Genomic DNA, 54780 nt, shown 5'->3' with positions numbered 1-54780 from the left:
CGTCGGCGAACGGCAGCCGCATCGCGTCCGCGGCCGTGAAGCCGAGGTCCGGCCGGCGCTGGTTGCCGACCCGCAGCATGCCCAGCGAGAAGTCGGCCGGCACCACGTGCACACCCGCGTCGGCGAACGGCTCGCTGCTCGTGCCCGTGCCGGCCGCGATGTCGAGCACGGTCTCGCCCGGCTGCGCCGCCACGGCCTTGAGCACCGCGCGCCGCCACAGCCGGTCCTGCCCCAGCGACAGGACGTCGTTGGTCAGGTCGTACTTGCCGGCCACGTCGTCGAACATCGCGGCGACGTCACGGGGGTCCTTGTCCAGGCTGGCGCGGGTCATGGCACCCATCCTCCCAGAGCGCGTGACCGGCGCCTCACCGTCCCGTCGCCGTCCGGCCCCACCCCCGGTCGTAGGCTTTCCCCCGACATGAGCAGCCTGCCCACGCCCTCGGGGGCCGCGAGCCTCCAGCCCGCGCCCCTGGTGACGCGCACCGTCGCGCTCGACGACCCGGGGCCGCTGCTCTCGCTGCTCCCCGACCTCGGCGACCCGCGGGCGCTCACCAGCTGGGTGCGCCGCGGCGAGGGCCTGGTCGGCTGGGGCCGCGCGCTGGAGTTCACGGCGCACGGCGAGGACCGGTTCGCCGAGTGCGAGCGCTGGTGGCGCCAGGTCGTCGACACCGCCGTCGTCCGCGACGACGTCCAGGTGCCGGGCACCGGGCCGGTCACCTTCGGCTCCATCTCGTATGCCGCGGGCTCACCTGCCGGCGCGACCCTGGTCGTCCCCGAGGTGGTCGTCGGCGCGCGCGACGGCCGCTGGTGGGTGACGACGATCGGCACCACGTCCGAGCTGCCGGCGCCGGTCGCCCCGAGTGCCCAGCGCGAGCCGGGCGAGCCCGTGGGCGTCACCTTCGCCGACGGCTCGCTGTCACCCGCCCGGTGGGCGGTCGCCGTCGACGAGGCGGTCCGGCGGATCACCGGCGGCGAGCTCGACAAGGTCGTGCTGGCGCGCGACCTGCGGGTGCAGGCGACCGAGCCGGTCGACGCGCGCTGGCTGCTGCAGCGGCTGGCCGAGCGCTACGACACGACGTGGGTCTTCGCGGTCGACGGGCTCGTGGGTGCGTCCCCGGAGATGCTGGTGCGCCTCGAGCGCGGTCTCGTGACCTCGCGGGTCCTGGCCGGCACGATCCGACGCACCGGCGACGACGAGCACGACCTGGCGCTGGCCGGCTCGTTGGCCCGGTCGAGCAAGGACCTCGAGGAGCACGAGTACGCCGTGCGCTCCGTCGCCGACGCCCTGCGCCCGCACTGCTCGTCGATGAACGTGCCCGAGTCGCCGTTCGTCCTGCACCTGTCCAACGTCATGCACCTCGCGACCGACGTGGCGGGGGTGCTGGCTGACGGCTCGACGTCGCTGGTGCTGGCGGCGTCGCTGCACCCCTCGGCCGCCGTCTGCGGGACGCCCTCCGACCGCGCCGACGCCGTCATCACCGAGCTCGAGCACATGGACCGTGGCCGCTACGCCGGCCCCGTGGGGTGGATGGACTCCAGCGGCGACGGCGAGTGGGCGATCGCGCTGCGCAGCGGCGCCTACGAGACCGGCTCGACCACGTCGATGCGGCTGTTCGCCGGGTGCGGCATCGTCGCCGGCTCGGACCCCGACGCCGAGGTCGCCGAGTCGGACGCCAAGCTCGTCCCGATGCGCGACGCCCTCACCGGCCGCTAGCCGGCCCGGAGCGCCTCGCGGGCGAGGGCCGACATGCGGTCGCGCTCGTCGCGGTGGCGGGACCGGTCCAGTCGCACCTCGACCACCGTCGTCCCGACCGGCTCAGCCGCCACCAGCCCGGCCAGCTCCGCCGCCCCACCGGCGACCACGTGGTGAACGCCGTGGGCGGCGCACAGGGCCGCGAGGTCGGTCCCGGTCGGCGTGCCGAAGACCCGCTCGAAGTCGTCGGCGAGCTGCGGCGACCCCGGCTCGAGCAGCGTGAAGATGCCGCCCCCGTCGTCGTTGACGACGACGACGGTGAGGTCCGGGCGCCGCTCCAGCGGCCCGACCAGGACCCCGTTGGCGTCGTGGAGGAAGGTCAGGTCCCCCATGAGCGCGTATGCCGGTGCCGCGCCGGCCAGTGCCAGCCCCGACGCGGTCGAGACGCACCCGTCGATGCCGGCCAGCCCCCTGCTCGCGACGACGTGGACCGGTCCGCCACCGCGGCGTCCCCCGGCGACGTCGACGTCGCGGACTGAGTTCGATGAGCCGAGGAAGAGGGTGGCCCCGTCGGGCAGCGCCTCGAGCACCGTGCGGGCGACCGCGCTGCCGCTGGGCCAGGCCGCACTGGTGGCATCGAGGGCGGCGGCGACCCGCTCCCCCGCCCGGCGCCACTCGCGGGCCCAGTCCGTCTCCGCGGAGGGACCACCGCTGTCGCCGAGGGAGTCCAGCACCGCCACGGGATGGACGGCAGCCACGGACGGACGCGAGCGCACCCAGGCGTGGGTCCCGACGGCCTCGACCCGGGTCCCCGGCCGCCGAAGCAGCGCCGACACGGGCCGCGAGAGCGTGAGGCGCCCGACCGTGACGACCCGCTCGGGCGCGTGGGCGTCGAGCCAGTCCGGGTCGGCGAGGACGAGGTGGCCGTGGGGCAGGACGCCCTGCCGCGGGTGCGGGCCGAACGGCTCGGCCAGGACGGGCCACCCGTGGCTGGTCGCCCAGCGCACCGCGCGCTCGAACTGGTCCGGCTCGGGCAGGTCGCCGACGACAACGAGGGTGCGTGCCGGCTGCGGGTCGACGGCGACCGCGGCGGTCGAGGAGGCCGCGACGGCCGGGGCCGTGGGCGCCCCGTCGGCCTGCGACGGGTCGGCCAGCGGATCCCACGTGCCGGGCCAGGCGGGTGCGTCGGTGGGCACCAGCGGTTCGCGGAGCTGGACGTTGAGGTGGACAGGACCGGGCTCGCCGGGCCCGGGAGGGCCCGAGCGGGTCCCGGTCGCGGCGGCCACGGCCTCGCGCGCCGCCCTGCGCCAGGCGACCGCCTCCGCCACGGCCCCGTCGGCCTCGGTGGCCTCCGGTGCGGCGACGTCGGCGGACCAGCGGACGGCGTCGGCGAACATCCCCGGCTGGGTCGTGGTCTGGTTCGCGCCGGTGCCGCGCAGCTCGACGGGGCGGTCGGCGGACAGCACCACGAGCGGGACCACACCGTGGTGGGCCTCGAGGACGGCGGGGTGCAGGTTCGCCACCGCGGTCCCGGACGTCGTGACGACCACGGCCGGAACCCGCGTCAGCTTGGCCAGCCCGACGGCGAGGAACCCCGCGGACCGCTCGTCCACGCGGACGTGCATCGTGAGGCGACCCGCGCGCTCGGCGGCGAGCACGGCATACGCGAACGGGGCAGACCGCGACCCGGGGCACAGCACGACGTGCCGCACGCCCTGGCGCACCAGCTCGTCGACGACGACGGTGGCCAGCGCGGTCGACGGGTTCACACCGGGGATTGTGTCAGCCGGCCGGCCGCCGCCGACCGAGCCCCGTCACTGCAGGCCGAGGCCCCGGCGACCGGTCTCGTTGAGGTCCTCGACGTGGAACCGGTCCGGCCACTCGCGCTCGTAGTGCTCCTCGGGGAAGTCACTCGGGCTGGACCCGGTGAGGAACGCCTCGCGGACGCTCTCGGCATACCGCTCGTTGCGCGGGCACCACGGGGCGGCGGGGATGTACATGACGTTGCCCCAGCCCTTCTGGTCCTGGACGGGCGCGACGCTGTGGACCATGTCGCAGTGCCACCAGACGGAGTCGCCGGCCTTCACGTCGGGGATGCCGGCGAGGCCCTCCATGAGCAGCGCGTGCCACTTCCAGTCGGCAGGGAACACCTGGTTGACCGTGACGCCGCACATCTCGTCGTCCGGCACGTCGTCGAGCAGCGGGCGGAGCATGAGATAGGCCATCGCCTCGGGGATCGGGACGGTGTGCAGGACGCCCTGGTCGTGGTCCATGTCGGACAGTGCCGTCCAGCCCTGGAAGGTGCGGAAGACCGAGCACATCGTGGAGCCGGGGTACTGCGGGCCGTCGGTGCGGTGGCTGGCGTCCCAGGGGTCGTACTGCTCGACGGTGCCGTCGAAGAGGTGGCGGAAGGCCTGTTGGTAGGCCTGCGTCATCCACAGGTCGAGGGTGCCCGGGTCGAGGTGGGTGCCGAGACCCGCGGAGTCGGCGCCCTCGGGGCGCCGGCGGATGCGGTCGGGGTAGAGGGAGTCGCGGTGCGGGTCGAACCACCGGACCCCGTCGGACTCGGACACCCACTGGGAGTTGAGGAAGCCCTGGACGGTGGCCATCCGGTCGCTCTGGCGGGCCTGCATCTGGGCGCTCGACCAGTAGATCGGGTAGATCTCGGGCTTGGAGCCCACGCTGCCGAAGAAGTCGTCGCCCGGGCCGCGGTAGGCCTCGAAGAACCCGTTGCCCTCGACGTAGTCGACGATGTCGCGGTCCCACTGCAGCGCCTGCTCGCGCGGGAAGTGGCCGCGCACGACGAGGCAGCCGCGGCGCTTGAGCAGGGCCACCTGCTCGGGCGTGACGGTGCCGGCCTCGATGTCGGCGTAGTCGATCACCGGCCAGACCTGCTCGCCACGCTCCTTGGCCGCCGTGATCTCGGCGACCCGGTCGGCGACGAGCCGCTCGACGACGCCGAAGACCTCCTCGACCGTTCGACCCGACGCCTCGATGCGGGCGCGCAGCGCGGCCTTGACCTCGCGGATGGCGCCGGACAGGTCCGCCGGGACGGTCTCCCAGTGCGGCAGCTCGGGGCGGGTGGTCGTGAACGCCGGCGAGGTCATGACAGCTCCTTCGGTAGGACTCCTTACCAAACGTGAGGCTAGCCGGTTCCTGCTGTTTGGGCAACAGTCCTTACTAGAATGACCGCATGACTCCCGAGAAGCCGTCGCTGGACCTCCTGCGACGGCTCACCGACAGCCACGTGGTGGGCGCGGTGGTCGACCACGGGCGGCTGACCCGGGCGGCGCTGGCGAGCACCACGGGGCTGTCGAAGCCGACCGTGGCCGAGAGCGTCCGGCGGCTGGAGGCGGCCGGGGTCCTCGCCGACACCGGCGAGCGCAGCAGCGGTCCGGGGCGGGCGGGCCTGTACTACGACCTCGCGCCGGGAACCGGCACCGCGATGGCCGTCGCGATCGCCCCCGAGGGAGTCGTCGCCGAGGTGCTCGACGTGCGGGGTGCGGTCGTCGGACGGGGCACGGCGCAGGTGTCCCGGCCCGCCCGTCCGGCGACAGCGGCACGCGCGCTCGAGCGGGCGGCGCGGTCTGCCGTGGAGGCGGCTCGGGAGGAGGGCGCCGGGCCTGTGCTCCTCGCGGTCGTCAGCGCCGCCGACCCCGTGGACCGGGCGACGGGACGTCTGGTGCACCTGCCCGACGCGCCGTTCCTCGTGGGCGCCCTCGACCCCGCGGCCGTGCTGGCGGACCTCGTCGAGGGACCGGTCGTGGTGGGCAACGACGTCAACTGGTCCGCCCTGGCCGAGCTCGCCGCGCGGGTGCCGCAGGCCTCCGGCGGCTCGGACGACACCGCGACCGGCGCGGCGGCCGACGCAGCCGCCCACGCGGCGACCGGCCCGGACGCGACCCCCGCGGACTTCGCCTACCTGTACCTCGGCGAGGGGCTGGGGTGCGCGGTGGTGGCGGACGGCCGGGTGCTGGAGGGCGCGCACGGCCTGGCGGGCGAGGTCGCGCACGTCGTCGTCACCGGTGCGCGTGGACGCGCGACGGCGTTCACCGAGGTGTTCGCCGAGCTGGGGCTGCGGCACGAGGGTGGCACCGCCATCGACGTCGACCGGCTGCTGGAGGTCGTGCACGGAGGCGCCGCCGGTGGCGCACGGACGCTGCGCGTCCTCGCGACAGCGGTCGCGGACGTCGTGTCGGCCCTCGTCGCCCTCACCGACCCGCAGGAGGTCGTCCTGGGCGGGTCCTGGGGTGGGGACCCGACGGTCGTCGAGGCGGTGCGCGAGCGCGTGCGGGACGCCCGGCGCCCGGTCGGGGTCGGCCCGGCGACCGTGCCGGGTGCCGCGCTCGCCGGTGCCCGCGCCCGGGCCGTGGCGTCCCTGCGGAGCCACCTCGTGGAGCGTGGGGCCGGGCTGGCCAGCGCCTGACACGCCGCCCGACCTCGCCCAGCCACCACCTGACACGCCGCCCGACCTCGTCCGCTCATCGGCCGGCCTCGGGGACGCCGGGGACGCCAAGGACACGGGCGACGCGGTAGTCGCGCACGATGGGCGCGGTCCCCTCGCGCGGCACCAGGAACTCCCTGCTGCCCTCGCGCCACGCCACGGTCGACAGGTCCGTCGCCGAGTCGACGAGTGCGGCCGTGCGCGCGTACTCGCGCGTGGCGTGGGCACCGCTGGCCGTGTGGACGGGACCGCCGCGCAGGTCGCGGGTGACCGTGACCCACTCGCGTCGGTAGGGGTTGGCCTGACCCTCCAGGCGCGGCACGGCGTCCTGCACGTGCTCGAGCGACAGGACCGACACGTCCGCGGGGACCGGCATGCGCCCGACCGGCGAGCCCATGGTCACGACGTGCGTGACGCGGTGGGACGCCCGGAACCGCGTCGAGGAGGCCAACCCCGCAGCCACGATCCCGCCCAGGCTGTGCCCGGCCAGCAGGACCGGCTCGCCCGAGGTGTCGCGGCCCGTCTCGGCCATGGCCTCGTCGAGCGCTGCCGTCACACCCTGCGCGAGCGCCGTGGACTGGCCCGCCATGAGCCGCACGTCCGACGTGGCGTCGAACGGGTTGTCCCCCGCCTCGCCGCCCCACTCCTGGGTGCCGCTGACCTCGACGAGCCAGGCCGAGCTGCCGTCGGGCTGCGGCACCTCGACGACCCGCACGTGCCCCGGGTAGCGCTCGCCGTCGCTGAGGTTGCCGAGGTCGTCCGCGAGGGAGGCGAGGTCGTGCGGGGCCAGAGCGCCTGGCCGTGGGTACGCCTCCCGGGTGACGACGGCGCCACCGGTCTCGCGCAGCAGGCCCGCCGCCGCGGCGGTCTCGGCGATGACGCGGAGGGCGGCCTCGTAGTCGCCGGCGGGCCGGTCTGCGGTCGGCAGCCAGCGGGCGAGGGGCAGGAGCGTGGGCGCCAGCTCGACCAGGCCGTCGACCCCTCCGGCGAGGTCGGCCACCCCCGGGACGTCGAACACGGCCTCGTCGGCCGCGCCCGCGACGTCGACCCCGGCAGCGTGCAGGGCGAACACCCCCACGGCGAGCTCCGGCGCTGCGCGGGCGAGGGCGACGAACGCGACGTCCTGGGCGACCTCCACCGAGGCCGCGACGGCGCGCTCCGTCGCGCGGTAGGCCTCGACCGCACCCGCGGCCCCAGCCGACAGGCCGAGCAGGGCCGCGGCCTGGCCGCCGGCACCGACCGGCCCGCGAGCCAGGGCCAGCGCCGCCTGGGCCCGCGCGGCGCTGAGGGGTGCCAGCGCCGCGCTGGCGACCAGGCACGGGTCGACCGCCACCGTCGTGAGCCGCACGCAGACCGCCCCCAGGGCCGTCGCCTCCAGCGCCAGGACCCGCGCCGCGTCCTCGACCGCGGAGAGCTGCACCGCGGTGCCCGCGGCGCCACCGTGCACCCGGACCGACGGGGCTCCCGGCGCCTCAGCCATCGAGTCCCCTCAGCACGGTGCGCCCGACCCGTTCGACCGCCTGGCCGGCGGTGTGAGCTGTCGCCCGAGCAGCGGACGCCAGCTCGGCCACCACCACGTCGACCTGCCGGGCGTGGGCGTCGAGGAGGTCGGCGGCGGAGTCGAGACGGGCGGCCGTCACGCGCAGGGCGTGGGCCCGCTCCCCGACCCGGTCACGGAACAGCGCGCCCGCGGGCGAGTGCCACGGCACGTCGCGCAGGCCGTCGAGCCGCCTCACCGCCCCGCGCACACGCACCGCCTCCTCGCGCACCGCGGCCGCGAGTGCTCGGAGCCGCCCGGGGTCTGCCTCCACCCCGCCAGCGTGCGCGCCCGGCCCGCGGCTGCGTCCCCCGCGTGGCCTCCCCTGTGGACGAGCCCGACACGACGTCCCTGCTGTGGACAGCCGGGCGCGAACGCGGCTCACGTGGACAGCCCGCTCGGACCCCCGTCCCACGGGCGGCACCCACACCAAGGGCACTCGGGGGCAGGGCTCAGCCCGGCGGCGCTCCGCCGGTCAGGGGGTGGCGACCGGTGCAGCAGTACGCGTGGCCGTCGGGCGACCGCATGACGACCCACCCGTCACCGGGCCCGACGCGCTCGGCGCCGAGGGCCACGTGCCGGGCCGCCTCGACCTCGCGGTCGAGGCAGGCGAGGTCGACGTGACCCCGCACCGGTCCCCCGTCCTCGTCGAGCCGCTGCAGCAGGAACCGGACCGGCATCCCGTCGGGCCACGCCAGCCGCTCGAACTCCGGGGAGTCCACGTCCTGCACCGCCCACCCGGTGAGCGCCGACCAGAAGGCGACCTCGGCGGCATACCGGCTCGGCGGGATGTCGAGGCAGACCTGGTCGAGCAGGCTGTCCTGGCCGTCCCTGACCTGTCCCTCGCCGTGCTCCTCGGGGTGCCACCGGGTGAGGCAGAAGACGAAGCCGCCCGGCGACCGGCACACGACGACCCCCAGCACGCCCTCCTCGAAGTCCTCGTGCAGCACGGTCGCCCCCAACGCGACCGCCTCGTCGCGCGCCCCCTCCAGCGGGCCCTCGACGTCGAGGTCGACGTGGATGCCGCCCGGGCCACCGACCCGCTGCACCTTGACCCACGCGTCCCTTCGCTGCGGCAGCAGCGTGGCGAACTGGCCGGCCTCTCCCCGTCGCGGGGAGACGCGGGTGCGCGTCACGGCCCGCCAGAACTCCAACCCCTCCTCGTACCCAGCCGCGGGCAGGTCGAGGAACGCCCACACCCAGCGCACCCTCACGCGTCGGCCCCCTCCGCGCCGAGCAGGCCGCCGAGGTCGGCCAGGAAGAGCGCCTGCGCCAGGGCCGTCCGCTGCAGCTCCCCGGGATCGACGGACTCGTCGACGGCGTGGATGCGCGAGGCCGGCTCCTCGACCCCGAGCAGGAGGATCTCGGCGTGCGGGACCAGCTCGGCGAGCGCCGTGGCGAGCGGGATCGAGCCGCCCTGGCCGGTGGTGACCACGTCGCGCCCGAACGCCGTGTGCATCGCCCGTCCCATGGCCGCGTATGCCGGGCCGTCGGTGCGAGCGCGGAAGCCGTGGCCCAGCGACACCGGCCTGGCATCGACGTGGGCGCCGTAGGGGGTGTGCCGCACCAGGTGCTCGACCAGGAGCCGCTGGGCCTCCGCGGCGTCGACGTCGGGTGGCACGCGCAGGTTCACGACCGCCCGGGCCTCGGCGTGCACCGCTGCGGCCACCTGGGAGACCGGTGTGGCGTCGAGGGCGATCACGGTGGCCGCCGGGCGCGCCCACAGGAGGTCGGCGACCGTGCCGTCGCCGGTGAGGGGGTCGACGCCGTCGAGCAGGGCGGCGTCCTGGCGGAACCTGCTCTCCTCGAACGGGTTCCCGTCCCACGTCCCCGAGTGGTCGAGGCCGTCGACGGTGGTCTCGCCGGTGTCGTCGCGCAGGGTCGCCAGCGTCGCGACGAGGGCCTGCAGCGCGTCGGGCGCGGCACCGCCGAACATCCCGGAGTGCGCGGCGTGCTCCATCGTGCGGACGGTGACCAGCACGCTGCCGGTGCCGCGCAGCGACGTGGTCAGCGTCGGCAGCCCCAGCTCGACGTTGCCGGTGTCGGCGATGAGGAGGGCGTCGCAGTCGACGAGCTCGGGCGACTGACGGGCCAGCGCCTCCATGCCGCCGCTCGACTGCTCCTCGGAGCCCTCGCACACGACCGCGACCTCGACCGGCCACGCCCCCAGCACCTCGCGCAGCGCCCGCAGGGCCAGGACGGAGGCCATGAGGTTGCCCTTGCAGTCGGCGGATCCCCTGCCGTACCAACGGCCGTCGCGCTCGGTCAGCACCCACGGCGGCACCGTCCAGGCACCCGGGTCCGCGACCGGGACGACGTCGTGGTGGGAGTACAGCAGGACGCGGGGAGCGCCGACCGGTCCGGCGGTGCGACCCACCACGGCCTGCGACCCGTCCGGGGCGGGCAACGCCTCGACGCCGTCGAGCCCGACCTCCTTCAGAAGCTCGACGACCAGGGATGCCGCTCGCCGGCACTCCTCCACCGGCTCGATCGCCGGGTTGGCGACCGACCGGCAGCCGACGAGCCGCGCGAGGTCGTCGCGCACCCGCGGCATACCGGCCTCCACGGCCGCGGCCAGCCGCGCGGCGAGGTCCCCGCTCACGGGACCAGGTCGTCGAGGTAGAGCGGCAGCATCTCCCACCACGTCGGCCAGTCGTGGTCGTAGGACGGACCCCAGTCGTCGACGCGGTTGGGCACCCGCTTGTCGCCGAGCACCCCGGCCACCTCCCACGCGCCGCTCGGGTCCTCCCACCGACCCGACCCCGTCGCCAGGACGACGAACCGGGTGCGCAGGGTGTCGAGCTGCGGGCCCTCGAGTCCGGGCAGGAAGTGCAGCGGCGAGGCGTGGTAGAAGTCGTCGGTGAAGCGGCCGCCGATGAACCGCTCGATCGAGTACGTCCCGCTCATGCAGACGGCTGCCCCGAACAGGTGGGGGAAGCGGCACAGAAGCGCGAGGGAGTTGAAGGCGCCGATCGAGGCGCCGGCGACGACGACGGGCTGGGCGGAGGAGTCGGCCTGGATGGCCGGCACGACCTCCTCGGCGACCGTGCGCTGGTAGGCGTCGAACAGCCAGCGCCGGTGGTCGGTCGAGCCCTCGCCGCGCATCATCGCCTGCCCCGCCGCGCTGTCGCAGGAGTAGACCTTGACCCGGCCGGCCTCGACCATCGGCCAGAGGTGGCCGACGAGCTGGTTGCGCTCGACCTCCTCGGCGTCGCCACCCGCGGTCGGCAGGAGCAGCACGGGCGCGCCGTAGTGACCCCAGCGGACCAGGGTGACGTCGCGGTCCATGCGGTCCGAGTGCCAGCGCTCGGTCACCTTCACGTCGGGCTCCTCACTCGTAGACGAACTTCTGCGGCCCGGGGAACAGCCACGAGAGGCCGTCGCGCAGCCGGTCGCGCCAGTCCTCCCAGTTGTGGCCGTCGCGCGCCTCGACGTACTTCACGTCCATGCCCGCGGCGCGGAACACCTGCACCATCGACCGGTTCGGCGTGATGAGCGGCTCGTACGTGCCGCACGACATGAAGATCCGCTCGACCGGGGCCGTCGGCTTGGCGCGGTACCGGTTCACGAACTTCACCACCGGGTCGAACGGCGGCCCGCCACCGTGGTCCGTCCCGATGTCCGTGAAGACCAGCGACGCCGACTGCAGGAACAGCGAGCCGAACACCCCCGGGTAGCGCACCGCCGTCGACAGCGACGCGATCCCGCCGAAGCTGCTGCCCATGAGGCACCGGCCGGCGGGGTCGTCGACCAGGGGCAGGCGCTCGGCGAGGGTCGGGAGCAGCTCCCTCGCGATGAACCGGGCGTGCGGTGCGTGGTTGGGGTACTCCCTGAGCCGGTCCCGCGGGGGGACGAACGCCGCGACCAGCGGGGCCACGTCGAGCCGGTGGATGAGGTTGTCCAGCACGGTCTTCATCGCCGCGTAGTCGAGGTAGTCCGTGCCGTCGTGGACGACGAGGAGCGGGTAGCGCTGGGCCGTCGTGTACCGGGCGGGCAGGTACAGCCTCACCGGCTGCTCACGCCGGAGCGCCTTGGAGCGCAACGTGTCCTCGACGATCTCGCCCTGCCGCGCCTCGGGGTCGTCGTGCACCCAGTCGGGCACCTCGTACCCGGTCGCGGCACACACCGAGCTCGACCCGACGGGTGAGTGCGCGACCCGGGGGTTGAGCGGGTCGTTGAACGTCTCGTAGTGGTCGCCGCGGCGGGTCTCCAGCTGGTACTCGACCCGCGACCCGCTCGGCAGCTCGGTCGTGACGGCCCACAGGTCCGTGCCGGGCAGGAGCCGCATGGGCAGCGGGTCGGTCAGGCCCACCACGCGGTGCCGCACCCGCACCTCGTCGGCCTCGCCCCGGAACAGGAAGGTGACGCGCTCCCCCTCGACGATCGGCGCGCCGTACCGGGCGACGAACCGGTCCACGGACGCCGACCCCACGGGCAGGCGGTCGCGCAGCCGGTTGACCGCCAGCCTGCCGCTCACCGGACCACCTCTTCTCCGCCATGCACCGTGGCACGGCGTCCCGGGCCGCTCACCGCAACGCCTCGCGCATGTCGTGGACCGCACCGTCGAGCCCGAGGACGCGCGCCCCGGGCGGCAGCCCGCCGTCCTCGCCGAGCTCGATCGCGGTCCCGTCGTCGAGCAGGACGCAGTGCTGCTCCCCGAAGCGGCGCGCCAGCACCGCGCACCGCGCCGGGTCGTCGAGCCGCAGCCGCCGACGGGCGTGCGGCAGTGCGACGACCCCACGCACCCGGCCCAGCCCGCGGTCGTACACCTCGGCCTCGCTCGCGCCCTCCGGCCCGTGGTCGTGGAAGAGCACCACCCGCTCGGTCAACGCCATCGCGCCGGCCGACCAGGCCACGACGGGCAGCTCGTCGGGAATGCGGATCGCGAAGAGCCGCAATGCCCGCAGCAACGTCCCGACGTGGCCGCCGGTCAGCGCGAGCGCCGCCGAACCCGCCAGCAGGGCCGCGATCTCCCCGCGGTGCCAGCCGATCACGCCGCTGTCGTCGATCGGGGCCGTGGCGTCGAGGTCCGCGTAGAGCTCCTTGAGCTTCGCGGCATACCAGCGGTCGACGTGCCGCACGACCTCCACCGCGTCGTCGAGGGCGTCGAAACCGGCCCCGCGCCGCTGGAGGGCGTACGCGTCGTCGAGCGCGCCCTGGAGCCGCAGGCGGTAGACCGAGAGCAGCGCGTCGTGCCGGTCCCGGAAGGCGAGGCCGGCGGCGGCGAAGGCGGGGTCCTTCTCGAGGACGTCGAACATGCGGTGGTGCAGCCGCAGGTGCCGGGTGTCGCCGCCGAGGACGCTGTCGAGCTCGGCGACGTCGTCCTCACGCTCCTCCCAGCCCGCGTTGATCGTCGCGACCGGGCCCTCGACACCGAGGGAGCGCAGGGCGGTGCCCGCGGTCGTCATGAAGCGCTGGGGACCCAGCAGCACGGTGCGCATGGTGCAGCAGGCGCCTCAGCAGGCAACCGCGTGGACCTGGACCGTGCGGCCCACGTCGTCGAGCATCCCGCGCAGCACGTCGTAGTCCGGATGGCGCATCCGGACGTAGGCGTTGGCCATGTAGCCGGCCTCCACCGGCTGGGTCAGGTGGCCCTCGGGCGGGAAGTACGCGTCGATCACCCACTCGTTGTAGCGGTCCCGGATCTCGTGCAGCCCGCTGTGGCCGACGATCCGCCCGTCGCGGTCGGGCCGCAGGGCGATGATCCCGGCCGAGTAGGGCCGGCCCATCCGGCGCTCGGGCGTCCCGTGCACGATGACGTGCGCCCACTCGCGGTAGACGTCGACGTCGTTGCTCGCCGAGTACAGGTCCCAGCAGCCGACGCCCGGCGGCCGGGCGCCGATCTCGGAGAACTTCAGGCCCTTGGGCCCGTGGAACCACTCCATGTGGGTGGCGCTGGTGCCGATCCCGAGCGCCTCGATGACCCGCTGCCCGAGGTCGCGCACCTCGTCGTAGAACGGCGAGTCCGCCATCCGGTTCGTCGTGACGAACTGCGGCGAGATCCAGCGGGTGCGCATCGCCTCGAGGACGTTCGGGTAGTAGTGGGTCGTCCAGTCGTGGACGACGCCCCCCTCGTGGGCGATGGTGTCGTAGAAGCCCTCGTGCCCCTCGACGAACTCCTCGATCGCGATCGAGGTCGCGCCGTGCGACCCGAAGTCGGTGAGGGCGTGCGCCAGCTCGGCGTCGTCGTCGACGCGCACCGTGTCCTTGGCGCCGGCGCCGTCGCGCGGCTTGAGGACGAGCGGGTAGCCCACCCGCTCCGCGAACTCCCAGGCCTCGTGGGCGTGGTCGACGGCGGCCGAGGCCGCCGTCGGGACGCCGGCCTGGCGCAGCGCCTCCTTCATCGACGGCTTGTCGCGGCACAGCCACGTCGTGTGCACCGACGTGCCCGGTATGCCGGTCGCCTCGCGCACCTGTGCGGCGACCATCGTGTGCGCCTCCACCGTGGCCTCGAGCCGGTCGACCCACACCTTGGACTGGATGAACCTCGCGGCGTCGGTCATCTCGCGCAGGTTCGTCACCGAGCCGACCTTGTAGTAGCCCGACAGGGCTCCGCGCAGCTCGTCGTCGAGCGCCCACTCGTCGGACTCGCCGATCCCGAAGACGTTCGCCCCCACCGAGGCGAGGGCGAGTGCGAACCGGCGCTGGTTGGCCGGGAACCCCGGCTCGACGAAGACGATGTTCACCCGACCGACCGTAGCGGCGATCGGGTCCGCCGTCGCGTCACGCAGCGGCGTCCGGGACCTCAGCCGGCGAGCACGGCGTGCGCCGCCGCCACCCGCTCGCGCCACCAGCCCACCCGGTCCTCGGGTGCCGCCCACCGGTCGAGCAGTGCCGCGTCGGCCACGGCGTCGCGCACCTGGATGACGCCTCCGACGGGGACCTGCGGGTCGCTCGTGACGTCGCCCTCGAGCAGCGCCACCGTCCCGAGGCCGCACGCGTGCTGCAGGTCCGGCAGTGCCGCGGCCAGGGCCACGCCGGCTCGCATGCCGATGCTGGTGTCGAGCGCCGAGGAGACGACCGCCGGCAGTCCGCACTCGGCCACGACGTCGAGCGCCCGGCGCACCCCCGCCAGCGGGGCGACCTTGACCACCACGACGTCGGCGGCACCCTCACGGGCGACCCTGAGGGGGTCGTCGGCCTTGCGGATCGACTCGTCGGCCGCGACCGGGACGTCGACCCCGCCGCGGGCGAGCGCGAGGCGCAGGTCGCGGAGCTCCGGCACCGTGGCGCACGGCTGCTCGGCGTACTCCAGGTCGTGGACGGAGAGCGCGGTCAGGGCACGGACGGCGTCGTCGACCGACCAGGCACCGTTGGCGTCGACCCGGATGCGGCCGCGCGCGCCCAGCACGTCGCGCACGGCGGCGACCCGGGCGAGGTCCTCGGCCAGGGCCTGGCCGGGCTCGGCCACCTTCACCTTGGCGGTGGTGGTGCCGTCGTACCGCGCCAGCACCTCGGGGACCCGCTCGGCCGGCACCGCGGGCACGGTCGCGTTCACCGGCACCTCGGCCCGGACGGGCTCGGGCCAGCCCTGCCAGGCGGCCTCGACCCCGGCGGCGAGCCAGCGCGCGGCCTCCGGCGCGGCGTACTCGAGGAACGGCGAGAACTCGCCCCAGCCGGCCGGCCCCCGCAGCAGGGCCGCCTCGCGGACCGTCACCCCGCGGAAGCGGGTCCGCATGGGGATGGACACCACCCGCATCCCGTCGAGCAGCTCCGCGAGCGGCGGGAGGTCGGTCATGACGTCATTCCACCAGACCGGCAGACCCGGCACGCACGCGTCCGGACCGAGCCCCACTGCGCGGACCCGGCAATCCGGGCGCACCCCCACGCCGAATAGCGTTCGGACGAGTCCCCCCGACGTCAGGAGCCCCATGCCCACGCTGTCCGACTTCTCCGCCACCACCCTCGAGGGTGCCGAGCAGGACCTCTCCACGTATGCCGGGAAGGTCGCCCTGGTCGTGAACACGGCCAGCGAGTGCGGGTTCACGCCGCAGCTCGAGGGGCTCGAGCAGCTCTACCGCGAGTACGGCGATCAGGGGCTGGTCGTGCTGGGCTTCCCCTGCAACCAGTTCGGCGGCCAGGAGCCCGGCGACGCCGACCAGATCGGCCAGTTCTGCCAGCGCAACTACGGCGTGAGCTTCCCGATGTTCGACAAGGTCGAGGTCAACGGCGACGGCGCCCACCCGGTCTGGAAGTGGCTGCGCTCGGAGAAGGGCGGCCTGCTGGGCAGCGCGATCAAGTGGAACTTCACCAAGTTCCTCGTCGGCCGCGACGGCCAGGTCGTCAAGCGCTACGGCTCCACGACCAAGCCGGCCGACATCGCCAAGGACATCGAGAAGGCGCTCGCCGCCTGACGGGTGTTCCCGGGCGGAGGCGTCCGGTCGGCCGCTGACGCCCGCCGCCGACCTCAGCGCTCGCGGCTGGACAGCACGCAGAACTCGTTGCCCTCCGGGTCGCGCAGGACCGTCCACGGCGCGTCGCCCTGCCCCACGTCGGCCAGGGTGGCGCCGCGGTCGAGCAGGGCCCGGATCTCGGCGTCGCGGTCCTGGCTGCTGTGCGGCGCGAGGTCGATGTGCAGCCGGTTCTTCACCGACTTCTCCTCGGGGACCCGCACGAACACCAGGCCCTGCGCCTGCCGCCCCCACTCGTGCGGGTCCGTGATGGGGTCCTGCGACATGTGCCTGGGGATCACCGCGACCTCCTCGTCGTTCTCGAAGACGATCACGTAGTCCAGGGTCTGGGCCCACCAGCGCGCCTGCGCGGCGATGTCGTGGGAGTCGACGACGACGGAGTACCAGCGGAGGGCCATACCGGGACGCTAGGCCGTTCCACCGACAGCGACCAGCCCCCGGCCCCGCCGCCGCCCCGCCGACCACGCCGCATACCGCCCGCACCCCGCCGTTAGGCTCGCCCGGGTGAGCGAGCAGACGAGCGTCAGCGACACCTTCGACCCGGCGGCGTGGGACGAGGTCGACGGGTTCGACTTCACCGACATCACCTACCACCGGGCCAAGGACGTCGGCGCGGTCCGGATCGCCTTCGACCGGCCCGAGGTGCTCAACGCGTTCCGCCCGCACACCGTCGACGAGCTCTACCGCGCGCTCGACCATGCCCGCATGACGCCCGACGTCGGCTGCGTGATCATCACCGGCAACGGCCCCGGCCCGGCCGGCACGGGCAGCGAGGGCAAGTGGGCGTTCTGCTCCGGGGGCGACCAGCGCATACGCGGCCGCTCCGGCTACCAGTACGCCACGGGCGAGACCGCCGACACCGTCGACGAGGCGCGGGTCAGGGCCATGGGCGGGCGGCTGCACATCCTGGAGGTGCAGCGGCTGATCCGCACCATGCCCAAGGTCGTCGTCGCCGTGGTCAACGGCTGGGCGGCCGGCGGCGGCCACAGCCTGCACGTCGTCTGCGACCTCACGATCGCGAGCCGGGAGCACGCCCGGTTCAAGCAGACCGACGCCGACGTGGGCAGCTTCGACGGCGGGTACGGCTCGGCCTACCTCGCCCGCATGGTCGGGCAGAAGTTCGCCCGCGAGATCTTCTTCCTCGGCCGTACGTACACCGCCGAGGACATGCACCGGATGGGCGCGGTCAACCTCGTCGCCGACCACGCCGAGCTCGAGGCCACGGCGCTCGAGGTGGCCCGCGAGGTCCTGGGCAAGAGCCCGCAGGCGCAGCGGATGCTCAAGTTCGCGTTCAACCTCGTCGACGACGGGCTCATGGGGCAGCAGGTGTTCGCCGGCGAGGCGACCCGCCTGGCGTACATGACCGACGAGGCCGTCGAGGGCCGCGACCAGTTCCTCGAGAAGCGCGACCCCGACTGGTCCCCCTTCCCCTGGTACTTCTGAGCCGTCGGCACCCCGCCCGAGCCGTCCCGGCACCGGAGGTCGTCCTACCCGGACCCGCCCAGGTCCACCTCGAACGCCTCGTACACCAGGTCTGCGCCCTTCTGCCGGTGCCGCACCAGCTGCCCCAGCAGGGTGGTGACCTCCTCGCGGAACACCGGCAGGTCGGCCATCGTGCCGCCGTGCTCGAGCACCGCCAGGTAGGCGTCGATGTCCTCGCGGAAGCGGTCGTGCTCGCGGCGGAGCCGACGGATCTGGCCCCCCAGCCGCGGGCTGTCCCGGGCCATCGACTCGTAGAGCCCGCCGGGGCGCTCGGTCAGCTCGACGTGGTCGCGGAAGTCGTGCGCCAGCTCGGCCAGCGCGGCCCGCACGCGCTCGCGCCAGGCGCCGCCGCGCGCGAGCGGGGACGCCAGCGCCTCGTCGACGGCGGCCACCGAGTCGCGCAGCTCGGCGCGGTGCGTGCGAACCCGGTCGATGTATGCCGCGAACTGCTCGTCCATCGTCCACCTCCCGCTGCCCATCGTCCCGCCGAACCCTCGGGCCGTCCATGGACGGCCCGCGCAGTAGCGTCGACCCCGTGACGACCCTGCGAGCGCTGCCGATCCCCGCCGGGGAGCAGGCGCGCGCGGCGCTGCCGGCGCTGCAGGCGGCGCTGGAGGGCACCGGTCCTGCGGTCCTGCCGTGCGCACCGTGGGGCGCCCCACCCGAGCTACCCGCCGGCGCCGTCCCCGACGAGGGCACCGCGCTGGTCGTCGGCACCTCGGGGTCGACCGGCACCCCCAAGCTGGCCATGCTCCCGGCCGAGGCACTGGGCGCCTCGGCCGACGCGACGCACGACCGCCTCGGCGGCCTGGGCACCTGGCTGCTGGCCATGCCGCCGCACCACATCGCCGGGGTGCAGGTGATGCTGCGCTGCCTCGCGGCGGGCACCGAGCCGCACTTCGTCGACCTCTCCGACGGCTTCACCACAGCCGCCCTGACCCGCGCCGTCGCCCGGATGGCCGCGACCCCGGGGCCCACGGTGGCAGCGGGCGGGGCGGCTCCCCGCCGCTACACCGCCCTCGTGCCCACCCAGCTGGTCCGGGTGCTGGCCGACCCCGAGGCGACCGAGGCCCTCGCCGGCCTCGACGGCGTCCTCGTCGGCGGCGCCGGCACGCCGCCCGCCGTCCTCGGCGCAGCCCGGGCGCGGGGCATCCGGGTCGTGACGACCTACGGCATGAGCGAGACCTGCGGCGGCTGCGTCTACGACGGTGAGCCCCTGCGCGGGGCGCTGGTGCGCACCGACGCCGACGGGCGGCTCAGCCTCGGCGGGGCGACCCTCGCGACCGGCTACCTCGGCCGCCCCGACCTCACGGCCGCGGCCTTCTCCACGGACCCCGACGGCACCCGGTGGTTCCGCACCGACGACGTCGGCCACCGCGACGGCGCCGGTCGCTGGCACGTCGACGGCCGCCTGGACGACCTGGTCAACACCGGCGGCCTCAAGGTCGCCCCCCGGGTCGTCGAGGACGCTTTCACCGGGGTGGTCCCCGGCGTCGCGGAGGCGGTCGTCGTGGGGCTGCCCGACCCCGAGTGGGGCCAGGTCGTCGCCGCCGCGCTCGTCCTCGCGCCCGGGGCCGACGCGCCCACGCTGACCGGCGCCCGCGAGGCCCTCCGCGGCACGCTGCCCGCGCACGCGCTCCCCCGCCACGTGCTCGTCCTGGACGCCGTCCCGCTGCGCGGGCCGGGCAAGCCGGACCGCCGGGCGGTCACCAGCCTCCTCGAGGCCGACCGGGTCGCCCGTGCGACCATGGAGGCATGATCCGGGTCCTGCCCTGGCTGCTGACGATCGCGCTGACGATCTACGCCGCCGTCGACTGCGTGCAGACCGACGAGCGCCGGGTCCGGAACCTGCCCAAGCTGATCTGGCTGCTGGTCGTCCTCGTCTTCCCCATCGTGGGGCCGGTCGTCTGGTTCATCGCCGGGCGCCCCCAGCGTGGCCCGACCGGCCCGTCCGGCCCCGGGGGAACGCAGCGCCCTCAGGCCCCGCGTGGCCCCGACGACGACCCGGACTTCCTCCGTAGGCTCTGACCGACAGCCCCGCCCGCACCACCCGAAGCGAGATCGCACACCGAATGGCCACTCCCGCCCAGTGGGTCGCCGGCGCCCGCCCACGCACCCTGCCCGCCGCCATCGCCCCCGTCGTCGTCGGCACCGCCGCGGCATACCTGCTCGAGAAGGCCAACCTCGGGCTGGCCCTGCTCGCCCTCCTCGTCTCGGTGTCGCTGCAGGTCGGCGTCAACTACGCCAACGACTACTCCGACGGCATCCGCGGCACCGACGCCGAGCGGGTCGGCCCGGTGCGGCTCGTCGGCCAGCACAAGGCGGACCCCGAGAACGTCAAGCTCATGGCGTTCGCGTTCTTCGGGTTCGCGGCGCTGGTCGGGCTGGCGCTCGTGGCCCTCAGCCAGGCGTGGATCATGATCCCGCTGGGCGCCCTCGCGGTGCTCGCGGCGTGGCGCTACACCGGCGGCGACAACCCCTACGGCTACCGCGGCCTCGGCGAGCTCTACGTCTTCGTCTTCTTCGGCCTCATGGCCACGCTCGGCACCCTCTACACGCAGGCCGGGCACCTCTCGTGGACCGGCCTGGCCCTCGCCGTCGGCGTCGGCGCCATCGCCTCGGCGATCCTCGTCGCCAACAACCTGCGCGACATCCCCACCGACCGCGAGAACGGCAAGCTCACCCTCGCCGTGCGGCTCGGCGACCGCGGCACCCGGCTGCTCTACGTCGGGCTGCTCGTCGTGGCGCTCGCCATGGTCGTCGTGGCGGCCCTGGACCAGCCGTGGGCCCTCCTGGCGCTGCTCGCCTTCGCCATGGCGTGGAAGCCGGTGCAGGTGCTGCGCAGCGGTGCGACGGGCCGTGACCTCGTGCCCGTGCTCGCGACCACCGGCCTGTTCGAGGTCGCGTATGCCGTGCTGCTCGCGATCGGCCTCGTCGTCGGCCACGCGGTCACCGGCTGACGCCGGGCAACCTCAGCGGTACCGTCCCGGGTTCCCGGCTCACGCCGGTCCGGGTCAGCGGTACTCGGTGCGCTCGTCCTCGGCGTCCTCGGCCGCCTCGTCGCCGTGGGCGGCCGCGGCCTGGCGGGCCTGGGTGCGGCGCTCGATCCGCTCCTGCAGCCGCTGCGTCGACTCCTCGCGGAACCGGGCCAGCACGAAGTAGGAGATCACCATCGAGATCAGCGCCGACAGCACGAGGAGCATCCACTCCTGGCCGCGGTCGCGCAGGCCGAGCAGCCAGAGCAGGCAGACGACGCCGAAGAAGATCAGCAGCCGCAGGACCGAGTAGCGCAGCATCTCAGAGCCCCGAGTAGGAGTGCTGGCCGACGAAGAACACGTTGACGACGGCGAAGTTGACGATGACACAGGCGTAGCCCGCCAGCGAGATCCAGGCGGCCGTCTGCCGGCTGATGCCGCTCGTGGCTCGCGAGTGCAGGTAGGCGGCGTAGACGACCCAGATCACGAACGTCCACACCTCCTTGGGGTCCCAGTTCCAGTAGGACGCCCAGGCCTGGCGGGCCCAGATGGCGCCGGCGATGAGGGTGAAGGTCCACAGCGGGAACGCCACGATGTGCAGCCCGTATGCCGTGCGCTCGATCGAGGGCGCCTCCGGGAAGCGGTCGAGCACCGAGGCCCGGCCGGAGCGCTGGAACGCGTCCTTGAGCAGGTAGATGGCCGTGGCCGCGGCGGCGAGCGTGAACAGCGCGGTGGAGATCACGGCGACGGTCACGTGGATCACGAGCCAGTAGGACTTCAGCGAGGGCAGCAGCTCGGCGGCCTCGGTGTACCAGACGGCGACGGCCATGCCGAGGACGAGCAGCACCGGGCCGGTGATGAACAGGCCGAGCCAGCGCAGGTCGCGACGGGTGGACCAGATCGAGTACGCGAGCGAGGTGAACATCGAGCCCATGACGGCGAACTCGAACATGTTGCCCAGCGGCCAGCGGTCGACCGACAGGCCGCGCAGGACGACCGAGGCCAGCAGCAGGAGGCCGCCGAGCCAGGTCGTGGTCGAGGCGATGCCGGCCGCGGACCGGGCCCGCTTCGACAGCTCGGGGACGTCGGAGGGGGTCCCCTCCGCTGTGGCCACCGCGGGGACGGAGACCGTCTCGGCAGGCGCACCGGCACCCACCAGCTCGCGCTCCCGCGCGGAGGTCGCGTCCTTCGCGGCCGAGCGGTCGCGCGCCGGCAGCAGCCCGGCGAGGTAGATCGCGTGGCACACCATGGCGATCGTGAAGACCGCCATGGCGGAGTAGAGGCTGAGGTTCGCGTAGCCCGCGAAGGTCTCGTTCGTCATGAGCGTGGATCCATCTCCGTGCCGGTGGGGGCGGTGGCTCGAGGCCGGCTGTCGGCCGTGGTGCCGGCTGCCGCGGTGGCTCGTGTCGTGACCTCGCCGAGCACCTGCTCGACGACCTTGCGCAGGCCGTCGTCGTCACCCTTCGCGAGGCCGGCGACGGTCACCACGGTACGTCCCCCACCCTCGGCGGGGGAAACCCGGACGAACACCCGGCGGCGGCGCACGACGAGCGAGGCGATCAGCCCGGCGAGCGCCAGCAGCGCCGCGACGAGGGTGATGCCCTTGCCCGGGTCGTGCCGGATCGACAGGCCGGCGAACCGGTCGACCGAGTCGAAGGTGATCGAGCCGCGGCCGCCGGGCAGCTGGTAGGTCTGGCCGGGCTCGAGCCAGATCCGCAGGGGCGAGCCCTTGGCGTCCTTGAGCTGGGTCATCTCGGAGGTGTCCAGGACGTAGACAGACTGGGGGCGGCCGCCGGGGAGCAGCTCGCCCTCGTAGACCGTCAGCGCCAGCGCCGGGCGCTTCGCGTCCGGGAAGATCGAGATCGGGCCCTGCTCCTTGTCGATGACCGCGGTCGGCAGGAACAGGCCGGAGAAGCCGAGCGGCTTGGGGTCGGCGCCGGTGACCTTGATGGCGCCGACGGACCGGTAGTTGTTGTCCTGGGCCAGGAAGGGCACGGGACCGCTGTAGGTCTCCTGGCCCTTGGCGTCCTTGACCGTGACGACGGGCGCGTAGCCGTTGCCGAGCAGGAAGACGCCCGCGCCGCCGATCTCCAGCGGGTGGTTGACCTTGACCGTCTCGGTCGTGGGCTTCGCGCCGGGGCTGGTCGTGGTCGTGAGGTGGGCCGTGAAGTCGCGCGGCTGGCCGAACTGCCCACGGCCGGTGACGTTCTCCTCGAACTTGGCGTCGAGCTTGTCCACCGTGATGGTGAACGGCTGGAGCGTGTCCGGGTTGACCCACGGGCCGGGGGCGAAGGTGTCGTACTGGGACAGCGTGTTCGAGAACGACTTGCCGACGGGGACGATGACGTCGCCCTTCCACCCCAGCAGGTGCCCGATGGCGACCCCGACGATGACGCCGATGAGGGCGAGGTGGAAGACCAGGTTGCCGGTCTCCTTGAGGTAGCCGTTCTCCGCGCTGACGGTGGCCTCGTCGTGGCTGTGGACGCGGAACCGGCGGCCGCGCAGGACCTCGCGGGCTGCCGAGACGACCTGCTCGGGCGACGCGTCGACCTCGGCCCGGGCCGAGTCGTCCAGCCGCTCGAGGCGCGAGGGGGTGCGCGGCGGCGTCGACCGCATCGCGCGCCAGTGCACGCGGCTGCGCGGCAGCACGCACCCCACGAGGGAGATGAAGAGCAGCAGGTAGATGGCGGCGAACCACGGCGAGGCGTAGACCTCGAAGAACCCGAGCCGGTCCAGGACCGGCCCAGCCTTGGGGTGCTGGGCGATCCAGTCCGAGGTGCGGGCCGGGTCGATGCTGCGCTGCGGCCAGATCGAGCCGGGCAGCGCGCCGATCGCCAGCAGCAGCAGGAGGAACAGCGCGGTGCGCATGCTCGTGAGGTTGCGCCAGGTCCAGCGGGCCCAGCCCAGGGCGCCGAGGCGCGGCTGGGTGATCGTCGTGGGGTCGGCCATGTCAGATCACCGTCTGGAAGCCGCCGACGAGGGCGGTCTGGAGGTAGCGGGTCCAGCTCTCCCAGACCCCGGTCACGAGCATGAGGCCGATCACGAGCAGGAGCGCGCCGCCGAAGAGCTGGATGGCGCGCTGGCGCCGGCGCAGGAACGCCGACACCGAACCGAAGCGCTCGAAGCCGGCCGCGATCAGCAGGAACGGCACGCCCAGGCCGAGCGAGTAGGCCACCGCGAGCACGATGCCCCGCGTGACGGCCGAGGAGTTGCCGGTCGTCGTCGCGAGGATGGTGACGGCGCCCAGGGTCGGTCCGGTGCACGGCGCCCACCCGAGCCCGAAGACGGCGCCCAGGAGCGGGGCGCCGGCCAGGCCCGACGTGGGGCGCCAGTGCAGCTTGAGCTCACGCTGCGTGCCCGCGCCGAGGAAGACCAGGGCCATGAGCAGGACGAGCACCCCGCCGGCCCGCATGAGCAGGCCACGGTGCTCGACCAGCGCCGCCCCGACGCCGGCGAGGAAGGCGGTGACGAGGATGAAGACGACGGTGAAGCCCAGGACGAAGAGCAGCGCGCCCAGGACGAGGCGGTGCCGGCGACGCTGCTCGAGCGTCTCGTCCGACAGCCCCGTGACGTACCCGAGGAACCCGGGCACGAGCGGCAGCACGCAGGGGGAGGCGAACGACACGAACCCGGCGAGCATCGCGACGGCGAGGGCGACCGGCAGCGCGCCTGAGGTCACCGTGTCCTGCACGCCGGCGGCGGTCGCCGCGACGACGGGGATCGAGCTGGTCATCGTCCGGGTGCCTCAGCCCTTCGCCAGCACGTCGTCGACGAGCCCGGTCAGGGTCGAGGCCTTGACCTCACCGTTGACCCGCGCGGCGATCCGCCCGGTCTTGTCCAGCACCAGCGTCGTCGGCGGCGCGCTGACCTTGCCCTGCAGGCTGAGGATCAGCACGCCCGACGGGTCGGCCAGCGACGGGAACGTGATGCCCCAGCGCTTGGACGAGGTGATCGCCGAGGAGGTGTTGTCGCGGGTGTTGATGCCCATGAAGGTCACCGGCTTGCCGGCCTTCTGCGCGGCCTGCCACGACTTCTCCAGCTCGGGGGCCTCGGTGCGGCAGGGTCCGCACCACGACGCCCAGACGTTGAGGACGACGACGTCGCCGCCGGCATCCGGCAGGGCCCAGGGTTTGCCGTCGAGCATCGTGCCGGACAGCCCGACGGGCTTGCCGCGGTCGCCGGGGGCGATGACCTCGACCGCACCGTCCTGCGAGATGTAGCCCTTGCGGCTGCCGTCCTTGGCCTGGGCGGCGATGGAGTTCGGGTCGCTCCCGCAGGCGGCGAGGCCCGCAGCCAGGACGGGCACGACGAGCAGCGCCAGCAGGCGCCGGCGCAGCATACGGCCGGTCATCCCGTGCCTCCCTGCGACCGGGCGAGGAGCGCACCGGCCGGCTCCGAGTAGGTGATCGACTCGAGCTCGTCGCCGACCCACGTGAGGGTGGTGAGGGAGGCCAGGCGGCACTCGCGCCTGCGCGGGTCGTGCCACAGCCGGTTGCCGAGCAGCTCGTTGCGGGCTGTCCAGATGGGCAGCTGGTGGGAGACCACCACCGCCTCGTGGCCGCGGGCGGCGTCCCGTGCGTCCGCGATGGCGGCCAGCATGCGCCCGGCGACCTCGGCGTACGGCTCGCCCCACGACGGCTTGAAGGGGTTGGTGACCAGCTTCCAGTGCCGCGGGTGCAGGAAGTCGACGGGCCGCATCGCCCCGACCCGGTGGCCCTCGAAGACGTTGGTCGACTCGATGACGCGGTCGTCGGTCGTCACGGCGACGCCGTGGGCAGCCGCCACCGGGGCAGCCGTCTCCTGGGCGCGCAGCAGCGACGAGGCGACGACGTGGGTCACGTCGTGGTCGACGAGGTGGTCGGCGACCGCCTGCGCCATCTCGCGGCCGAGCTCGGACAGGTGGTAGCCGTCGAGCCGGCCGTAGAGGACGCCCTCGGGGTTGTGCACCTCACCGTGGCGCATCAGGTGCACGACGGTGCGGTCGTGGGGGGCGGAGCTCACGAGTCGATTGTCGCAAACGCCTCTGCGGCCGCCGACGCCGCCGCCGGCAGGGCGGCCACGACGCGCTCGACCGCGGCGTCGTCGTGCGACGCGCTCACGAACCAGGACTCGAACGCGCTCGGCGGCAGGTAGACCCCCTGCGCCAGCATCGAGTGGAAGAACGCGGCGAACGCCGGCACGTGCTGGGCCCGGGCGGCGTCGTAGTCGGTGACCGCGCCGTCGCGGAAGAACACGCTGAACATGCTGCCCGCCCGCTGCACGACGTGCGGCACGCCGGCCCTCGACAGCTCCTCGCCGACGGCCGCCGTGAGGGTGTCGGCGACGGCGCCCAGGTGGTCGTACACCGCCGGGGTGCACTGCTGCAGCGTGGCCAGACCGGCTGCCGTCGCGACGGGGTTCCCGCTCAGCGTGCCGGCCTGGTAGACCGGGCCGAGCGGAGCGAGCAGCGCCATGACGTCGGCGCGACCGCCGAACGCCGCGGCCGGGAAGCCGCCACCCATGACCTTGCCGAACGTGAAGAGGTCGGGTGCCCCCGCGGCATACGGGCCCTCGAGGCCGTACCAGCCGCTCGCCGAGCAGCGGAAACCCGTCATGACCTCGTCGGAGATGAGCAGCGCACCGTGCTGCGCGGTGACCCGGCGCAGGCCCTCGGTGAAGCCCGGCGCCGGCGGGACGACGCCCATGTTCCCGGGGCTGGCCTCGGTGATGACCGCCGCGATGTCGGCGCCGCGCTCGGCGAACGCCTCCTCGACGGCGGCGAGGTCGTTGTAGGGCAGCACGATCGTCTCGGCCGCCATCTCCTTGGGCACACCGGCGGAGTCGGGCAGCGCGAACGTCGCGACGCCCGACCCGGCCTGGGCGAGGAGGGAGTCGACGTGGCCGTGGTAGCAGCCCGCGAACTTCACGACGAGCGAGCGGCCGGTGTACCCGCGAGCCAGCCGGATCGCGCTCATCGTGGCCTCGGTGCCGCTGGAGACCAGGCGCACCTGCTCGACCGGCTCGACGCGGCGGACGATCTCCTCGGCGAGCGCGACCTCGTTCTCGCTCGGGGTGCCGAAGGAGAAGCCCTTCTCGATCGCCCCGCGGACGGCGTCGAGCACGGCCGGGTGCGCGTGGCCCAGGATCATCGGGCCCCACGAGCAGACGAGGTCGACGTACTCGCGGCCGTCGACGTCGCGCAGGTACGGGCCGCTGCCCGACTCCATGAACCGCGGCGTGCCGCCGACCGCGCGGAAGGCGCGCACCGGCGAGTTCACGCCTCCCGGAGTCACCGAGGTCGCGCGGTCCAGCAGCGCCTGCGAGGCAGGGGCGTCGAGGGGGTATGCCGTCATGCCCGCCATTGTCCCAGCCGTCCCTGAGTGCCCGGTGGGTGGGAGGGCGGGGGGCTCTCAGCGGTCGGCGGGGAACGGTCCGTGGTCGCGGGCCTCCGCGGTCACCGCGGGGTGCGGGCCGTCGTCGTCCGGGGCGAGCACGGCGCGGATGTGGTCCATCGCCTGGCCGAGGGCGAGGAACAGCTCCGGCGGCACGGGGTCGATGACGTTCTTGCGGACGCTGTCGACGTGCACGACGGCCATCTCGCGAACGGCTTCCCAGCCAGCCGGCGTCAGGACGAGCTCGACGCCGCGCTTGTCCTCCAGGCACGACTCGCGCCGGACCCACCCGCGCTTCTCGAGCCGGGACGCCGTGTGGGTGAGCCGGCTGCGGGACTGCACGACGAGGTCGGCGAGGGTCGACATGCGCAGCCTGCGGCCGGGCGCCTCGGAGATCATCGAGATGATCTCGTACTCGGTCAGCTGGACGCCGTGCGACTGCAGGTCCCGGTCGAGGGCCTCCTCGATGAGCCGGCTGCCGCGCAGGTATGCGCGCCACGCCCGCTGCTGCTCGGCGCTGAGCCAGCGCGGTTCCCCCTGGGTGCTCATGCCCGGAGTATGGCACCGGGCCTGGGTGTGACCCACGTCACTCCGCAGTAGTTGAAATATAAACGATGGCTGCTATGTTGGACAGGACGAACCAGCCGGGACCTCCCCGGCAGACCCCGAACCACAGGAGACACCCACCATGGCCAGCATCCACGACCTCCCCGCCGGCACCTGGACCGTCGACGCCTCGCACAGCGAGCTCGGCTTCACCGCCCGCCACCTCATGGTCAGCAAGGTCCGCGGACAGTTCAAGGAGTTCGAGGGCAGCGTCAAGGTCGGCGACGTCATCAGCGACTCGCAGGTCACCGCCGTCGCCCAGCTCGCCTCCGTCGACACCGGCTCGGCCGACCGCGACGCCCACCTGAAGTCCGCCGACTTCTTCGACGTCGAGAACAACCCCACCATGAGCTTCACCTCCACCGAGGTCACCGAGGACAGCCTCAAGGGCGACCTGACCATCAAGGGCGTCACCAAGCCGGTCGTCTTCGACCTGGACTTCAACGGCCTGGCCACCGACCCGTGGGGCAACCAGAAGGCCGGCTTCGAGGCCACCGCGGAGATCAACCGCAAGGACTGGGGCCTGGAGTGGAACGTCGCACTCGAGGGTGGCGGCGTGCTCGTCTCCGAGAAGATCAAGATCACCCTGGACGTGCAGCTGCTCAAGGCCGCCTGACCCGGCAGCACCCCAGACCGCGAAACGGCGGTTGCTCGACAACCCTCGGGATCCTGTCCCGCGGGACGTCGGGCAACCGCCGTTTCGCGCATCGCCACCCGGGTGACAGGTGACCGATCACGAAACACGATCACGAACCTGGCCCTACCCCCTGCCCCGCGGACCCGGCCGCTGCAACGCTGTCCTGCGAGGGACCACCGGGCGGGCCGTCAGGGGCACGGGGGAACACGGCCCGCCCGGGACGGACCCCACTCCCACGCCGCTGACCTCGGCACTCGTCCTTGCCACGCAGGCGCACCGGGCGGACCATGGGCTGCACCCCAGGACGGTCAGGGAGGGGTGGTGGCGTGGAGCTGCGGCAGGTCCAGGCGTTCCTCGCCGTGGCCGAGCACGGGGGCTTCCGCCGCGCGGCGGCGCGGACGTACGTCAGCCAGCCGGCCCTGTCCGCCCAGGTGCGGGACCTCGAGCGCAGCCTCGGCGTGACCCTGCTGGTCCGCCGCACCGACGGCGTCGAGCTCACGGCCGCCGGCAGGGCACTGCTCGGCCCGGCCCAGCACCTCGTCGACGCGGTCGAGAGCGCCCGCCGGACCGCGGCGAACCTGCGCCACACCGGCACGGTCACCATCGGCCTCATGCCCGGTGGGGCGGTCGAGCTGACCACGCCGCTGCTCACGGGCCTGGCCACCCGCTTCCCGGGGGTGCACGTCGTCGTCCGGGACGTCGAGCTCCGCACCTGGCACGACGACCTGTGCGACGAGCTCGACCTGCTCGTCGCCAGCCCGCCGTGGCCGGACCGCGAGCTGCTCGTCACCGAGCTGCTCGAGGACGAGGTCGTCCTGGCCTACCCGTGGAACCTGCTCCCGGACCGGCCGGCCGTGATCCGCCTGGAGGACGCGCTACGGCTGCCGCTGGCCGACATGACACAGCTGCCGGCGCGAGCGGTCGCCGACTTCTGGACGATGTCCCGTCTCACCAACGGCGACGCGGACTACCGGCGCGCCGGGCCCCCGGTCGACGGTTTCGAGCAGACCCGGGACGTGATCATCTCCGGGACCGCGGGGGCCTTCGCGCCCGGCTGGGTCGCGCGCGTCTTCCCACCGACGGCCTTCGGGGTCGCGCGCCTCGCGGAGCACCCGGACGCCGGGGTGCGCCTGCTCTCCCGGCCCAGCCCGCCCGAGGTCGTCCAGGCCATGCACGTCGAGGCGCGGCACATCGTCCGCGAGATCGGTCCGTGGGTGCTCGGGAGGCGTCCCGACCTCGCCCCCGGCGGTGGCGTCAGCCCGTGACGGACCGGCGCAGCACCGCGGCAGCCTCGAGGGCGTAGTAGGTCAGGATGACCTGGGCGCCGGCGCGCCGGATGTTGAGCAGCGACTCCATGACGGCGCGCTCGCGCTCGATCCAGCCGTTCGCGGCGGCCGCCTCGATCATCGAGTACTCGCCCGAGATCTGGTACGCCGCAACGGGAACCGGCGACATCGCCGCGGCCGCGGCCACGATGTCGAGGTGCGGCATGGCCGGCTTGACCATGACCATGTCGGCACCCTCGGCGATGTCGAGCTCGAGCTCGCGCAGCGACTCCGTCGCGTTGGCCGGGTCCTGCTGGTAGGCCGCGCGGTCGCCCTGCAGCGAGGACTGCACCGCCTCGCGGAACGGGCCGTAGAGCCCCGAGGTGTACTTCGCGGCATACGCGAGGATCACCGTGTCGGTGAAGCCCTCGGCGTCCAGGGCCGCACGGACGTGGGCGACCTGGCCGTCCATCATCCCCGACAGCCCGAGCACGTGGGCACCGGCACGCGCCTGCGCCAGGCCCATCGCGGCATACCGCTCGAGCGTCGCGTCGTTGTCGACGACGAGGTGGCCGGGGCGACGCTCGGTGAGCACGCCGCAGTGGCCGTGGTCGGTGAACTCGTCGAGGCACAGGTCGGCCATGACGACCGTGCGGTCGCCGACGGCCTCGACCACGCGCCGCAGGGCGACGTTGAGGATGCCGTCCGGGTCGTCGGCGCCCGAGCCGATGCCGTCCTTGTGCTCGGGGACGCCGAACAGCATGAGCCCGCCGATGCCGGCCTCGACCGCCTCCTGCGCCACCTCGACGAGGGAGTCGAGGGTGTGCTGGACGACCCCGGGCATGGCGGAGATCGGCTGCGGCACGGTGATGCCCTCACGGACGAAGACGGGCAGCACCAGCTCGGCCGGGTGCAGGCGCGTCTCGGCGACGAGCCTGCGCACGGCCGGGAACTGGCGCAGCCGCCGCGGACGGAGGACCGGACCTGCCGGCTCCGGCCGCGGCGTGCTGCTCAGGTGCTCCACGTCAGCGGGCCCGCCGGCGTGCCGAGGCCTTCTTGCGCGAGGGGCGCACGACCTCCTCGCCGGCCTCGAGCGCCGCGGCCGCGAGGCCGAGGCCGTAGTCCGCCAGGGCGTCGACCAGGGCGTCGGAGGACGCCTCGGGCGCGAGGACGTCGACCCGCAGGCCGTGCTCCTCGGCGGTCTTCGCGGTGGCCGGGCCGATGCAGGCGATCACCGTCGACGGGTGCGGCTTGCCGGCGATGCCGACGAGGTTGCGCACCGTCGAGGACGAGGTGAAGACGGCCGCGTCGAACTGGCCGCCCTTGATCGCCTCGCGGACGGGCGCGGGCGGCGGGGCGGCGCGCACGGTGCGGTAGGCCGTGACGTCGTCGACCTCCCAGCCCATCTCCTGCAGGCCGGCCACGAGGGTGTCGGTGGCGATGTCCGCGCGGGGCAGGAAGACCCGGTTGATCGGGTCGAGCACCTCGTCGAACGGCGGCCAGTCGGCCAGCAGGCCCTGGGCCGAGTTCTCGCCGGACGGCACGAGGTCGGGCACGATGCCCCACTCGCGCAGGGCCTCGGCGGTCACGCCGCCGACGGCCGCGATCTTGAGACCGGCGAAGGCACGGGCGTCGAGCCCGAACTCCTCGAACCGCTCACGGACGGCCTTGACCGCGTTGACGGAGGTGAAGCCGATCCACTCGTAGCGGCCGGTGACCAGGCCCTTGACCGCCCGCTCCATCTGCTGCGGCGTCCGCGGCGGCTCGACGGAGATGGTCGGGACGACCTCGGCGGTCGCGCCGTAGGACTCGAGCCGGGCGATGGTGCGGCCGGACTGCTCCTTGGTGCGCGGCACGAGGACGTTCCAGCCGAACAGCGGCTTGGTCTCGAACCAGGAGAGCTCCGGGCGCATGGCCACGGTCGAGCCGACCACGGCGAGCGCGGGGAACTCGACCGACTTCATCACCTTGGCGACCTCGCCGAGGGTGGTGACGCGGGTCGACTGGCGGATGGTCGTGCCGCGCTCGGTCAGCGCGACCGGGCTGTCGGCGGGGCGACCGGCGTCGAGGAGCTTCGCCAGGGCCGCGCCGAGGTCCTCGGGCGGGCCGAGCAGGACGACCGTCACCGAGTCGGCGGCCGAGGCCGCCCAGTCGACGTTGCGGTCGTTGGCGGAGATCACGTGCACCGCGGGCGAGCTGCTCGAGGTCAGCGGGATGCCCGCGTATGCCGGGACGGCCGAGACCGCGCTCACGCCGGGGACGATGTCGAACCCGATGCCCGCCTTGTGGCAGGCCAGGGCCTCCTCGGCCAGGCCGTTGAACAGCGCCGGGTCGCCGTCCATGAGCCGCACGACGAGGCCGCCGGGGGCGGACTTGGCTGCCTTGACGACGAGCTTGGCGCGCATGGCGTGGGTCAGCGGCTGGCCGTGGTCGCCGTGGCCCGCGTCGACGACCTCGACGTCCGGGCCGCAGTAGCGGGCGACGACCGACTCGCGGGCGACCTGGTCGATGACGACGACGTCGGCCGCGGCCAGGAGGTCGACCGAGCGGACGGTCATGAGGCCGGAGTCACCCGGGCCGGCGCCGACGAAGGCGACGCGACCGGGCGCCTTGGCGGCGCGGGTGGGGCGGGTCTGGGTGGGCTGGGTCGAGCGCGTGGGGCTCACAGTGCACGCTCCGTGCTGTCTCGTTCTGGGCGGCGGGGGTTGCTGCTGTCGACGGCGGCGACCGAATGCGGTCCGGTCGCCCCGGCTGGGTCGGGCGGGCGGGGTTCGGTGCGCGGTCCGGGGTCGGCACCGGCCGGTGGTCGTGGCTCGGGGCCGACGATCTCGGCGGCCCCGTCCTCGAGCAGGACGTCAGCCAGGCGACGACCGAGCGACTCGGCGTCGCCGACCGGCCCCACGAGGGAGCGGCGCAGGTCGAACGAGCCGTCCACCGACCCGACGAACGCGCGCAGCGACAGCTCGAGGCCGTCCTCGCCCTCGACGACCTCGGCGAGCGCTCCCACCGGGGCGGAGCACCCGGCCTCGAGCGCGGCGAGCAGGGCCCGCTCGGCGGTGACGCAGGCGCGGGTGTCGGCGTCCTCGAGGGGCGCGATCACCGCGAGCGTGTCGGTGTCGTCGGCACGGCACTCGACGGCCAGGGCGCCCTGGCCGGGGGCGGGGAGCACCTGGAGCGGGTCGATCGCCTCGGCGACCTCGTCGAGCCGGCCGAGGCGGGCCAGACCGGCCCGGGCCAGGACGACGGCGTCGAGGGCGCCGTCGCGGACCATCGCCACACGGGTGTCGACGTTGCCGCGGATGTCCTTGAAGGACAGGCCCATCCCGAGGGCGGCCAGCTGGGCGACCCGGCGAGGCGACCCCGTGCCGACGACGGCGCCGTCGCCGAGCTCGCCGAGCGTGCGGCCGTCGACCGACACGAGCACGTCACGCGGGTCCTCGCGCGTCGGCACGGCCGCCACGACCAGGCCCGGCTCGGGCGCGGTGGGCAGGTCCTTGAGCGAGTGGACGGCGAGGTCGACCTCACCGGCGAGCAGCGCACGGCGAAGCGCTGCAGCGAAGACGCCCGTGCCCCCGAGGGAGGACAGCGAGGCCGTCGAGGTGTCGCCCTCGGTCACGACCTCGACGAGCTCGACCGTGTGGCCGAGCGCGCGCAGGCGGTCGGCCACCCAGCCGGACTGGGTGGTCGCGAGGGCGCTGCGACGGGTGCCGAGGCGCAGGGTGCGGGGGCTGCTCACGGCATGCCTCCCTGCGAGGGGGGCACCGACGCGGTCGCGGTCTGGCCGGGGCGCAGGTCGAACAGCTCGCGCAGCGCCTGGGCGTAGTCGTCGCCGTGGCCGCCCACCGCCAGCTCCTTCACCCGCACGGTCGGGGTGTGCAGCAGCTTCTCCACGATGCGGTGCACCGCGAGCTGCACCTCGGCGCGGGTCGCCTCGTCGAGCTGCGGCAGCCGCTGCTCGAGCCGGCCGAGCTCGCCGGCCACGACATCGGCGGCGTGGCGCCGCAGCGCGGCGACCGTCGGCGCCACCGACTCGGCGGCGCGCGAGGTGAGGTAGGCCGCGACCTCGCCGATGACGAGGTCGGCCACCTCCTGCACCTGCGCGGACGCCTGCCCGGCGGACAGGTCGTCGCCGAGGGCGGACAGGCCGGCCAGGACGACCCCGCGCAGCGAGGCGACCTCGGGGGCTACGTCGTGCGGCAGGGCGAGGTCGACGTACGCCTGCGGGCGACCGGCCCGGGCGACCTGGGCGTCGGCAGCCGTGGCGAGGTCGACCACCACACCGGTCGAGCCGGTGCAGGACACGACGACGTCGGCGGCCGCGAGGGCGTCGGCCAGCTCGGCCAGCGGGCGGGCCGTGCCGCCGGTGCGCTCGGCCAGGCGCTGCGCCTTGGACAGCGTGCGGTTGACGACGGTGAGCGAACCGACGCCGCGGCGGGTCATCGTGGTGGCGGCCAGCGAGGACATGCCGCCGGCACCCACGACGAGGACGGACAGGTCCTCCAGGGACCCGAGGTGGGCCTCGGCGCGGGCGATCCCGGCCTCGACGAGCGAGACGCTGACGGCGTCGATCCCGGTCTCGGTGTGGGCACGCTTGCCCACCCGCAGGGCCTGCTGGAAGAGGGCGTTGAGCGCGGGTCCCGCGTGACCTGTGCGCTGGGCGTCGCGCAGCGCGGTGCGCATCTGCCCGAGGATCTGGGCCTCACCGACGGCCATCGAGTCCAGACCGCAGGCGACCGTGAAGGCATGCGCGATGGCGCGGTCCTCGTAGTGCACGTAGAGGTGCTCGCGCAGCTGGGCGTTGTCGACGCCCGTGGCCTCGGTGAGCGCCTCGGTGATGTCGCTGACGGCACCGTGGAAGGTGAGCGACTCGGCATACACCTCGGTGCGGTTGCACGTGGAGACGACGATGGCCTCGGCGACGTTCTCGCGCGCGGTGAGCCGGCTCTCGAGGTCGGCGCGGCGGGACGGGTCGAGCGACATCGCCTCGAGCAGCGGCAGCGGGGCGGTGTGGTGGGACAGGCCCAGGATCACGAGGCTCACCGGACCACCGCCTTGGCGAGCGGTCGCAGGCCCTCGCCCGCGAGCGCCTTGCGCTGCTCGTGGAAGGCGAGGATCTGCAGCTCGGTGGAGAGGTCGACCTTGCGCACGTCGACGCCCTCGGGCACGACGAGCACGCTCGGCGCGAAGTTCAGGATGGAGGAGACGCCGGCGGCGACGAGCTGGTTGCAGACGTCCTGGGCGGAGGCGGCGGGCGTGGCGATGACGCCGATCGCGAGGCCCTGCTCCTCGACGAGGCTGGGCAGGGCGTCCATGGACTGCACCGCGATCCCCGCGATCTCCTGGCCGTGGAGCTTCTCGTCCTGGTCGAGCAGGGCGACGACGCGGAAGCCGCGCGTCGCGAAGCCGCTGTAGGCGGCGAGCGCGTGCCCGAGGTTGCCCATCCCGACGATGGCGACGGGCCAGTCCTGGGTCAGGCCGAGCTCACGCGAGATCTGGTACGCGAGGTGGTCGACCTCGTAGCCCACGCCGCGCACGCCGTAGGACCCCAGGTGGGACAGGTCCTTGCGAAGCTTGGCGCTGCGCACGCCGGCGGCTGCCGCGAGCTCCTCGGAGGAGACGGAGGTGATGCCTCGCTCGGCGAACCCGGTGAGGGCTCGGAGGTACTCGGGTAGCCGGGCAACCGTGGCGTCGGGGATGCCCCGACGGGCGCTCGGTTCGGCTGACACGTTCTCTCGGGCTCCTTCTCGACACAGGCAGCCCGCACCTGGCTGGAGCGGACGGGAGCCATTGCAGGTTACGCTTTTGTGAACGGATGCACAAAGTCACAAGCAGGCCCCCGTCCCGTGCGTGAGACAGGTCACCCCGACGGCGGCGCGGAGGCCCTCGGCCCGTTCCGTCCGCGCCCGGGTCAGGCCCCCAGCGCGGCCCGCAGGCGGGCCTCGTCGACCCGCCAGTAGTCGTGCTGCCGGCCGTCGACGAGGGTCACGGGGATCTGCTCGGCGTACCGCTCGAACAGCTCGCGGTCGTCCAGGATCGACACCTCGTGCCACCCCACGCCGAGGTCACCGGCCACGCGCTCCACGATGGCGCGGGCGTCGTCGCACAGGTGGCACCCCGGCTTGCCGATGAGGGTGATGCGCGGCTGCGGTTCAGGTGTGGCGGACACCGCTCCAGCGTATGCCGCGGCGCCCTGGGCCGAGCCCTAGGCTCGGGCCCATGACCGAGGCCGCCGCGACCGAGCTGCACACCGAGCCGGCCACGCCCCGCGACCCCGGGGCGGCCGCGTTCTTCGACGTGGACAACACCGTCATCCGCGGCGCGAGCATCTGGCAGCTCGCGCTCGGCCTCTGGCGGCGCGACTTCTTCACGCTGCGCGACGTGAGCGCGATGGCGTGGAAGCAGGTCCGCTTCGCCCTCCTGGGGGAGAACCTCGCCCACGTCGAGCAGATCCGGCAGCAGGCGCTGGGCTTCATCGCCGGCCACTCGGTGGCGGAGATCCACGCCATCGGCGAGGAGATCTTCGACGAGGCGATGCACGACCGCATCTGGCCCGGCACCCAGGCCCTGACCCGCACCCACCTCGAGGCCGGGCAGGAGGTCTGGCTCGTCACCGCCACGCCGGTCGAGGTGGCGACGGTCATCGCCGACCGGCTGGGACTCACGGGTGCGCTCGGGTCCGTGGCCGAGTCCGTCGACGGCGTCTACACCGGGCGCATGGTCGGGGACTTCCTGCACGGTGCCGCCAAGGCGCGCGCGGTCGAGGCGCTGGCGGCCGAGCGCGGCTTCGACCTGTCCCGCTGCGCCGCGTACTCCGACTCGGCCAACGACATCCCGATGCTCTCCCTCGTGGGGCACCCGGTGGCCATCAACCCCGACGGCGCGCTGCGCGACCACGCCAGGGCGCACGGCTGGGCCATCCACGACTACCGCACCGGCAGGCGGGCGGCGAAGGTCGGCGCCCAGGCCGTGGGCGCCACCGCGCTGGCCGGCGTGCTGGCCGCGGCGGCCCGTCGTCGACGCCGCTGAGGCACGCGCGCGGGCACGGCAATGTGACCGGGGTCTCCTGACAAATGCTCCGCAATCGGGGAAACTGTCCCTCGGTCAGGAGGTGCCCCCCATCCGCTCTCTCCCACGTCGCAACGCCCCCGCTGCACCCCTCCGGGTGCCGGGCAGGGCTGCCCGCGCCCTGACAACGACCGGGGTCGCGTGGGGTTACGGCGGTCCCGCCATGGGCGTAGCGGGTGCCGCCGTCGGTGGGGGGAACGGCACCAGCGCGGCGCCCGGCACCGGCGTGGGCCACGGCATGGGAGCGGCCACCGCCGACTTCCTCTCCACCCTGCGCATCCTGCTCAGCGTCGCCGGCGACGCGGGCACCCTGTCGGGCGACGGCCGCGGGGCCGGCCGGGACGCCGCGAGCGCCGGCTTCGGCCCGGGCGAGGCACCCCAGGACTTCGAGCGCGTGTCGGCCCTCGTCGAGCTGGCCCAGCGCGGCGACTCCGAGGCCTTCGGCATGCTGTACGAGCGGTACGTCGACACCGTGTACCGCTACGTCTACGTACGGGTCGGCACCAGCCAGCTCGCAGAGGACCTCACCTCCGAGACGTTCCTGCGCGCCCTGCGCCGGATGGACTCCTTCTCCTGGCAGGGACGCGACATCGCCGCGTGGTTCATCACCATCGCGCGGAACCTCATCACCGACAACGCCAAGTCCGCGCGGTTCCGCATGGAGGTCAGCACGGCCGACATGTTCGACGCCGACCCGCGGGTCGAGGCCGCCCCGGAGGGCGAGGTGCTCGAGCGGCTGCGCGACGAGCGGCTCCTGCAGGCCGTCAAGACGCTCAAGCCCGAGCAGGCGGAGTGCGTCGTCCTGCGCTTCCTCCAGGGACTCTCCCTGGCGGAGACGGCGAAGGTCCTCGGCAAGTCCGAGGGGGCGGTCAAGCAGCTGCAGCTGCGGGCCGTGCGGGCACTGCACCGGGAGCTGGCCGATGTGGAGCTGTGAGCCGCCGCAGGCACCCGGGGGATATCGCTACGAATCGGCGCGTAACTTCCGCACCCGCCGCTCGTTCTCAGCGCGGACAACCGTGACCGAGCTGGGGAGGGAGGTGCCGGCATGCCACTGCTGAACCGCTCGGCCGACCGCTTCCAGCGGGCGCTGGAGGGCGAGCGCGTCGCCGACCCCCAGCTCGAGCAGCTGGTGCGCACCAGCCACCAGCTGGCCGGCGCCGGCGCGCGCGTCTCCGGGCCCGACCCGCAGTTCGTCGCGGCGCTGCGCACGCGGCTGATGGCCGAGGCGGAGCGTATGCCGGCCCCCTCGCCCACCGCCGCGAAGGCCGCCGCCGCCCGTCGTGCCGCCGCCCGCACCACGCCGGTGGTCGTCGTGCTCGGCCGCGGCACCCCGAGGCTCCTCGCCGGCGTGGCCGCGTCCGCGGTGCTCGTCGGCGGCATCGTCGGTGCCGCCTCCCGCAGCGCCGTGCCGGGGCAGGCGCTCTACCCGGTCAAGAGCTGGCTCGACGGCGTCCAGGTGCGCCTCGCCGACAACGACCTCGACCGTGGCCGGACGTACCTCGACCAGGCGCAGGAGCACATCTCCGACGCCCGCGACCTCGCCGAGCACCAGTCCCCGCACGACAACGTCGACGTCGCCCTGAAGGCCGCCATCACCTCCGTCCGGCGCGGACAGCAGTCGCTCGACACGGCATACGCCACCACGGGCAACCCGCAGGCGCTCATCTCGATGCGTGACTTCACGGCCCGCGCGCTGCCCCAGGTGGACGTGCTGCGCCGCGAGGTGCCACAACAGTCGATCCCCCTCGTGGCCGAGCTCGAGTCGCTGCTGCTGCAGTCGCAGCAGCAGACGGCCAGGAGGATCGCCGCCTGCGGCTCCCCCTGCTCCGAGCTCGCCTCCACCATCGGCCCGGCGACCCTGCCGTCTCTGACCACGAGTGCCGCTCCGAGCGCGACGTCGTCCACCCGGCCCTCCGGCACGCCCACCGTGGTCGCCTCGGTCCCCCGCGCCAGCGCCACCCAGTCCGGGTCGGGTGCGGGTGGCTCCCTCACCGGCCCCTCGGCCAGCGTGGGCGTCGGTGGCGTCACCGCCGGCGCCGGTGGCGGCGGCATCACCGCCGGGACGGGAGGCGTCGGCGTCGGCCTGCCCACCGTCAGCGCCACCGTGCCCCTGCCGTCGGTCTCGGCCACGGTGCCGCTGCCGTCGGCGACGCTGGGGACCGGCGGGGTCAGCGCCACGGTGCCGAGCTCGACCCTCGGACCGGTCACGCTCCCGGGCGTGACCGTCACGCTCCCCTGACCGCGTGCGCCACGCCGAGGGCTCGACTCCGCATCCCTGACCCGGGTGCCGCACCCCTGACCCGGGCGGCGCTCCCCTGACCGCCGGCGCCGCGCCCGAGGGCTCGGCGACACCCGTCAGAAGAAGACCGAGCGGCGCTGCATGAGCAGCGAGTACAACGTCTGCTGGATCGTCTCGCGCACCTGGTCGGTGAGGTCGAAGACGAGCATGGGGTCGTCCGCGGCGCTCGGGCCGAGATCGGCCGTGGAGACCGGCGCCCCGAACTCGATGATCCACTTGCTCGGCAGCGGCACGAGCCCCAGCGGACCGAGCAGCGGCCACGTGGGGGTGATGGGGGCGTAGGGCGCACCGAGCAGCCGGGCGACGGTCTTGACGTTGCCCAGGATCGGGTAGATCTCCTCGGCGCCCACGATCGAGCAGGGGATGATCGGCACCCCGGTGCGCAGGGCCGCGGAGACGAAGCCGCCACGGCCGAATCGCTGCAGCTTGTACCGCTCGCTGAACGGCTTGCCGACGCCCTTGAAGCCCTCGGGCCAGACGCCGCACAGCTCCCCGGACGCCAGCAGGCGCTCGGCGTCGGGGTTCGCCGCGAGGGTCGACCCCGACTTGCGGGCGACGTTGCCGATGACCGGGGTCTGGAAGACGAGGTCGGCACCGAGCATGCGCAGGTGGCGGTGCGCGGGGTGCTCGTCGTGGACGGCCACCTGGGTCATGAGGGAGTCCATGGCGATGGTGCCCGAGTGGTTCGCCACGACGAGGCCACCACCTTCGGCGGGGATGTTCTCGACGCCGCGGACCTCGACGCGGAACCACCGGCGGTAGAGCGGGCGCAGCACCGGCAGGTAGAAGTGCTCGGTGAAGTCGCGGTCGAAGCCGAAGTCGTCGACGGTGTAGTCGCCCGTGAGCCGCCGCCGCACGAACGCCAGCATGGCCGCGATGTGCCGCTCGACGTCGTCGGGCGACAGCCCGGCCGCCTCGGCCGCGACGCGGATGGCGCCGATGCCGGCTGTGAGCAGCTCCTCGACGCCGGGACCCGTCCCGCTGGCGCCGGTCTGGCCGCCCACCGGCGAGGGGCCGGGGCGGAACGCCTGGTCGTCCGGCTCGTCACGGACGGCCGTGAGCACGCGGACCGGCGCGTCCTGGGCACGGGTGGTCGAGCCGCTGCTGCGGGTGCCGCGCCGCGAGGTCGTGGCGCGCGGGGCGCGGACACCGGAGCGGGCGACCGCCTTGGTCGTCGGGACGGCCTTGGCCACCGGCCGCGGACGGTGCTTCGCCGTCGTGCTGGCCGAGGTCGTGGTCGCTGCGCCCGCCGTGGTGGCTGGGGTCGTGGTCGCTGCGGCCGTCGTCACGGTGTCGTCCCGCCCCGTGGAGGGAGTCGTGGACCCGGCGCGGGCGTCGGCTGGCGCGGCGCCCAGCAGCGGCGTGCTCCGGCGCCTGGCCCGCTCACCCGAGGCCCGGGCGGCGCCGGCGGCCAGGGCCCCCGGGCGGGCGGCGGGCCTCTTCGTCGCGGCCCCCTTCTTCGCGGCGACGGCCTTCGTGACCGACTTCCTCGGGGTGCTGGCCTTGCTCGCCGCCGACTTCCTCGGCGTGGTGGCCTTCGACGCGGCCGACTTCCTGGTGGCGGCGGCCTTGGTGCTGGCCGTCGCCTTTGTCGCGGCGGACTTCCGGGTGGAGCCGGGCATCAGTCGTTCCTCCCCGCGGCCCAGACGGAGCCGATCGCATGGGCGGCGGTGCCGGCGACACCGGAGACGGCCGAGCCGACCGCGGCGCTGCCCGGCACCACCGGGCCGAGTCCGCTCGCGAAGTCCGCGAACGCCTCGCGGGTCGTGTATGCCGGCACGAAGCCCATCTCCTCGCGCATCCGGCGGGTGTCGAGCCCACGCCCGAAGGCGAGGAACTGGACCTGGTCGCTGCTGAAGTCGGCCAGCCCCGAGCGCTTGACCAGGCCGCCGAGCAGGCCGGCGGCCTGGATCGGGACGGGCAGGACCGGGCGCCCCGCCATGCTGGCCGCCTGGGTGACCGTGATGACGCCGTCGCCGGCGATGTTGGTGATCCCGGTGCTCGGGCCGGTCGTCGCGCGCAGCAGGGCTCCCACGGCGTCGCTCTCGTGCACGAACTGCAGCCGCGCGTCGTACCCGAACGGCACGGGCACGACCGGCAGGGAGAAGTAGTCGGTGAGGGCGGTGCGGATCACCGGCCCGATGATGTTGGCGAACCGCAGCATCGAGATCTCGACGTCCGGGCGGCGGCGCGAGAACCCCCGGACGTAGCCCTCGACCTCGACCGAGTCCTTGCCGAACCCGGCCCGGGGCAGCGACTTCGGGCCCATGTCCTCGGTGAACATCGCGGGGTCGCGCGGGCTGGAGCCGTAGACCGCGGCCGAGGACTTCACGACGAGCCGTCGGATGCTGGGCGCCTTCTGGCAGGCCGCCAGGAGCTGCATCGTGCCGATGACGTTGATCTCCTTCTGGGAGACCCGTCCGCCGGCGTGCACCGGGGTCGCGATGACGTTCATGTGCACGACCGTGTCGACCTCGGCCTGGGCGATGATCTTGCCGATCATCGGGTTGCGGATGTCCGCGCGGACGAACTCCGCCCGCCCGATGTCGTGCGGCGGCGGGATGACGTCGACGCCGATCACCCGGGACACGGCCGGGTCCTGCGTCAGGGCACGCGCGAACCGCCCGCCGAGGTAGCGGGAGACCCCGGTCACCAGGACGACGTCAGCCACGGACGAAACCCTACCGAGCCGGACGGCAGGCGGCCGGGTGACGTCCGTCGCAGCCGCCCCGGGGAACGAGAAGGCCCCCGCCGTGGCGGGGGCCGTCCATCACTTCTTGTTGCGACGCTGGTGACGCGTCTTGCGAAGGAGCTTGCGGTGCTTCTTCTTCGCCATGCGCTTGCGGCGCTTCTTGATGACAGAGCCCATGGTGTCCTCTTGGTCGTGGTCGTGTTGCCGGACGGGGCAACAACGCACCACGCCGAACAGTGGTCGACACTCTAGCGGCGATGGGCGGGGAGCCCAAACCCGGGGCCGGGAACACGGACGGGGGCGGGTCCGGCCGACCGGCCGGACCCGCCCCCGTCGTGCGGTCAGCACATCGTCACGCGGTGTCGACGTACGACGTCCGGAGGTACTTGTGCACGGCGTCCTCCGGAACCCGGAAGGACCGGCCCACGCGGATGGCGGGAAGCTCCCCGGCGTGCACCATGCGGTACACCGTCATCTTCGACACGCGCATGATCGAGGCCACCTCGGCCACGGTCAGGAACCGCACCTCGGCGAGCTGTCGCTCGTTGGACATGAGTCACCTCGATCTCTCACACGTTCGCATCGCCGGCTTCCCCTCCGGCGGACCTCTACGCTCGTGCAGAGTGAACTGTAGGGGCAGATGTGACCAGTGGGGAAGTCATTCAGGAAACTCCCTGCCGAAGTCCAGCCGACACGCCGCACCCCGACCGGGATTTCCTTCGAGACTCGCACACCGCGGCGGCACCGGCCACCCCTGCAGTCAGTCGAACCAGGGGTCGAGGCCGTGCAGCGGGAAGACCGCCTCGCGGGTCGCCATGATCGCCCGGTCGACCTCGCTGTGCGGGTTGTAGCCCATGTCCCACGGCTGGTGCCAGATCGGCCCGTCGGCCGGGTCGAGGTCGCCCATCCGGCGTGGCCCCTCGCGGCCGTATGCCGTGCGCACGTGCTCCAGCCAGTCCTCCGGGACGGGCGCGGTGAGCGGCACGGGCGCGTGCGCGGCGATCGCGGTGAGGTGCGTCCAGGTGCGCGGGACCACGTGCACGAGCTCGTAGCCGCCCCCGCCGAGGGCCACCCAGCGGCCGCCGCAGACCTCGTGCGCGAGGCGGTGCAGCGCGTCGGCCGCGCCGCGCTGGGCGTCGACCGAGAGAGCCATATGGGCGAGGGGGTCCTGCACGTGGGTGTCGCAGCCGTGCTGGGTGACGAGCACGTCGGGCCGGAAGGCACGCACCAGCGGCAGCGCGGTCGAGTGCATCGCCCGCAGCCAGGCCGAGTCGCCGGTGCCCGGGGGCAGCGCGACGTTGACCGCCGAGCCCTCCGCGCCCTCTCCCCCCGTCTCGGACGGCCAGCCGGTCCCGGGGAACAGCGCCCGGCCGGACTCGTGCACCGAGATCGTCAGCACGCGCGGGTCGTCCCAGAACAGGCTCTGGACGCCGTCGCCGTGGTGGACGTCGACGTCGACGTACGCCACCCGCTGCGCCCCGTGGTCGAGCAGCCACTGGATGCCGACGGCGATGTCGTTGTAGATGCAGAAGCCCGAGGCGTTGCCGGCCATGGCGTGGTGCAGGCCGCCGCAGAAGTTCACGCCGTGCTCGGCGCGGCCCTCCCACACGTCGGCGCACACCTGCCGCGTGCCCTCGACCACCCGCGCGCTCGCCTCGTGCATCCCGCGGAACGCCGGGTCGTCGTCGGTCCCGAGACCGCGCGAGGTGTCGGCCGCGCGAGGGTCCTCCGACGCCGCACGGACCGCCTCGACGTAGCCCGGCTCGTGCACGGTCAGCAGGAGGTCGTCGTCGGGCGCCCCGGGTGAGAAGACCTCCACTCCGTCGGCGTCGAACACCCCGAGGGCGTCGCACAGCCGCGCGGTGAGGTCGAGCCGCGCGGGGTTCATGGGGTGCCCCGGACCGAAGTCGTACGCGGTGAACCCGGGGTCCCAGACCACCCGCACCTGTGAGGGCATGGCCGCACGCTACCCCGCCGCAGCAGGCGCGGGCATCCACGGGTCGACCGCGGCCGGACGGCCCGGCATACGGGCGGTGGACACGCGGTAGCGTTCCCCCGTGGCGAAGAAGCTCTACGAGGACGACGTCCTGGTCATCGGCCTTGGCCGGTTCGGCGGCGCCGTGGCCGTCGAGCTCCAGCGGCTCGGGCACACGGTGGTCGCCGTCGAGCTCGACGCCGCCCGCGCCGAGTCGTTCCTCGGGAAGGTCGCCAAGATCGTGCAGGCCGACGCGAGCCAGCCGGCCGCGATGGGCAACCTCAAGGCCCGGAACTTCAAGCTGGCCGTGGTCGGCATCGGCTCGTCGGTCGAGGCGAGCGTCCTGTGCGCGATGAACCTCGTCGACGCCGGGATCCCCACCATCTGGGCCAAGGCCCTGACCCCGGAGCACCAGCGCATCCTCGAGCGGATCGGCGTGCAGCACGTGATCGCGCCGGAGGCGGACAGCGGCCGGCGGGTCGCCCACCTGCTCAACGGGAAGCTCATGGACTACATCGAGTTCGACGACGGGTTCGCGATCGTGAAGATGCGGCCGCCGCAGGAGGCGATCGGCTTCACGTTGGCGCAGAGCGCGATCCGCTCGAAGTACGGAGTGACCGTCGTGGGCGTGAAGTCGCCGGGCCAGGACTTCACGTATGCCGTGCCGGAGACCAAGGTGAGCGGCCACGACACCCTCATCGTGAGCGGCCCGACGTCACTCATCGAGCGGCTCGCCTCCCGCCCCTGACGCGGTCGGGTGGCTGCCGGCGCCCTTCGCGCTCGCCCCGGCGGCGGGGCGTGACGCCCCCGGACCTCAGGACAACATCGGCACCCCGCGGTCGTCCCCCAGCGGGAGCACCATGGCGATCTCCTCCTCGTCGGCGCCGTTGCTGACCCGCATCGGGCGACGGCTGTCCGTGGGCCGGAACCCGAACCCGCTCGCGAACGCCACCGCGGCACCGTTGTCCGTGCCGACCCAGTACGCGAGGTGGCTGCGGCCCTGGGCCCGCGCCGTGTCGGCACCCGCCTGCACCAGCTGGGTCGCGACCCCGGTGCCCCGCGCCTGCGGCCGGACCCACAGGCCGAAGAGCTCGGCGACCCGCTCGGGCGCGTCCTCGGCGTGGCCGACGCTGGCCACCCCCACCGGGTTGCCGTCCGCGTCCTCGGCGAGCAGCCGCTGCGACCGACGCATCCGCAGGCGCCAGAGGTCCTCGTCGTACCCCTGTTCCTCGGCGAGGCTCGCAGCGAACGCCTCGGGCGACTCCTCCAACGCGGCGAGGCGCACGGATCGGTAGGTCTCCCACTCGTCCTCGCTCAGCCCGCGCACGGTGATCTCGCTCATGCGCCCCACTCTCGCACGCGCGAGGGCCGGGAAGTCAGATGGGTTTCCCCAGAGTTTGCCAAGAGCGCACTGTGTCGTCGCTGAGGACGAGCTCCATCTCCAGCTCGGTGATGGAGGGGTCGTGCGGCATCTCCCCGGTCCGGCCGGTCGGCGTGAAGCCCGTGCGCTCGTAGAGGGCGCGCGCCGCCGCGTTCTCGTGCGCCACCTCGAGCAGCACGCGTGACAGCCCCCGCTCCGCGGCCGACTCCAGGACCGTGCGGACGAGGCGCTCCCCCACCCCACGACCCCGGGCGGACGGCGCGACCCACATGCCGACGAGCACGCACTCGTCCTCCGACTGGTCGGGCAGGCGCACGCAGGCCACCGAGCCGAGCGGCTCCGAGCCGGACAGGGCGAGCCAGGTGTGCGATCCCGTCACCATGCCCCGCCACTCCTCGTCGGTACGCGCGGCGGCCTGCGCATACGTCGTCCAGAAGGCACGGGGCGCGTCCTGGAGCATCGCGAGGCGGACGTCCCGGTAGGTGCGCCAGGTGGAGTCGTCGACCCGGACGACGCGCACGTCGTCCACGGCGTCAGTCATGGCCGCTCGCCAGCTCGTGCGAGCGACGGGCCGCCGCCTCCATGGCCGAGATGAACGCGGCCCGGACCTTGTGGTCGTCGAGGGTGCGCAGGGCCGCGGCAGTGGTCCCGCCCGGCGACGTGACCTGCTCGCGCAGGACCGTGGGGTGCTGGCCGGTCTCGCGGATCATCGTGGCGGCGCCGAAGAGCGTCTGGACGACCAGCTCGGTGGCCGTGGGGCGGGGCAGCCCGAGCACCACGCCGGCCTCGATCATCGCCTCGACCACGTAGAAGATGTAGGCCGGTCCGGAGCCGCTGATGGCCGTGACGGCGTCCTGGTGCTTCTCGGCCACCTCGACCACCCGGCCGCAGGAGCGCAGCAGCTCCGCCGCCTCGGCGAGGTGCGGGGCGTCGGCGCTGCGGCCACCGCTGATCGCGGCCATGCCCTGGTCGACGAGCGCGGGCGTGTTCGGCATGACCCGCACCACCGCGACACCCTCGGGCAGGCGGCTCTCGAGGAAGGACGTGGGGATGCCGGCCGCGAGGCTGACGACCAGGTTGCCCGGCTGCACGTGGTCGCGGATCTCCTCGACGAGGCCGGCCATGTCCTGCGGCTTGACGACGAGGACGAGGGTGTCGGCGGCCTCGGCGGCCTCGGTGTTGGACATCGCGCGCACGCCGTATCGCTCGACGAGCTCCTGCGCGCGTTCCGGGCGACGGGTCGTCACCACGAGGTCGGCGGCGCTGCGGCCGGAGCGGACGAGGCCGGACAGCAGGGTCTCCCCCATCACGCCGGCACCGAGGATCGCGACTGTGGACATGGGGGCAGTCTTCCAGCCGGCGGCCCGGCCGCGCCCGTCAGTTCCTGGTGACGAGACCGCGCAGGAAGAACGCCGTGTTGGCGGGGCGCTCGGCCATGCGGCGCATGAGGTAGCCGTACCACTCCTCGCCGTACGGGAGGTAGACGCGCATCTGGTCGCCGCGGTCGGCGATCCGCTTCTGCTCCTCGGGCCGGATGCCGTAGAGCATCTGGTACTCGAAGCTCGTGGCCTCGCGGTCGTGGTGCGCGGCGAGCGCGCCAGCGATCTCGATGAGGCGCGGGTCGTGGCTGGCCACCATCGGGTACCCATCGCCGGCCATGAGGACCTTGAGGCAGCGCACGTAGCTCTGGTCCACCTCGGCGCCCGACTGGTACGCCACGGACTCCGGCTCCTTGTAGGCGCCCTTGCAGAGGCGGACGCGGCTGCCCTCGTGGGCGAGGTCGCGGCAGTCGCCCTCGCTGCGGCGCAGGTAGGACTGGATGACCGCACCGACCCACGGGAAGTCCTTGCGCAGCTCGCGCAGTGTCTCCAGCGTGGCGTCGGTGGTGGTGTGGTCCTCCATGTCGAGGGTCACGGTGGTGCCCGCGGCGGAGGCGGCCTCGCAGATCTCGCGGGCGTGCTCGAGGGCGATCTTGTCGCCGTCCCCGGGGAGGTACTGGCCGAGGGCCGACAGCTTCAGGCTGACCTCGCCCATGCCGTGCTGCGACAGGTCGGCCTCCGCGAGGGCCCGCAGCAGCTCGAGGTAGGCGTCGCGCGTGCGGATGGCCTGGGTGAGGTCGGTGGTGTCCTCGCCGAGGTAGTCGATCGTCGCGAGCCGGTTGGTCGTCCGCAGCTCGGCGGTCGCCCGCACGACGTCGGCCGTGCCCTCGCCGGGGATGAACCGGTGCACGACCTGGCGGCTGACCGGCGCCTTCTCGATGGTGCGCCGCACGGCATCGCTCTTGGAGAACTGGAGCAGGCTGTTCCGGAGCAGGTCACTGGCGTCCACGGGGATCCTTTCGCGGCGGGGGCCGCGGACAAGGCTAACGGTGGCCGGCCCCCGCCACGACCGCGGGCGTCAGGCGGTCCGCCGGCGCAGGGTGAGGCTGCCGAGGACGAGGGCGACGGCGACCCACAGCACGATGATCCCCGCGTCGGAGGCCACGTCCCCGCCCGCCGCGGCACTGGTCGTCACCGACTTCATCGCGTCCACGGCATACGACAGCGGGAGGACGTCCGAGACCCACCGCAGGACGTCGGGGAGCCGGTCGCGCGCCACGAGCAGGCCGCACAGCAGGAACTGCGGGAGCACGAACGCCGGCATGAACTGGACCGCCTGGAACTCCGTGCGCGCGAACCCGCTGGCCAGCAGGCCGAGCGCGGTCCCCAGCACGGCGTCGAGCACGGCCACGACGACCAGCAGCCACAGCGAGCCGGCCACGTCGAGCCCGCAGACCCACACGGCGAACGCGGTCGTGACCAGCGCCTGGACGACCGCCATGAGGCCGAAGGCGACGGCGTAGCCGAGCATGAAGTCGCCCTTGCCCATCGGGGTCGTGAGCAGCCGCTCCAGGGTCCCGGAGGTGCGCTCGCGGAGGGTGGCCACGCTGGTCACGATGAACATGACGACGAACGGGAACACCCCGAGCAGGGCGGCACCGATGGCGTCGAAGACCGGGGTGCCGCTGAAGACCCACGCGAGCAGTCCCATCAGCACGAGGGGCACGACGAGCATCAGGGCGATCGTGCGGTGGTCGGCCCGCAGCTGGGCCAGGACGCGGCCGGCGGTGACGGCGGTGCGGCGGGCGTTCATCGGGCTTCCTCCCGGGCTCGGTCGATGAGGGCGAGGAACGCGCCCTCGGCGTCGCTGGCCCCGGTGCGCCGGAGCAGCTCCTCGAGGGTCGCGTCGGCGAGCACCTCGCCCTCGCGCAGCAGCAGCAGCCGGTCGCAGCGCGACGCCTCGTCCATCACGTGGCTCGAGACGAGGAGCGAACGCCCTTGTGCCGCAAGGCGTTTGAAGAGGTTCCACAGGTCGCGGCGGAGCACGGGGTCGAGACCCACCGTGGGCTCGTCGAGGACGAGCAGCTCCGGGTCGTCGACGAGGGCCGCGGCGAGCGACACCCGCGAGCGCTGGCCGCCGCTGAGGCGGCCCACGAGCACGTCGGCGTGGCTCATGAGGTCCACCGACTCGATGGCGGACTCGACGGTGGCGCGGTCCGCGCCCAGCACGTCGGCGAAGTAGCGGACGTTGGCCCGCACCGTGAGGTCGTCGTACACGCTCGGCGACTGGGTCACGTACGCGACCCGGCGGCGCAGGGACGGCGACCCGGCGGCCTCCCCGAGGACGCGCACGTCCCCCGCCTCGACCACCTGCACCCCCACGATGGCGCGGATCAGCGTCGACTTGCCGCTCCCGCTGGGGCCGAGCAGCCCCACGACCTGCCCAGCGGGGATGCGCGCCGACAGGTCGGGCAGGACCGTGCGACCCCCTCGCACCACCCGGAGGTGGTCGATCTCGATGACATTTTTCATCATGCGCTGAATATAACCCCGGCACCGACCGCCGACAAGACCTTCATCGGGACGGGATCCCGCGTCGAGGGGTCAGGACATGCCGGTGGCGGCGACCCGTCGTCGGCATGTCCTGACCCCTCGACCGGCGACCGGCCCCAGCTGCGTGACGGGGCCGCCGTGGGGGTGGGCCCCCGTGAGGGGACGGCCGGCTCAGGGCGCGAGGTACCGCTGGAGCGTCGGCCCGACCTGGGCCACCAGCTCGTCGTGGCTGGCGGCGACCACGGCCGGGAACTCCACGACGTAGCGCATCATCGCGACGCCGATCATCTGCGAGGCGGCGAGGCCGGCCCGCAGCTCGAGGTCGGCCGCGGAATCCCCGTCGGCCGCCATCGCTGCGGTCACCCGGCCGAAGATCTCCCGGGTGAGGAACTCGCGCAGCATCCGGGTCGCGTCGTCGTGGCTGACGGCGGCCCGGATCAGCGCCTGGAACCGCGGCCGGCCCTCCGGCGAGTCCCACAACGCGAGGAAGGTGCGCACCAGCGACTCGCCGACCTGCTCGCGGGGCCCGGCGACGATGCGGTCGACCAGGGCCGCAGGGTCCGCCGGCACGTCCATGACCGCTGCGAAGAGCTGCGGCTTGCCGCCGAAGTAGTGGTGGACGAGGGCGGGGTCGACCTCGGCGCGACGGGCCACGGCGCGCAGGGACGTGGCGTCGTACCCGTTCTCCGCGAACTCGGCCCGTGCCGCGCTGACGATTCCGGCCCGCGTGTCCGCGCCGCCCGGGCGACGGCCGCGGGGGCTCACCGCCGGCCCACCGGGGACTGCGCCGGCGTCGCGGTCGCCAGGTGCAGCCGGGCGAAGGCGAGCGCCTCGGCCAGGTCGATGTCGCGCTGCTCGGGCGTCACGCGGCGGGTGCCGACCTCGACGACGACCGAGCCGCTGAACCCGCGGGCCGCCAGCAGCTCGAGGAACTCGGCGCACGGCTGGCCGCCGCGACCGGGGACCAGGTGCTCGTCCTTGGGCGACCCGAGCCCGTCGGCGAGGTGCACGTGCCGCAGCCGCGGCCCGAGCGCCGCCGCCATCGCCATCGCGTCGGACCCGGCGGTCGCGGTGTGCGACAGGTCCAGGGTGACGTTGTCGTAGGCCTGCGGGACCGGGTCCCAGTGCGGCAGGTACGCCTCGAACTCCCGCTGGCGGGCGCGCCACGGGAACATGTTCTCGACCGCCAGGGCGACCCCGCTCTCGTGCTCGCGCAGCGCGATGCCCTCGACGAAGTCGCGGGCGTACTCCTTCTGCCACCGGAAGGGCGGGTGCAGGACGACGGTCGACGCCCCGAGGTCCCTGGCCAGCTCGATCGACCGGTCCACCTTGGTCCACGGGTCGGTGCTCCACACCCGCTGCGTGAGCAGGAGCGTGGGCGCGTGCACCGACACGACCGGTATGCCGTGCAGCTCGGAGAGCGCCGCGAGGGCGCCGGCCTCCTGCGAGACGGGGTCGGTCCACACCATGACCTCGACCCCGTCGTAGCCGAGCCGGGCGGCGGTCGCGAACGCCGAGGCGCAGGACTCCGGGTAGACCGACGCAGTCGACAGGGCCACGGTGGCACCTGGGATCGACACCGCTCCGGCCATGGCCACGAGCGTACCGAGGGCGTCCCGCACCGGCCCGGGGGCGCCGGGCGACCGGACCGAGCCCAGCGGGGACGACCGGTCCGAGGGACGCCGGGCGACCGCGTCAGCGCATCGCGTCGAGGCGGTCGAGCAGGACGCCCTCGCGCAGGGCCCACGGGCAGATGTCGAGCCGCTCGAGGTCGAGCAGGTCCATGGCCGCCTCGGCGACGAGCGCCCCGGCGAGCAGCTGGCGCGAGCGCTCCCTCGACACGCCGGGCAGCTGGGCCCGCTGGGCGGCCGTCATGGTGGCGACCCGGCCGACGATGTCGGTGACGTCCTCGCGCGCGAGCCAGCGGGGCGCGTACGGGCCCTCGCTGCTGGGGGCGGCGCCGGCGATCCGCGCCAGCGAGCGCATGGTCTTGGAGGTGCCGACCGCGCGGTCGACGGGACCCACCTTGCTGATCGGGCGCACCGCCGCGGCGAGCCGCTGGCGGATCGCCCGGCGCGCCTCGCGCACCGCGTCGGGCGGGGGCGGGTCGCCCCGCAGGAGGTCCCGCGTCAGCCGGCCGGCCCCGAGCGGCAGGCTGACCGCGGCGTCCGGGTCCTCGTCCATCCCGGCCGCGAGCTCGAGCGAGCCGCCGCCGATGTCGACGACCGCGAGGGTGCCGCTCGACCAGCCGAACCAGCGGCGTGCGGCCAGGAAGGTCAGCCGCGCCTCGTCCTCGCCCGACAGCACCTGCAGGTCGATCCCGGTGTCGGCGCGCACGCGCTCGAGCACCTGCTCGCCGTTCGGTGCCTCGCGGATCGCGCTGGTGGCGAAGGCCATCACCTCCTCCACGCCCTGGTCCTCGGCCACGCCGAGGCAGTCGCGGACGAACCGCGCGAGCGCCTCCTCCCCCGAGTCGGCGATGTGGCCGTCGTCGGTGACGTGCTCGGACAGCCGCAGCTCGATCTTGTGCGAGGTCGCCGGCAGCGGCTGGGCACCGCGGTGGGCGTCGACCACGAGCAGGTGCACGGTGTTGGACCCGACGTCGACCACTCCGAGGCGCATGGACCGACCGTAGTCCCGGGTGGCCGTGCCCAGGCGGGAACGGCCGGACGGTGGTCATGATGGGGGATGCCCTCCGCAGCAGGCACCACGACCGACGACCCCGCCCGGCCGGCCGACGCGCCCGCCCGGGTCTGGCCCCGGACCGCCGCACTGGTGCTCCTCGGGTGGCTGCTGCTCGCGTGGGACGTCTTCGCGGCCGGCATCAACACGGCTCCCTTCTTCGGCGACATCCCGTCGCGTGACCGCTACGCGGAGTCCGGGGCCGTCCTGCTCACCGCGATGGTGCCGGTGCTGCTGCTGGGCGCCATCGGCCTGCTGTCGCGCTGCCGGTTCGGGTTGCTGTTCCTGGCCGTCCCCGCAGCGGTGGTCGGGGCGCTCGGGGCCGACATGGCCGGCAGCCCGGGCGACCCCGCCGACCCCGACCCGCGCCGCCCGTTCGCCGTCGCGGACCTCGTCGCCGACCTCACCCGGCCCAACTGGGTCGTGGCCGCTGTCATCCTCCTGGCGCTGACCGCCGTGGTGGCCCGGCGGGTGCGACAGTCCGGCAGTCGGCCGGATCCGCAGGCGGGACAAGGGCGCGACGTAGGGTGAGCGGGTGGCTGAGACCCCCCTCGACACCGCCCGGATCTGGGTGGAGTTCCCCGACCCCGCCGACGGCAACCAGCGCTTCCGCTGCGACCTGACCTGGCTCACCTCGAGCTGGACCTGCATCTTCGGCAGCGGGTGCCAGGGGATCTACGCCGACCGGCCGGACGACGGCTGCTGCACGCTCGGCGCCCACTTCACCGACGAGGACGACGTCAAGCGGGTCAAGAAGGTGGCCAAGGAGCTCGGCGAGGACGAGTGGCAGCACCACCCCGGCTCGACCAAGCAGGGCGCGTGGACCGAGCTCGAGGACGGCGCGCTCAAGACCAAGGTCGTCGACGGCGCCTGCATCTTCCTCAACCGGCCCGGCTTCCCGGCCGGCGCCGGCTGCGCCCTGCACCAGCACGCCGTCCTCACCGGCAAGCAGCCGCACACCGTCAAGCCCGACGTGTGCTGGCAGCTGCCGATCCGCCGCACCTACCGCACCGTCGAGCTGCCGGACGGCTCGTCGTGGCAGGAGGTCACGATCACCGAGTACGACCGTCGCGGCTGGGGGCCCGGCGGGCACGACCTCGACTGGTACTGCTCGGGCAATCCCGAGGCGCACGTCGGCCGCGAGCCGGTCTTCCGCAGCAACAAGGGCGAGCTGGTCGAGCTCATGGGCGACGCCGCGTATGCCGAGCTGGAGCTGCGCTGCGAGGCGCATCTCGCGAGCGTGAAGGCGGCGCGGAACGCCTACTCCCGCAAGATGTTGCCGCTCCTCGTCCACCCGGCGACGCTTGCCGCCCAGGAAGCCGCCCGCAACCGCCGGTGACCGAGCAGCACGAGCCCACCCGCAGCCCGAACATCTGGGACAGCCCGGACGTCTACGAGCTGGAGAACCGCGGCGTCGACCGTTCCGGTCTCGTCGAGGCCGCGATGGCCGAGCACCACCCGTTCGAGGGTTCCGACCTGCTCGACGTCGGCTGCGGCAGCGGCTACCACCTGCCGCGCTTCCTCGCCCTCGGGTGCGCCTCCGTGGTCGGCGTGGAGCCCCACCCTCCCCTCGTCTCCATTGCGCGCCAACGGGTTTCCGGTATGCCGGGGGTGCGCGTCGAGGAGGGCGTGGCACAGGCCCTGCCCCTCCCTGACGACAGCGTCGACATCGTCCACGCGCGCTGGGCGTACTTCTTCGGCGCCGGCTGCGAGCCCGGCCTCGACGAGGTGGCGCGGGTCCTGCGGCCCGGCGGCACGGCATACGTCATCGACAACGACGCCACGCGCTCGACGTTCGGGCGCTGGTTCGCCCGCGCCTACCCGGGTTACGACGCCCTTGCGGTGCAGCGGTTCTGGACCCGCCAGGGGTGGCAGCGCCACCCGTTGACGATCACGTGGGAGCACGACAGCCGCGAGGACTTCGAGGCGGTCGTGCGGATCGAGTTCCCCGAGACCGCCGCAGAGGGGATCCTCGCCGAGCACGGGGGGACGTCGGTCGACTACGCCGTCAACCTGTGGTGGCGCCGCTTCTGAGACCGGCGCAGGATGTGGGGCACCGCAAACCAACGGAGGTTCTCATGACGGGTTCCATCGCCAGGGCGCAGACCGAGGTCGCCGCCGACAGGCAGCGGGTGTGGGAGGCACTGACCGACCCCGACCAGGTCGCGCAGTACATGATGGGCAGTCGGGTCGAGACCGACTGGCAGGTCGGCAGCCCGATCACCTGGTCGGGCGAGATGGACGGCAAGCCCTACCAGGACAAGGGCGAGGTGCTGCGCGCCGACCCGGGCTGGTTGCTCGAGGTCACGCACTACAGCCCGCTCATGGGCCAGGAGGACCGGCCGGAGAACTACCACACGGTCCACTACGAGCTGGCGCAGTCCGACACCGGGACGGTCGTCACGCTCACCCAGGACGGCTGCACCGACGAGGAGCAGGCCGAGCAGTTCTCCCAGAGCTGGCAGGGCATGCTCGACGGCATGAAGGAGCTCGTCGAGCGCGGCTGAGCCGGGTCGTCGGCGGAGCGTCGGCGGAGCCGGGTCGATGGTCCCTGCCTCCCCACGCAACGCGTGCCTAGCGTTGGGGTGGACGGAGGGAGGTCGCCGTGTACGACGTCACGTTCACCCGCGAGAGCGGTCGCCGCGTCGCGGTCGTCTGCTACCAGGCCCGGGCCGAGGAGATCGGCGCCAAGGCCGGTGAGGCGTTCGACAGGGTCGCCGAGCACCTCGCCAGGACCGGGACGCCCGTGACCGGTCCCGCGGTGTCCTGCTACACCACGGGACCGGAGACGTTCGACGTCGCGTCCGGCTTCGTCGTCGACGGCGAGGTCCGGCCCGGGGACGGCGTGGAGCAGTGCCAGCTGCCCAGCTGCGACATCGCGACCACCACCCACGTGGGGCCGTACGACGAGCTGGCCAAGGCGTACGACGCCCTTCGCGCCGGCGCACTCGCGCACGGCCGCCGGCTGGTCGAGGACGGGATCATGTGGGAGGAGTACTGGAGCCCGCCGGGCACGCCACCGGAGCAGACGCGCACGGTCGTGTGCTGGCCCGTGGTGCCGCAGGAGGAGTGACCGGTCCGGACCGGGATCGTGCCGCCACCCGACCAGGTGTCGGCCGTGCGACCCGACCCGCTGCACGGGGAGTGCCTGCGAGGCGCTGTCGGCGCCGCCCCGTAGGTTCTGGGACATGGCGGCGAAGACGAGGACCTCGAGCGGCTACCGCTGCTCCGAGTGCGGCTGGACCACGGTCAAGTGGGTCGGCCGCTGCGGTGAGTGCCAGGCGTGGGGCAGCGTCACCGAGGTCGGGGCCGTCAGCGCCCGCACCACCCCGGTCGCCCGCGTGGACCGCCCTGCCCTGCCCATCGGCCAGGTCGACGTGCGCAGGGCCGAGG

General features: G+C 73.9%; 61 protein-coding genes (2 of these 61 only partly in view). 19 read left to right on the top strand and 42 right to left on the bottom strand.

From position 1 onward, the window contains the following. Positions 1-331, bottom strand: partial view of a demethylmenaquinone methyltransferase gene (locus J2X64_RS10870; protein WP_310153789.1) — the beginning only. The gene continues 368 nt to the left of window position 1, outside the view; 331 of the gene's 699 nt are visible here — the first part of the coding sequence; its start codon is at positions 329-331; its stop codon lies beyond the left edge, outside the window. Positions 332-418: 87 nt separating this feature from the next. Here J2X64_RS10870 and J2X64_RS10865 point away from each other — a divergent pair, with 87 nt between their 5' ends. After that, positions 419-1714, top strand: coding sequence for an isochorismate synthase (locus J2X64_RS10865; protein ID WP_310153786.1), 1296 nt, complete (start codon positions 419-421; stop codon positions 1712-1714). On the opposite strand, the gene menD is transcribed toward J2X64_RS10865, so the two are convergent. Further along, positions 1711-3462, bottom strand: a complete 1752-nt coding sequence (menD, locus tag J2X64_RS10860; protein ID WP_310153784.1) for a 2-succinyl-5-enolpyruvyl-6-hydroxy-3-cyclohexene-1-carboxylic-acid synthase — start codon at positions 3460-3462, stop codon at positions 1711-1713. The genes J2X64_RS10865 and menD overlap by 4 nt on opposite strands. 45 nt (positions 3463-3507) lie before the next feature. Then, positions 3508-4800 (bottom strand): DUF1479 domain-containing protein, encoded by a 1293-nt coding sequence (locus J2X64_RS10855; protein ID WP_310153782.1) that lies wholly within the window; start codon positions 4798-4800, stop codon positions 3508-3510. A gap of 86 nt (positions 4801-4886) precedes the next feature. Here J2X64_RS10855 and J2X64_RS10850 point away from each other — a divergent pair, with 86 nt between their 5' ends. Next, complete coding sequence (locus J2X64_RS10850) at positions 4887-6119, top strand: ROK family transcriptional regulator (RefSeq protein ID WP_310153779.1); 1233 nt, start codon at positions 4887-4889, stop codon at positions 6117-6119. Between the two features lie 55 nt (positions 6120-6174). On the opposite strand, the gene J2X64_RS10845 is transcribed toward J2X64_RS10850, so the two are convergent. The 9 genes from J2X64_RS10845 to J2X64_RS10805 form a co-directional block, all read right to left on the bottom strand. Then, positions 6175-7617, bottom strand: coding sequence for a hypothetical protein (locus tag J2X64_RS10845; RefSeq protein ID WP_310153773.1), 1443 nt, complete (start codon positions 7615-7617; stop codon positions 6175-6177). Beyond that, positions 7610-7948: a hypothetical protein gene (locus J2X64_RS10840; RefSeq protein WP_310153772.1), complete on the bottom strand. Its 339-nt coding sequence runs from the start codon at positions 7946-7948 to the stop codon at positions 7610-7612. The genes J2X64_RS10845 and J2X64_RS10840 overlap by 8 nt, the downstream gene beginning before the upstream one ends. A 178-nt stretch (positions 7949-8126) precedes the next feature. After that, positions 8127-8888: a VOC family protein gene (locus J2X64_RS10835; RefSeq protein WP_310153769.1), complete on the bottom strand. Its 762-nt coding sequence runs from the start codon at positions 8886-8888 to the stop codon at positions 8127-8129. Continuing rightward, positions 8885-10276, bottom strand: a complete 1392-nt coding sequence (locus tag J2X64_RS10830; protein ID WP_310153766.1) for a M20/M25/M40 family metallo-hydrolase — start codon at positions 10274-10276, stop codon at positions 8885-8887. Before J2X64_RS10830 ends, J2X64_RS10835 begins: the two co-directional genes overlap by 4 nt. Beyond that, positions 10273-10995 carry an alpha/beta fold hydrolase gene (locus tag J2X64_RS10825; RefSeq protein WP_310153763.1) on the bottom strand — a complete coding sequence of 241 codons (723 nt, stop codon included), beginning with the start codon at positions 10993-10995 and terminating at the stop codon, positions 10273-10275. Before J2X64_RS10825 ends, J2X64_RS10830 begins: the two co-directional genes overlap by 4 nt. A gap of 10 nt (positions 10996-11005) precedes the next feature. Next, the gene (locus tag J2X64_RS10820; RefSeq protein WP_310153758.1) at positions 11006-12151 is read right to left on the bottom strand and encodes an alpha/beta hydrolase-fold protein; all 1146 of its coding nucleotides are present in this window, start codon (positions 12149-12151) and stop codon (positions 11006-11008) included. Between the two features lie 49 nt (positions 12152-12200). After that, the gene (locus J2X64_RS10815) at positions 12201-13115 is read right to left on the bottom strand and encodes a hypothetical protein (protein WP_310153756.1); all 915 of its coding nucleotides are present in this window, start codon (positions 13113-13115) and stop codon (positions 12201-12203) included. A gap of 15 nt (positions 13116-13130) precedes the next feature. Then, a complete protein-coding gene (locus tag J2X64_RS10810; RefSeq protein WP_310153754.1) occupies positions 13131-14360 on the bottom strand; it encodes an ATP-grasp domain-containing protein in 1230 nt (409 codons plus the stop codon). Positions 14361-14419: 59 nt separating this feature from the next. Beyond that, a complete protein-coding gene (locus J2X64_RS10805; protein ID WP_310153751.1) occupies positions 14420-15412 on the bottom strand; it encodes an o-succinylbenzoate synthase in 993 nt (330 codons plus the stop codon). A 133-nt stretch (positions 15413-15545) separates the two neighbouring features. Here J2X64_RS10805 and J2X64_RS10800 point away from each other — a divergent pair, with 133 nt between their 5' ends. Continuing rightward, the gene (locus tag J2X64_RS10800) at positions 15546-16028 is read left to right on the top strand and encodes a glutathione peroxidase (protein ID WP_310153748.1); all 483 of its coding nucleotides are present in this window, start codon (positions 15546-15548) and stop codon (positions 16026-16028) included. Positions 16029-16081: 53 nt separating this feature from the next. Here the strand turns inward: J2X64_RS10800 and J2X64_RS10795 are convergent, their stop codons facing one another. Beyond that, positions 16082-16483: a VOC family protein gene (locus J2X64_RS10795; RefSeq protein WP_310153746.1), complete on the bottom strand. Its 402-nt coding sequence runs from the start codon at positions 16481-16483 to the stop codon at positions 16082-16084. A 106-nt stretch (positions 16484-16589) separates the two neighbouring features. Between J2X64_RS10795 and J2X64_RS10790 the strand changes: the two genes are divergently transcribed. Beyond that, complete coding sequence (locus J2X64_RS10790; protein ID WP_310153743.1) at positions 16590-17528, top strand: 1,4-dihydroxy-2-naphthoyl-CoA synthase; 939 nt, start codon at positions 16590-16592, stop codon at positions 17526-17528. Between the two features lie 44 nt (positions 17529-17572). On the opposite strand, the gene J2X64_RS10785 is transcribed toward J2X64_RS10790, so the two are convergent. Continuing rightward, positions 17573-18025 carry a hemerythrin domain-containing protein gene (locus J2X64_RS10785; RefSeq protein WP_310153740.1) on the bottom strand — a complete coding sequence of 151 codons (453 nt, stop codon included), beginning with the start codon at positions 18023-18025 and terminating at the stop codon, positions 17573-17575. A gap of 77 nt (positions 18026-18102) precedes the next feature. Here J2X64_RS10785 and menE point away from each other — a divergent pair, with 77 nt between their 5' ends. Genes menE through J2X64_RS10770 form a run of 3 tightly spaced genes read left to right on the top strand, consistent with a single transcriptional unit; the run spans position 18103 to position 20527 of the window. After that, on the top strand, positions 18103-19326 hold the full coding sequence (menE, locus tag J2X64_RS10780; protein ID WP_310153737.1) for an o-succinylbenzoate--CoA ligase: 1224 nt from the start codon (positions 18103-18105) through the stop codon (positions 19324-19326). Continuing rightward, positions 19323-19595 carry a PLD nuclease N-terminal domain-containing protein gene (locus J2X64_RS10775; protein WP_310153734.1) on the top strand — a complete coding sequence of 91 codons (273 nt, stop codon included), beginning with the start codon at positions 19323-19325 and terminating at the stop codon, positions 19593-19595. Before menE ends, J2X64_RS10775 begins: the two co-directional genes overlap by 4 nt. A 44-nt stretch (positions 19596-19639) precedes the next feature. Continuing rightward, entirely contained in the window at positions 19640-20527 is an 888-nt protein-coding gene (locus tag J2X64_RS10770) for a 1,4-dihydroxy-2-naphthoate polyprenyltransferase (protein ID WP_310153730.1), read from the top strand. A gap of 54 nt (positions 20528-20581) precedes the next feature. On the opposite strand, the gene J2X64_RS10765 is transcribed toward J2X64_RS10770, so the two are convergent. Genes J2X64_RS10765 through J2X64_RS10730 form a run of 8 tightly spaced genes read right to left on the bottom strand, consistent with a single transcriptional unit; the run spans position 20582 to position 27462 of the window. Beyond that, the gene (locus J2X64_RS10765) at positions 20582-20863 is read right to left on the bottom strand and encodes a DUF4229 domain-containing protein (RefSeq protein WP_310153727.1); all 282 of its coding nucleotides are present in this window, start codon (positions 20861-20863) and stop codon (positions 20582-20584) included. Position 20864: 1 nt separating this feature from the next. Continuing rightward, complete coding sequence (gene ccsB, locus J2X64_RS10760) at positions 20865-21863, bottom strand: c-type cytochrome biogenesis protein CcsB (protein WP_310153724.1); 999 nt, start codon at positions 21861-21863, stop codon at positions 20865-20867. Then, positions 21860-23491, bottom strand: coding sequence for a cytochrome c biogenesis protein ResB (locus tag J2X64_RS10755; protein ID WP_310153721.1), 1632 nt, complete (start codon positions 23489-23491; stop codon positions 21860-21862). The genes ccsB and J2X64_RS10755 overlap by 4 nt, the downstream gene beginning before the upstream one ends. A 1-nt stretch (position 23492) precedes the next feature. Continuing rightward, the gene (locus J2X64_RS10750) at positions 23493-24275 is read right to left on the bottom strand and encodes a cytochrome c biogenesis protein CcdA (RefSeq protein ID WP_310153718.1); all 783 of its coding nucleotides are present in this window, start codon (positions 24273-24275) and stop codon (positions 23493-23495) included. A gap of 12 nt (positions 24276-24287) precedes the next feature. After that, positions 24288-24893, bottom strand: coding sequence for a TlpA disulfide reductase family protein (locus J2X64_RS10745; RefSeq protein ID WP_310153715.1), 606 nt, complete (start codon positions 24891-24893; stop codon positions 24288-24290). Further along, complete coding sequence (locus J2X64_RS10740) at positions 24890-25504, bottom strand: histidine phosphatase family protein (protein ID WP_310155842.1); 615 nt, start codon at positions 25502-25504, stop codon at positions 24890-24892. Before J2X64_RS10740 ends, J2X64_RS10745 begins: the two co-directional genes overlap by 4 nt. A gap of 35 nt (positions 25505-25539) precedes the next feature. After that, complete coding sequence (hemL, locus tag J2X64_RS10735; protein ID WP_310153713.1) at positions 25540-26874, bottom strand: glutamate-1-semialdehyde 2,1-aminomutase; 1335 nt, start codon at positions 26872-26874, stop codon at positions 25540-25542. A gap of 57 nt (positions 26875-26931) precedes the next feature. After that, the gene (locus J2X64_RS10730; protein WP_310153712.1) at positions 26932-27462 is read right to left on the bottom strand and encodes a MarR family transcriptional regulator; all 531 of its coding nucleotides are present in this window, start codon (positions 27460-27462) and stop codon (positions 26932-26934) included. Positions 27463-27601: 139 nt separating this feature from the next. On the opposite strand from J2X64_RS10730, the gene J2X64_RS10725 reads away from it, so the two are divergent. Together J2X64_RS10725 and J2X64_RS10720 are read left to right on the top strand one after the other, a co-directional pair. Continuing rightward, entirely contained in the window at positions 27602-28135 is a 534-nt protein-coding gene (locus J2X64_RS10725; RefSeq protein WP_310153709.1) for a YceI family protein, read from the top strand. A gap of 347 nt (positions 28136-28482) precedes the next feature. Further along, positions 28483-29421, top strand: a complete 939-nt coding sequence (locus tag J2X64_RS10720; protein WP_310153705.1) for a LysR family transcriptional regulator — start codon at positions 28483-28485, stop codon at positions 29419-29421. On the opposite strand, the gene hemB is transcribed toward J2X64_RS10720, so the two are convergent. The 6 genes from hemB to J2X64_RS10690 all read right to left on the bottom strand — a co-directional run bounded on the left by hemB (position 29411) and on the right by J2X64_RS10690 (position 35587). Further along, positions 29411-30436, bottom strand: coding sequence for a porphobilinogen synthase (gene hemB, locus J2X64_RS10715; protein ID WP_310155839.1), 1026 nt, complete (start codon positions 30434-30436; stop codon positions 29411-29413). The two genes, J2X64_RS10720 and hemB, sit on opposite strands and share 11 nt — an antisense overlap. Positions 30437-30446: 10 nt before the next feature. Then, the gene (locus J2X64_RS10710; RefSeq protein ID WP_310153703.1) at positions 30447-32087 is read right to left on the bottom strand and encodes a uroporphyrinogen-III synthase; all 1641 of its coding nucleotides are present in this window, start codon (positions 32085-32087) and stop codon (positions 30447-30449) included. Beyond that, a complete protein-coding gene (gene hemC, locus J2X64_RS10705; protein WP_310153700.1) occupies positions 32084-33157 on the bottom strand; it encodes a hydroxymethylbilane synthase in 1074 nt (357 codons plus the stop codon). The genes J2X64_RS10710 and hemC overlap by 4 nt, the downstream gene beginning before the upstream one ends. Beyond that, positions 33154-34461: a glutamyl-tRNA reductase gene (locus tag J2X64_RS10700; protein ID WP_310153697.1), complete on the bottom strand. Its 1308-nt coding sequence runs from the start codon at positions 34459-34461 to the stop codon at positions 33154-33156. Before J2X64_RS10700 ends, hemC begins: the two co-directional genes overlap by 4 nt. Further along, complete coding sequence (locus J2X64_RS10695) at positions 34458-35147, bottom strand: redox-sensing transcriptional repressor Rex (protein ID WP_310153694.1); 690 nt, start codon at positions 35145-35147, stop codon at positions 34458-34460. Before J2X64_RS10695 ends, J2X64_RS10700 begins: the two co-directional genes overlap by 4 nt. 182 nt (positions 35148-35329) lie before the next feature. Further along, positions 35330-35587, bottom strand: a complete 258-nt coding sequence (locus J2X64_RS10690; protein WP_310153691.1) for a glutaredoxin family protein — start codon at positions 35585-35587, stop codon at positions 35330-35332. Between the two features lie 50 nt (positions 35588-35637). On the opposite strand from J2X64_RS10690, the gene J2X64_RS10685 reads away from it, so the two are divergent. From J2X64_RS10685 to J2X64_RS10675, 3 genes are all read left to right on the top strand, one after another. Next, positions 35638-36447: an HAD-IB family hydrolase gene (locus tag J2X64_RS10685; RefSeq protein WP_310153688.1), complete on the top strand. Its 810-nt coding sequence runs from the start codon at positions 35638-35640 to the stop codon at positions 36445-36447. A gap of 202 nt (positions 36448-36649) precedes the next feature. Further along, the gene (locus tag J2X64_RS10680) at positions 36650-37420 is read left to right on the top strand and encodes a sigma-70 family RNA polymerase sigma factor (RefSeq protein ID WP_310153686.1); all 771 of its coding nucleotides are present in this window, start codon (positions 36650-36652) and stop codon (positions 37418-37420) included. A 111-nt stretch (positions 37421-37531) separates the two neighbouring features. Further along, the gene (locus J2X64_RS10675) at positions 37532-38725 is read left to right on the top strand and encodes a DUF5667 domain-containing protein (RefSeq protein ID WP_310153685.1); all 1194 of its coding nucleotides are present in this window, start codon (positions 37532-37534) and stop codon (positions 38723-38725) included. 116 nt (positions 38726-38841) lie between these two features. Here the strand turns inward: J2X64_RS10675 and J2X64_RS10670 are convergent, their stop codons facing one another. The 5 genes from J2X64_RS10670 to J2X64_RS10650 form a co-directional block, all read right to left on the bottom strand. Next, positions 38842-40407 carry a lysophospholipid acyltransferase family protein gene (locus tag J2X64_RS10670; protein ID WP_310153681.1) on the bottom strand — a complete coding sequence of 522 codons (1566 nt, stop codon included), beginning with the start codon at positions 40405-40407 and terminating at the stop codon, positions 38842-38844. Further along, positions 40407-41456, bottom strand: a complete 1050-nt coding sequence (locus J2X64_RS10665; protein WP_310153678.1) for an NAD-dependent epimerase/dehydratase family protein — start codon at positions 41454-41456, stop codon at positions 40407-40409. Before J2X64_RS10665 ends, J2X64_RS10670 begins: the two co-directional genes overlap by 1 nt. Before the next feature lie 99 nt (positions 41457-41555). Beyond that, the gene (locus J2X64_RS10660) at positions 41556-41654 is read right to left on the bottom strand and encodes a 30S ribosomal protein bS22 (RefSeq protein ID WP_003792170.1); all 99 of its coding nucleotides are present in this window, start codon (positions 41652-41654) and stop codon (positions 41556-41558) included. 175 nt (positions 41655-41829) lie between these two features. Next, positions 41830-42030 carry a helix-turn-helix domain-containing protein gene (locus J2X64_RS10655; RefSeq protein WP_056915613.1) on the bottom strand — a complete coding sequence of 67 codons (201 nt, stop codon included), beginning with the start codon at positions 42028-42030 and terminating at the stop codon, positions 41830-41832. 207 nt (positions 42031-42237) lie between these two features. Further along, on the bottom strand, positions 42238-43434 hold the full coding sequence (locus J2X64_RS10650; RefSeq protein ID WP_310153665.1) for an acetoin utilization protein AcuC: 1197 nt from the start codon (positions 43432-43434) through the stop codon (positions 42238-42240). 100 nt (positions 43435-43534) lie between these two features. On the opposite strand from J2X64_RS10650, the gene J2X64_RS10645 reads away from it, so the two are divergent. Further along, positions 43535-44200, top strand: coding sequence for a TrkA family potassium uptake protein (locus tag J2X64_RS10645; RefSeq protein ID WP_310153662.1), 666 nt, complete (start codon positions 43535-43537; stop codon positions 44198-44200). Between the two features lie 66 nt (positions 44201-44266). Here J2X64_RS10645 and J2X64_RS10640 read toward each other — a convergent pair whose 3' ends face one another. The 9 genes from J2X64_RS10640 to J2X64_RS10600 form a co-directional block, all read right to left on the bottom strand. Further along, positions 44267-44794 carry a GNAT family N-acetyltransferase gene (locus tag J2X64_RS10640; RefSeq protein ID WP_310153661.1) on the bottom strand — a complete coding sequence of 176 codons (528 nt, stop codon included), beginning with the start codon at positions 44792-44794 and terminating at the stop codon, positions 44267-44269. Positions 44795-44828: 34 nt separating this feature from the next. Beyond that, a complete protein-coding gene (locus J2X64_RS10635; protein WP_310153659.1) occupies positions 44829-45374 on the bottom strand; it encodes a GNAT family N-acetyltransferase in 546 nt (181 codons plus the stop codon). Continuing rightward, positions 45367-46173 carry a pyrroline-5-carboxylate reductase gene (gene proC / locus J2X64_RS10630; RefSeq protein ID WP_310153656.1) on the bottom strand — a complete coding sequence of 269 codons (807 nt, stop codon included), beginning with the start codon at positions 46171-46173 and terminating at the stop codon, positions 45367-45369. The genes J2X64_RS10635 and proC overlap by 8 nt, the downstream gene beginning before the upstream one ends. A gap of 37 nt (positions 46174-46210) precedes the next feature. Next, on the bottom strand, positions 46211-47161 hold the full coding sequence (locus tag J2X64_RS10625; RefSeq protein ID WP_310153653.1) for a proline dehydrogenase family protein: 951 nt from the start codon (positions 47159-47161) through the stop codon (positions 46211-46213). A 69-nt stretch (positions 47162-47230) separates the two neighbouring features. Beyond that, positions 47231-47965 carry an ABC transporter permease gene (locus J2X64_RS10620; protein WP_310153650.1) on the bottom strand — a complete coding sequence of 245 codons (735 nt, stop codon included), beginning with the start codon at positions 47963-47965 and terminating at the stop codon, positions 47231-47233. Further along, positions 47962-48687: an ABC transporter ATP-binding protein gene (locus J2X64_RS10615; protein ID WP_310153648.1), complete on the bottom strand. Its 726-nt coding sequence runs from the start codon at positions 48685-48687 to the stop codon at positions 47962-47964. The genes J2X64_RS10620 and J2X64_RS10615 overlap by 4 nt, the downstream gene beginning before the upstream one ends. A gap of 189 nt (positions 48688-48876) precedes the next feature. Beyond that, entirely contained in the window at positions 48877-49470 is a 594-nt protein-coding gene (locus J2X64_RS10610) for a TetR family transcriptional regulator (protein ID WP_310153645.1), read from the bottom strand. Next, the gene (locus J2X64_RS10605) at positions 49467-50297 is read right to left on the bottom strand and encodes a sugar phosphate isomerase/epimerase (protein WP_310153642.1); all 831 of its coding nucleotides are present in this window, start codon (positions 50295-50297) and stop codon (positions 49467-49469) included. The genes J2X64_RS10610 and J2X64_RS10605 overlap by 4 nt, the downstream gene beginning before the upstream one ends. Positions 50298-50400: 103 nt before the next feature. Beyond that, positions 50401-51327: a Ppx/GppA phosphatase family protein gene (locus J2X64_RS10600; RefSeq protein ID WP_310153638.1), complete on the bottom strand. Its 927-nt coding sequence runs from the start codon at positions 51325-51327 to the stop codon at positions 50401-50403. A gap of 66 nt (positions 51328-51393) precedes the next feature. On the opposite strand from J2X64_RS10600, the gene J2X64_RS10595 reads away from it, so the two are divergent. From J2X64_RS10595 to radA, 6 genes are all read left to right on the top strand, one after another. Further along, the gene (locus J2X64_RS10595) at positions 51394-51918 is read left to right on the top strand and encodes a hypothetical protein (RefSeq protein ID WP_310153634.1); all 525 of its coding nucleotides are present in this window, start codon (positions 51394-51396) and stop codon (positions 51916-51918) included. A 4-nt stretch (positions 51919-51922) separates the two neighbouring features. Continuing rightward, complete coding sequence (locus J2X64_RS10590) at positions 51923-52726, top strand: hypothetical protein (RefSeq protein WP_310153631.1); 804 nt, start codon at positions 51923-51925, stop codon at positions 52724-52726. Then, positions 52723-53421, top strand: coding sequence for a methyltransferase domain-containing protein (locus J2X64_RS10585; protein WP_310153629.1), 699 nt, complete (start codon positions 52723-52725; stop codon positions 53419-53421). The genes J2X64_RS10590 and J2X64_RS10585 overlap by 4 nt, the downstream gene beginning before the upstream one ends. Before the next feature lie 44 nt (positions 53422-53465). Next, positions 53466-53894, top strand: coding sequence for an SRPBCC domain-containing protein (locus tag J2X64_RS10580; protein ID WP_310153626.1), 429 nt, complete (start codon positions 53466-53468; stop codon positions 53892-53894). Positions 53895-53992: 98 nt separating this feature from the next. Then, on the top strand, positions 53993-54460 hold the full coding sequence (locus J2X64_RS10575) for a GyrI-like domain-containing protein (protein ID WP_310153625.1): 468 nt from the start codon (positions 53993-53995) through the stop codon (positions 54458-54460). Positions 54461-54575: 115 nt separating this feature from the next. Then, positions 54576-54780: the 5' end (the start) of a DNA repair protein RadA gene (radA, locus tag J2X64_RS10570; RefSeq protein WP_310153622.1), read on the top strand. It continues 1178 nt past the right edge of the window; 205 of the gene's 1383 nt are visible here — the first part of the coding sequence; its start codon is at positions 54576-54578; the stop codon falls past the right edge of the window.

Origin of the sequence: Phycicoccus sp. 3266, assembly GCF_031456495.1 — a bacterium.
Lineage (GTDB): Bacteria > Actinomycetota > Actinomycetes > Actinomycetales > Dermatophilaceae > Pedococcus.
The sequence above is the reverse complement of the archived record's forward strand: the minus strand, read 5'-3'. Positions and strand labels throughout refer to the sequence as shown.

Bases quoted from the DNA above. Each gene is read 5' to 3' on its own strand.
- J2X64_RS10805 (WP_310153751.1), bottom strand. From the start codon at position 15,412: ATGACCGACCTCCCGCCGCTCGCGGAGCTGCTCGACGGGATGCGGGTG.
- J2X64_RS10580 (WP_310153626.1), top strand. From the start codon at position 53,466: ATGACGGGTTCCATCGCCAGGGCGCAGACCGAGGTCGCCGCCGACAGG.
- J2X64_RS10850 (WP_310153779.1), top strand. From the start codon at position 4,887: ATGACTCCCGAGAAGCCGTCGCTGGACCTCCTGCGACGGCTCACCGAC.
- J2X64_RS10725 (WP_310153709.1), top strand. From the start codon at position 27,602: ATGGCCAGCATCCACGACCTCCCCGCCGGCACCTGGACCGTCGACGCC.
- J2X64_RS10765 (WP_310153727.1), bottom strand. From the start codon at position 20,863: ATGCTGCGCTACTCGGTCCTGCGGCTGCTGATCTTCTTCGGCGTCGTC.
- J2X64_RS10785 (WP_310153740.1), bottom strand. From the start codon at position 18,025: ATGGACGAGCAGTTCGCGGCATACATCGACCGGGTTCGCACGCACCGC.
- J2X64_RS10635 (WP_310153659.1), bottom strand. From the start codon at position 45,374: ATGACTGACGCCGTGGACGACGTGCGCGTCGTCCGGGTCGACGACTCC.
- J2X64_RS10605 (WP_310153642.1), bottom strand. From the start codon at position 50,297: ATGGCCGGAGCGGTGTCGATCCCAGGTGCCACCGTGGCCCTGTCGACT.
- J2X64_RS10675 (WP_310153685.1), top strand. From the start codon at position 37,532: ATGCCACTGCTGAACCGCTCGGCCGACCGCTTCCAGCGGGCGCTGGAG.
- J2X64_RS10650 (WP_310153665.1), bottom strand. From the start codon at position 43,434: ATGCCCTCACAGGTGCGGGTGGTCTGGGACCCCGGGTTCACCGCGTAC.
- J2X64_RS10620 (WP_310153650.1), bottom strand. From the start codon at position 47,965: ATGAACGCCCGCCGCACCGCCGTCACCGCCGGCCGCGTCCTGGCCCAG.
- J2X64_RS10755 (WP_310153721.1), bottom strand. From the start codon at position 23,491: ATGGCCGACCCCACGACGATCACCCAGCCGCGCCTCGGCGCCCTGGGC.
- J2X64_RS10640 (WP_310153661.1), bottom strand. From the start codon at position 44,794: ATGAGCGAGATCACCGTGCGCGGGCTGAGCGAGGACGAGTGGGAGACC.
- J2X64_RS10845 (WP_310153773.1), bottom strand. From the start codon at position 7,617: ATGGCTGAGGCGCCGGGAGCCCCGTCGGTCCGGGTGCACGGTGGCGCC.
- J2X64_RS10795 (WP_310153746.1), bottom strand. From the start codon at position 16,483: ATGGCCCTCCGCTGGTACTCCGTCGTCGTCGACTCCCACGACATCGCC.
- J2X64_RS10670 (WP_310153681.1), bottom strand. From the start codon at position 40,407: ATGCCCGGCTCCACCCGGAAGTCCGCCGCGACAAAGGCGACGGCCAGC.
- J2X64_RS10660 (WP_003792170.1), bottom strand. From the start codon at position 41,654: ATGGGCTCTGTCATCAAGAAGCGCCGCAAGCGCATGGCGAAGAAGAAG.
- J2X64_RS10655 (WP_056915613.1), bottom strand. From the start codon at position 42,030: ATGTCCAACGAGCGACAGCTCGCCGAGGTGCGGTTCCTGACCGTGGCC.
- J2X64_RS10745 (WP_310153715.1), bottom strand. From the start codon at position 24,893: ATGACCGGCCGTATGCTGCGCCGGCGCCTGCTGGCGCTGCTCGTCGTG.
- J2X64_RS10855 (WP_310153782.1), bottom strand. From the start codon at position 4,800: ATGACCTCGCCGGCGTTCACGACCACCCGCCCCGAGCTGCCGCACTGG.
- J2X64_RS10740 (WP_310155842.1), bottom strand. From the start codon at position 25,504: ATGCGCCACGGTGAGGTGCACAACCCCGAGGGCGTCCTCTACGGCCGG.
- J2X64_RS10685 (WP_310153688.1), top strand. From the start codon at position 35,638: ATGACCGAGGCCGCCGCGACCGAGCTGCACACCGAGCCGGCCACGCCC.
- J2X64_RS10770 (WP_310153730.1), top strand. From the start codon at position 19,640: ATGGCCACTCCCGCCCAGTGGGTCGCCGGCGCCCGCCCACGCACCCTG.
- J2X64_RS10800 (WP_310153748.1), top strand. From the start codon at position 15,546: ATGCCCACGCTGTCCGACTTCTCCGCCACCACCCTCGAGGGTGCCGAG.
- J2X64_RS10815 (WP_310153756.1), bottom strand. From the start codon at position 13,115: ATGCGCACCGTGCTGCTGGGTCCCCAGCGCTTCATGACGACCGCGGGC.
- J2X64_RS10865 (WP_310153786.1), top strand. From the start codon at position 419: ATGAGCAGCCTGCCCACGCCCTCGGGGGCCGCGAGCCTCCAGCCCGCG.
- J2X64_RS10730 (WP_310153712.1), bottom strand. From the start codon at position 27,462: ATGAGCACCCAGGGGGAACCGCGCTGGCTCAGCGCCGAGCAGCAGCGG.
- ccsB (WP_310153724.1), bottom strand. From the start codon at position 21,863: ATGACGAACGAGACCTTCGCGGGCTACGCGAACCTCAGCCTCTACTCC.
- J2X64_RS10615 (WP_310153648.1), bottom strand. From the start codon at position 48,687: ATGATGAAAAATGTCATCGAGATCGACCACCTCCGGGTGGTGCGAGGG.
- J2X64_RS10750 (WP_310153718.1), bottom strand. From the start codon at position 24,275: ATGACCAGCTCGATCCCCGTCGTCGCGGCGACCGCCGCCGGCGTGCAG.
- J2X64_RS10600 (WP_310153638.1), bottom strand. From the start codon at position 51,327: ATGCGCCTCGGAGTGGTCGACGTCGGGTCCAACACCGTGCACCTGCTC.
- proC (WP_310153656.1), bottom strand. From the start codon at position 46,173: ATGTCCACAGTCGCGATCCTCGGTGCCGGCGTGATGGGGGAGACCCTG.
- J2X64_RS10775 (WP_310153734.1), top strand. From the start codon at position 19,323: ATGATCCGGGTCCTGCCCTGGCTGCTGACGATCGCGCTGACGATCTAC.
- J2X64_RS10595 (WP_310153634.1), top strand. From the start codon at position 51,394: ATGCCCTCCGCAGCAGGCACCACGACCGACGACCCCGCCCGGCCGGCC.
- J2X64_RS10680 (WP_310153686.1), top strand. From the start codon at position 36,650: ATGGGCGTAGCGGGTGCCGCCGTCGGTGGGGGGAACGGCACCAGCGCG.
- hemL (WP_310153713.1), bottom strand. From the start codon at position 26,874: ATGACGGCATACCCCCTCGACGCCCCTGCCTCGCAGGCGCTGCTGGAC.